This is a genomic window from Shimia sp. R11_0, assembly GCF_017744035.1.
In the GTDB taxonomy this organism is placed as follows: domain Bacteria; phylum Pseudomonadota; class Alphaproteobacteria; order Rhodobacterales; family Rhodobacteraceae; genus Shimia; species Shimia marina.
In genome coordinates this window covers 1-55,675 of record NZ_JAGHQY010000009.1, presented here as the reverse complement: position 1 = coordinate 55,675, position 55,675 = coordinate 1, and the positions used below count along the sequence as shown (strand labels likewise).

Annotated in this window: 57 protein-coding genes, 1 tRNA gene and 1 pseudogene (1 of these 59 cut by a window edge); 34 read left to right on the top strand and 25 right to left on the bottom strand. The window is 56.3% G+C overall.

The annotated features are described in order from the left end of the window. On the bottom strand, positions 1-553 hold the 5' portion of the coding sequence (locus tag J7382_RS16790; RefSeq protein WP_209070157.1) for a thymidylate synthase. 227 nt of this gene lie to the left of the window's left edge; 553 of the gene's 780 nt are visible here — the first part of the coding sequence; its start codon is at positions 551-553; the stop codon falls past the left edge of the window. A 229-nt stretch (positions 554-782) separates the two neighbouring features. On the opposite strand from J7382_RS16790, the gene J7382_RS16785 reads away from it, so the two are divergent. Then, entirely contained in the window at positions 783-1,211 is a 429-nt protein-coding gene (locus J7382_RS16785) for a VOC family protein (protein ID WP_209070156.1), read from the top strand. A gap of 262 nt (positions 1,212-1,473) precedes the next feature. Here J7382_RS16785 and J7382_RS16780 read toward each other — a convergent pair whose 3' ends face one another. The 3 genes from J7382_RS16780 to J7382_RS16770 all read right to left on the bottom strand — a co-directional run bounded on the left by J7382_RS16780 (position 1,474) and on the right by J7382_RS16770 (position 2,769). Further along, complete coding sequence (locus J7382_RS16780) at positions 1,474-1,971, bottom strand: winged helix DNA-binding protein (RefSeq protein WP_188128099.1); 498 nt, start codon at positions 1,969-1,971, stop codon at positions 1,474-1,476. A gap of 91 nt (positions 1,972-2,062) precedes the next feature. Then, positions 2,063-2,350, bottom strand: a complete 288-nt coding sequence (locus tag J7382_RS16775) for a succinate dehydrogenase assembly factor 2 (protein ID WP_209070155.1) — start codon at positions 2,348-2,350, stop codon at positions 2,063-2,065. Between the two features lie 2 nt (positions 2,351-2,352). Then, positions 2,353-2,769, bottom strand: a complete 417-nt coding sequence (locus J7382_RS16770; RefSeq protein ID WP_247745079.1) for a helix-turn-helix transcriptional regulator — start codon at positions 2,767-2,769, stop codon at positions 2,353-2,355. Between the two features lie 86 nt (positions 2,770-2,855). On the opposite strand from J7382_RS16770, the gene J7382_RS16765 reads away from it, so the two are divergent. Both J7382_RS16765 and J7382_RS16760 read left to right on the top strand, forming a co-directional pair. Then, on the top strand, positions 2,856-4,058 hold the full coding sequence (locus tag J7382_RS16765) for a pyridoxal phosphate-dependent aminotransferase (RefSeq protein WP_209070154.1): 1,203 nt from the start codon (positions 2,856-2,858) through the stop codon (positions 4,056-4,058). Between the two features lie 23 nt (positions 4,059-4,081). Further along, positions 4,082-4,486, top strand: a complete 405-nt coding sequence (locus J7382_RS16760) for a hypothetical protein (RefSeq protein ID WP_209070153.1) — start codon at positions 4,082-4,084, stop codon at positions 4,484-4,486. A gap of 21 nt (positions 4,487-4,507) precedes the next feature. Here J7382_RS16760 and J7382_RS16755 read toward each other — a convergent pair whose 3' ends face one another. Both J7382_RS16755 and ppk2 read right to left on the bottom strand, forming a co-directional pair. After that, positions 4,508-5,911, bottom strand: a complete 1,404-nt coding sequence (locus J7382_RS16755) for an MATE family efflux transporter (RefSeq protein ID WP_247745078.1) — start codon at positions 5,909-5,911, stop codon at positions 4,508-4,510. 173 nt (positions 5,912-6,084) lie between these two features. Then, positions 6,085-7,053, bottom strand: coding sequence for a polyphosphate kinase 2 (gene ppk2, locus J7382_RS16750; RefSeq protein WP_247745077.1), 969 nt, complete (start codon positions 7,051-7,053; stop codon positions 6,085-6,087). A gap of 281 nt (positions 7,054-7,334) precedes the next feature. Here ppk2 and parE point away from each other — a divergent pair, with 281 nt between their 5' ends. From parE to J7382_RS16735, 3 genes are all read left to right on the top strand, one after another. Beyond that, entirely contained in the window at positions 7,335-9,293 is a 1,959-nt protein-coding gene (gene parE / locus J7382_RS16745; protein ID WP_209070152.1) for a DNA topoisomerase IV subunit B, read from the top strand. Positions 9,294-9,302: 9 nt separating this feature from the next. Next, positions 9,303-10,274, top strand: a complete 972-nt coding sequence (locus J7382_RS16740) for a DUF3578 domain-containing protein (RefSeq protein ID WP_209070151.1) — start codon at positions 9,303-9,305, stop codon at positions 10,272-10,274. Between the two features lie 200 nt (positions 10,275-10,474). Next, positions 10,475-10,888 (top strand): hypothetical protein, encoded by a 414-nt coding sequence (locus J7382_RS16735; RefSeq protein WP_209070150.1) that lies wholly within the window; start codon positions 10,475-10,477, stop codon positions 10,886-10,888. A 12-nt stretch (positions 10,889-10,900) separates the two neighbouring features. Here J7382_RS16735 and J7382_RS16730 read toward each other — a convergent pair whose 3' ends face one another. Next, the gene (locus J7382_RS16730) at positions 10,901-11,779 is read right to left on the bottom strand and encodes a WcbI family polysaccharide biosynthesis putative acetyltransferase (RefSeq protein ID WP_209070149.1); all 879 of its coding nucleotides are present in this window, start codon (positions 11,777-11,779) and stop codon (positions 10,901-10,903) included. A 173-nt stretch (positions 11,780-11,952) separates the two neighbouring features. On the opposite strand from J7382_RS16730, the gene J7382_RS16725 reads away from it, so the two are divergent. Continuing rightward, complete coding sequence (locus J7382_RS16725; protein ID WP_209070148.1) at positions 11,953-12,699, top strand: hypothetical protein; 747 nt, start codon at positions 11,953-11,955, stop codon at positions 12,697-12,699. 43 nt (positions 12,700-12,742) lie between these two features. Beyond that, on the top strand, positions 12,743-13,417 hold the full coding sequence (locus tag J7382_RS16720; protein ID WP_209070147.1) for a hypothetical protein: 675 nt from the start codon (positions 12,743-12,745) through the stop codon (positions 13,415-13,417). 105 nt (positions 13,418-13,522) lie between these two features. On the opposite strand, the gene J7382_RS20235 is transcribed toward J7382_RS16720, so the two are convergent. The 3 genes from J7382_RS20235 to J7382_RS16705 form a co-directional block, all read right to left on the bottom strand. Then, the gene (locus J7382_RS20235) at positions 13,523-14,101 is read right to left on the bottom strand and encodes a PA14 domain-containing protein (RefSeq protein ID WP_209070146.1); all 579 of its coding nucleotides are present in this window, start codon (positions 14,099-14,101) and stop codon (positions 13,523-13,525) included. Between the two features lie 107 nt (positions 14,102-14,208). Then, positions 14,209-14,862: a phosphoglycolate phosphatase gene (gene gph, locus J7382_RS16710; RefSeq protein WP_209070145.1), complete on the bottom strand. Its 654-nt coding sequence runs from the start codon at positions 14,860-14,862 to the stop codon at positions 14,209-14,211. 67 nt (positions 14,863-14,929) lie between these two features. Then, positions 14,930-16,162 (bottom strand): urate hydroxylase PuuD, encoded by a 1,233-nt coding sequence (locus J7382_RS16705; protein ID WP_209070144.1) that lies wholly within the window; start codon positions 16,160-16,162, stop codon positions 14,930-14,932. 114 nt (positions 16,163-16,276) lie between these two features. Between J7382_RS16705 and J7382_RS16700 the strand changes: the two genes are divergently transcribed. Next, on the top strand, positions 16,277-17,194 hold the full coding sequence (locus J7382_RS16700) for a LysR family transcriptional regulator (protein ID WP_209070143.1): 918 nt from the start codon (positions 16,277-16,279) through the stop codon (positions 17,192-17,194). A 6-nt stretch (positions 17,195-17,200) separates the two neighbouring features. On the opposite strand, the gene uraH is transcribed toward J7382_RS16700, so the two are convergent. Beyond that, positions 17,201-17,557 carry a hydroxyisourate hydrolase gene (gene uraH / locus J7382_RS16695; protein WP_058240936.1) on the bottom strand — a complete coding sequence of 119 codons (357 nt, stop codon included), beginning with the start codon at positions 17,555-17,557 and terminating at the stop codon, positions 17,201-17,203. 153 nt (positions 17,558-17,710) lie between these two features. Here uraH and puuE point away from each other — a divergent pair, with 153 nt between their 5' ends. From puuE to lpdA, 6 genes are all read left to right on the top strand, one after another. Next, on the top strand, positions 17,711-19,126 hold the full coding sequence (puuE, locus tag J7382_RS16690; protein ID WP_209070142.1) for an allantoinase PuuE: 1,416 nt from the start codon (positions 17,711-17,713) through the stop codon (positions 19,124-19,126). Further along, on the top strand, positions 19,123-19,635 hold the full coding sequence (locus J7382_RS16685) for an ureidoglycolate lyase (protein WP_209070141.1): 513 nt from the start codon (positions 19,123-19,125) through the stop codon (positions 19,633-19,635). The genes puuE and J7382_RS16685 overlap by 4 nt, the downstream gene beginning before the upstream one ends. A 61-nt stretch (positions 19,636-19,696) precedes the next feature. Then, positions 19,697-21,034: a nucleobase:cation symporter-2 family protein gene (locus tag J7382_RS16680; protein WP_209070140.1), complete on the top strand. Its 1,338-nt coding sequence runs from the start codon at positions 19,697-19,699 to the stop codon at positions 21,032-21,034. A 202-nt stretch (positions 21,035-21,236) separates the two neighbouring features. After that, complete coding sequence (gene aceE, locus J7382_RS16675; RefSeq protein ID WP_209070139.1) at positions 21,237-23,891, top strand: pyruvate dehydrogenase (acetyl-transferring), homodimeric type; 2,655 nt, start codon at positions 21,237-21,239, stop codon at positions 23,889-23,891. 24 nt (positions 23,892-23,915) lie between these two features. Beyond that, positions 23,916-25,169 (top strand): dihydrolipoyllysine-residue acetyltransferase, encoded by a 1,254-nt coding sequence (gene aceF, locus J7382_RS16670; RefSeq protein WP_209070138.1) that lies wholly within the window; start codon positions 23,916-23,918, stop codon positions 25,167-25,169. Positions 25,170-25,180: 11 nt separating this feature from the next. Next, positions 25,181-26,911, top strand: a complete 1,731-nt coding sequence (lpdA, locus tag J7382_RS16665; protein WP_209070137.1) for a dihydrolipoyl dehydrogenase — start codon at positions 25,181-25,183, stop codon at positions 26,909-26,911. 349 nt (positions 26,912-27,260) lie between these two features. Here the strand turns inward: lpdA and J7382_RS16660 are convergent, their stop codons facing one another. Together J7382_RS16660 and J7382_RS16655 are read right to left on the bottom strand one after the other, a co-directional pair. Continuing rightward, positions 27,261-29,039, bottom strand: coding sequence for an SLC13 family permease (locus J7382_RS16660; RefSeq protein WP_209070136.1), 1,779 nt, complete (start codon positions 29,037-29,039; stop codon positions 27,261-27,263). 229 nt (positions 29,040-29,268) lie between these two features. Next, positions 29,269-30,087, bottom strand: coding sequence for a TIGR00282 family metallophosphoesterase (locus tag J7382_RS16655; RefSeq protein ID WP_058240493.1), 819 nt, complete (start codon positions 30,085-30,087; stop codon positions 29,269-29,271). Positions 30,088-30,232: 145 nt separating this feature from the next. On the opposite strand from J7382_RS16655, the gene J7382_RS16650 reads away from it, so the two are divergent. Next, positions 30,233-30,520 (top strand): DUF333 domain-containing protein, encoded by a 288-nt coding sequence (locus J7382_RS16650; RefSeq protein ID WP_247745076.1) that lies wholly within the window; start codon positions 30,233-30,235, stop codon positions 30,518-30,520. Here J7382_RS16650 and J7382_RS16645 read toward each other — a convergent pair. Together J7382_RS16645 and mgtE are read right to left on the bottom strand one after the other, a co-directional pair. Further along, the gene (locus J7382_RS16645) at positions 30,509-31,075 is read right to left on the bottom strand and encodes a 5-formyltetrahydrofolate cyclo-ligase (protein ID WP_209070258.1); all 567 of its coding nucleotides are present in this window, start codon (positions 31,073-31,075) and stop codon (positions 30,509-30,511) included. The genes J7382_RS16650 and J7382_RS16645 overlap by 12 nt on opposite strands. A 51-nt stretch (positions 31,076-31,126) precedes the next feature. Beyond that, positions 31,127-32,527 (bottom strand): magnesium transporter, encoded by a 1,401-nt coding sequence (gene mgtE, locus J7382_RS16640; RefSeq protein ID WP_209070135.1) that lies wholly within the window; start codon positions 32,525-32,527, stop codon positions 31,127-31,129. Positions 32,528-32,732: 205 nt separating this feature from the next. Here mgtE and guaD point away from each other — a divergent pair, with 205 nt between their 5' ends. Further along, positions 32,733-34,055 carry a guanine deaminase gene (guaD, locus tag J7382_RS16635; RefSeq protein WP_209070134.1) on the top strand — a complete coding sequence of 441 codons (1,323 nt, stop codon included), beginning with the start codon at positions 32,733-32,735 and terminating at the stop codon, positions 34,053-34,055. Between the two features lie 91 nt (positions 34,056-34,146). Here the strand turns inward: guaD and J7382_RS16630 are convergent, their stop codons facing one another. After that, on the bottom strand, positions 34,147-34,386 hold the full coding sequence (locus tag J7382_RS16630) for an Lrp/AsnC ligand binding domain-containing protein (protein WP_058240489.1): 240 nt from the start codon (positions 34,384-34,386) through the stop codon (positions 34,147-34,149). Between the two features lie 131 nt (positions 34,387-34,517). Here J7382_RS16630 and hisB point away from each other — a divergent pair, with 131 nt between their 5' ends. Then, entirely contained in the window at positions 34,518-35,105 is a 588-nt protein-coding gene (hisB, locus tag J7382_RS16625; protein WP_209070133.1) for an imidazoleglycerol-phosphate dehydratase HisB, read from the top strand. 88 nt (positions 35,106-35,193) lie between these two features. Here the strand turns inward: hisB and J7382_RS16620 are convergent, their stop codons facing one another. Then, positions 35,194-35,934, bottom strand: coding sequence for a transporter substrate-binding domain-containing protein (locus J7382_RS16620; RefSeq protein ID WP_209070132.1), 741 nt, complete (start codon positions 35,932-35,934; stop codon positions 35,194-35,196). 212 nt (positions 35,935-36,146) lie between these two features. Here J7382_RS16620 and hisH point away from each other — a divergent pair, with 212 nt between their 5' ends. Then, positions 36,147-36,785: an imidazole glycerol phosphate synthase subunit HisH gene (gene hisH, locus J7382_RS16615; protein WP_209070131.1), complete on the top strand. Its 639-nt coding sequence runs from the start codon at positions 36,147-36,149 to the stop codon at positions 36,783-36,785. Positions 36,786-36,869: 84 nt separating this feature from the next. On the opposite strand, the gene J7382_RS16610 is transcribed toward hisH, so the two are convergent. Then, positions 36,870-37,595 carry an AraC family transcriptional regulator gene (locus J7382_RS16610; protein ID WP_209070130.1) on the bottom strand — a complete coding sequence of 242 codons (726 nt, stop codon included), beginning with the start codon at positions 37,593-37,595 and terminating at the stop codon, positions 36,870-36,872. A gap of 93 nt (positions 37,596-37,688) precedes the next feature. On the opposite strand from J7382_RS16610, the gene J7382_RS16605 reads away from it, so the two are divergent. Further along, a complete protein-coding gene (locus J7382_RS16605; protein WP_058240484.1) occupies positions 37,689-38,225 on the top strand; it encodes a peroxiredoxin-like family protein in 537 nt (178 codons plus the stop codon). Positions 38,226-38,299: 74 nt separating this feature from the next. Here J7382_RS16605 and J7382_RS16600 read toward each other — a convergent pair whose 3' ends face one another. Beyond that, positions 38,300-38,692 carry a DUF2147 domain-containing protein gene (locus J7382_RS16600; RefSeq protein ID WP_058240483.1) on the bottom strand — a complete coding sequence of 131 codons (393 nt, stop codon included), beginning with the start codon at positions 38,690-38,692 and terminating at the stop codon, positions 38,300-38,302. A gap of 206 nt (positions 38,693-38,898) precedes the next feature. Here J7382_RS16600 and hisA point away from each other — a divergent pair, with 206 nt between their 5' ends. Further along, positions 38,899-39,621 carry a 1-(5-phosphoribosyl)-5-[(5-phosphoribosylamino)methylideneamino]imidazole-4-carboxamide isomerase gene (gene hisA, locus J7382_RS16595; protein ID WP_209070129.1) on the top strand — a complete coding sequence of 241 codons (723 nt, stop codon included), beginning with the start codon at positions 38,899-38,901 and terminating at the stop codon, positions 39,619-39,621. Between the two features lie 69 nt (positions 39,622-39,690). Here hisA and J7382_RS16590 read toward each other — a convergent pair whose 3' ends face one another. Next, positions 39,691-40,134: a DUF302 domain-containing protein gene (locus J7382_RS16590; RefSeq protein WP_209070128.1), complete on the bottom strand. Its 444-nt coding sequence runs from the start codon at positions 40,132-40,134 to the stop codon at positions 39,691-39,693. A gap of 145 nt (positions 40,135-40,279) precedes the next feature. On the opposite strand from J7382_RS16590, the gene hisF reads away from it, so the two are divergent. The 4 genes from hisF (at position 40,280) to J7382_RS16570 (ending at position 43,829) form a co-directional block, all read left to right on the top strand. Beyond that, positions 40,280-41,077: an imidazole glycerol phosphate synthase subunit HisF gene (hisF, locus tag J7382_RS16585; RefSeq protein ID WP_209070127.1), complete on the top strand. Its 798-nt coding sequence runs from the start codon at positions 40,280-40,282 to the stop codon at positions 41,075-41,077. Continuing rightward, positions 41,074-41,391, top strand: coding sequence for a phosphoribosyl-ATP diphosphatase (locus J7382_RS16580; protein ID WP_209070126.1), 318 nt, complete (start codon positions 41,074-41,076; stop codon positions 41,389-41,391). The genes hisF and J7382_RS16580 overlap by 4 nt, the downstream gene beginning before the upstream one ends. A gap of 69 nt (positions 41,392-41,460) precedes the next feature. Beyond that, positions 41,461-42,003, top strand: a complete 543-nt coding sequence (locus tag J7382_RS16575; protein WP_247745075.1) for a hypothetical protein — start codon at positions 41,461-41,463, stop codon at positions 42,001-42,003. A 374-nt stretch (positions 42,004-42,377) separates the two neighbouring features. Then, positions 42,378-43,829 (top strand): ATP-binding protein, encoded by a 1,452-nt coding sequence (locus J7382_RS16570; RefSeq protein WP_209070124.1) that lies wholly within the window; start codon positions 42,378-42,380, stop codon positions 43,827-43,829. Between the two features lie 22 nt (positions 43,830-43,851). Here the strand turns inward: J7382_RS16570 and J7382_RS16565 are convergent, their stop codons facing one another. The 3 genes from J7382_RS16565 to rlmB all read right to left on the bottom strand — a co-directional run bounded on the left by J7382_RS16565 (position 43,852) and on the right by rlmB (position 45,839). After that, the gene (locus J7382_RS16565; RefSeq protein WP_209070123.1) at positions 43,852-44,322 is read right to left on the bottom strand and encodes a CoA-binding protein; all 471 of its coding nucleotides are present in this window, start codon (positions 44,320-44,322) and stop codon (positions 43,852-43,854) included. Between the two features lie 272 nt (positions 44,323-44,594). After that, positions 44,595-44,921 carry a hypothetical protein gene (locus J7382_RS16560; protein WP_209070122.1) on the bottom strand — a complete coding sequence of 109 codons (327 nt, stop codon included), beginning with the start codon at positions 44,919-44,921 and terminating at the stop codon, positions 44,595-44,597. A 126-nt stretch (positions 44,922-45,047) separates the two neighbouring features. Continuing rightward, positions 45,048-45,839, bottom strand: a complete 792-nt coding sequence (gene rlmB, locus J7382_RS16555; protein ID WP_209070121.1) for a 23S rRNA (guanosine(2251)-2'-O)-methyltransferase RlmB — start codon at positions 45,837-45,839, stop codon at positions 45,048-45,050. A 138-nt stretch (positions 45,840-45,977) separates the two neighbouring features. Here rlmB and J7382_RS16550 point away from each other — a divergent pair. From J7382_RS16550 to J7382_RS16535, 4 genes are all read left to right on the top strand, one after another. Next, positions 45,978-46,061 (top strand) — tRNA-Tyr (locus J7382_RS16550). Between the two features lie 462 nt (positions 46,062-46,523). Beyond that, the gene (locus J7382_RS16545) at positions 46,524-47,792 is read left to right on the top strand and encodes an ATP-binding protein (protein WP_209070120.1); all 1,269 of its coding nucleotides are present in this window, start codon (positions 46,524-46,526) and stop codon (positions 47,790-47,792) included. A 134-nt stretch (positions 47,793-47,926) separates the two neighbouring features. Further along, positions 47,927-48,301 carry a hypothetical protein gene (locus J7382_RS16540; RefSeq protein WP_209070119.1) on the top strand — a complete coding sequence of 125 codons (375 nt, stop codon included), beginning with the start codon at positions 47,927-47,929 and terminating at the stop codon, positions 48,299-48,301. 256 nt (positions 48,302-48,557) lie between these two features. After that, positions 48,558-49,829, top strand: a complete 1,272-nt coding sequence (locus J7382_RS16535; protein ID WP_209070118.1) for a DUF1576 domain-containing protein — start codon at positions 48,558-48,560, stop codon at positions 49,827-49,829. A gap of 22 nt (positions 49,830-49,851) precedes the next feature. On the opposite strand, the gene J7382_RS16530 is transcribed toward J7382_RS16535, so the two are convergent. Both J7382_RS16530 and J7382_RS16525 read right to left on the bottom strand, forming a co-directional pair. Beyond that, the gene (locus J7382_RS16530; RefSeq protein ID WP_209070117.1) at positions 49,852-50,319 is read right to left on the bottom strand and encodes a MaoC family dehydratase; all 468 of its coding nucleotides are present in this window, start codon (positions 50,317-50,319) and stop codon (positions 49,852-49,854) included. A 23-nt stretch (positions 50,320-50,342) separates the two neighbouring features. Next, positions 50,343-51,359, bottom strand: a complete 1,017-nt coding sequence (locus tag J7382_RS16525) for an aldo/keto reductase (protein WP_209070116.1) — start codon at positions 51,357-51,359, stop codon at positions 50,343-50,345. A 230-nt stretch (positions 51,360-51,589) separates the two neighbouring features. Here J7382_RS16525 and J7382_RS16520 point away from each other — a divergent pair, with 230 nt between their 5' ends. The 5 genes and pseudogenes from J7382_RS16520 to J7382_RS16500 form a co-directional block, all read left to right on the top strand. Continuing rightward, a complete protein-coding gene (locus J7382_RS16520) occupies positions 51,590-52,735 on the top strand; it encodes an acyl-CoA dehydrogenase family protein (protein ID WP_209070115.1) in 1,146 nt (381 codons plus the stop codon). Further along, positions 52,732-53,502, top strand: coding sequence for a 3-ketoacyl-ACP reductase (locus J7382_RS16515; RefSeq protein ID WP_209070114.1), 771 nt, complete (start codon positions 52,732-52,734; stop codon positions 53,500-53,502). The genes J7382_RS16520 and J7382_RS16515 overlap by 4 nt, the downstream gene beginning before the upstream one ends. A 9-nt stretch (positions 53,503-53,511) precedes the next feature. Continuing rightward, positions 53,512-54,660, top strand: coding sequence for a dihydrodipicolinate synthase family protein (locus tag J7382_RS16510; RefSeq protein ID WP_209070113.1), 1,149 nt, complete (start codon positions 53,512-53,514; stop codon positions 54,658-54,660). A gap of 4 nt (positions 54,661-54,664) precedes the next feature. Then, a complete protein-coding gene (locus J7382_RS16505) occupies positions 54,665-55,525 on the top strand; it encodes a sugar phosphate isomerase/epimerase family protein (RefSeq protein ID WP_209070112.1) in 861 nt (286 codons plus the stop codon). 29 nt (positions 55,526-55,554) lie between these two features. After that, a pseudogene (locus J7382_RS16500) lies at positions 55,555-55,675 on the top strand (electron transfer flavoprotein subunit beta/FixA family protein); the annotation flags it as partial.

Below are 55,675 nucleotides of genomic sequence, written 5' to 3'. Positions count from 1 at the left end.
GTGCCAACATATGCTGCAAAAGCGCATAAGATGCGATGTTGAATGGCACTCCAAGAAACATGTCCGCAGAACGTTGATAAAGCTGCAGGTGCAGCTTGTTGTTCAAAACCCGGACCTGCCACATCGTATGACAAGGTGGCAGCGCCATGTTCGGCACATCCACCGGGTTCCAGGCACTCACAATCAGGCGACGGCTGTCAGGCGTGGTTTTGATCATCTCAACCAGCGTCTCGATTTGGTCAACTCCACCAAAATCGCGCCATTGCTTACCATAGACCGGCCCGAGATCCCCATTTTCATCGGCCCATTCATCCCAGATGGTGACCCGATTGTCCTGCAGATACTTGATGTTCGTATCCCCTGCGAGGAACCAAAGCAGCTCGTGAATGATCCCACGCAAGTAGAGCTTCTTGGTGGTCACCAAAGGAAAACCTTCCGAAGATGGATAGCGCGCCTGTAGACCAAAGTAGGAGATCGTCCCGGTGCCCGTACGATCTGTTGATCGTTCTCCGTGCTCCAGAATGGTGCTCAAAGCATCATGATATTGCTGCACTTAGCACCTCTTTCTCAACTGCGCGGCCTTTCTTACCTGAACAAATATCAGTCTGCACGACTTATTCCACCATTTCTTGAGGCGATGTCTTCCGCAGCAAAGCCAGAAAACAACAACAAACACATGCCCCTCTTTCGCAAGCGATCAAATGTTTGCCCCGCACCGAAGGCTCTGGCCAACGTTGGCGCTAACTGGTCTTATATGGCGAAACGAGTCAAAGGAAACCAACATGCACGTGAAATACCTTCACACAATGGTCCGGGTTGCGGATCTGGAGACCTCAATGGCGTTTTATGCGCTGTTCGGCCTCAAAGAAATCAAGCGCTATGACAGCGAAGAAGGCCGCTTCTCTCTGGTGTATTTGGCCGCAGATGGCGATCACGACGCGCCACTTGAACTCACCTACAATTGGGATGGGGATGAAGGCTTGCCATCTGACAGCCGACACTTCGGTCACCTTGCCTATGAAGTCGGCAACATTTACGAAATGTGTCAGCATCTCGCCGACAACGGGGTTGTTATCAATCGCCCACCGCGCGATGGCCGCATGGCTTTTGTGCGGTCCCCTGACAACATTTCGATCGAGTTGCTGCAACAGGGCGATGCCCTACCTCCCGCTGAACCTTGGGTCAGCATGGAGAGTACCGGTCATTGGTGATGCCTAGCACAAGCTGCCATTGATCCAGGAGAGCCCGTTGAGGGCTGCGAACTGTGATGCAGCGCAAGCTTGCAAGGGTAATTTCTGTGTTTGCCTCAAAGCAAATCTCGCCCCCAAAGATGCGTGCGGGGCTTCGGGAACGGCTGAAGCTCTAAAGCTTACAAAACATACAGAATGACAAACGGAAACGGCGCGCCTTGCCCCTTCTGTGGGCGGGCGCGCAAAAGCTACGGAATCCCCGTTCTAGGGTGTCCGGGCGACCTTAGTAAATGTATCGGATCTGGTCGGTCCAATAGCGCTCAACACGGCGCAACGCGTGGGTGATCTGCTCAATACCGTCTTCTCCGAGCACACCTTTGGCCTGCAACCCTTCCGCATGGCGGGCAAATAGGGCGGAAATCACGTCACGGATCTCACGACCGCGATCGGTGAGACGCACGCGTACAGACCGGCGATCAATCTCGCAGCGTTGATGATGCATGTAGCCTGCATCCACAAGTTTCTTGAGGTTGTAGCTCACATTAGAGCCCTGATAGTATCCGCGTGTTTTCAGTTCGCCTGCGGTCACTTCATTGTCGCCGATATTGAACAACAGCAGCGCCTGCACTGCGTTGATCTCTATCACACCAACCCGCTCGAACTCATCCTTGATCACATCCAGCAAAAGCCGGTGAAGACGCTCAACAAGCGCCAACGAGTCCAGATAGTCAGCCATGAACGACTGCTCTGTCCCGTTTTCCATTGATGAATGAAAGCTCATTCTTTTACTCCGTCAGCTTATCTAAGGAACAAGACTGACGGAAAAAGCCCAACAATAGGTTAAACCATCCAAAAGACGTCACAAATTCGCGTCAATTTGGCCCGCTGATCGTCGTAGAAATGCGCGAAATCAATCCATCATAGGCATCAGGGGCGGGCTTTTGCCCCGTAACCCATTGATATAAATCCTGATCATTTTCATGCAGAAGAGCATCATACAGATCCAGAGTCTTTGCATCCATTTCTGCTAGGTTTTCATCGGCAAAACGCGCCAGAATGATATCCATTTCTTTTATGCCACGGCGCATCGAACGCATTTTCATCCGCTTGAGACGATTCTCGTAAGTTTCCTGCGGCTGGGACTGGGACAGATCAGACATGTTCAAACCTTTTTGCGCAGCGACTTTTCCAGCCGTGCCAAACGCTCAAGATCGCGCTTCATACTCATGCGAATATTGCGAATTTCCGTCATGATGGCAACCAGACCGGCCTCTGACATGTCGCTCTCATCCGAAAGATCAACACCGTCACCATCTCCGGTCAAAAGCCATCCCACCGTCACATTCAAAAGCCCTGCCATCATGGACAACCTGTTGGCGCGCGGCTCGCTCAGGTCTTCTTCCCAAGCGATGATGGTACTTTTCTTGACGCCAAGCCGTTTGGCGAACTCACCAGGCTTGAGCCCGGCTGCTTCCCGTGCTGCCGCAAGGCGATCGCCGAAGGTCGCAACGTCGCCTCCGTACCAATAGTCTTCAGAAAGCGCCTGTTCCGGCATCTCTTCTACTTGATCTTGGGGCATTTTCGGCTCTCCGGCGCTTCTTTCTTGAACGGCATTCCCGCGCACCCTAAGACATGAGAGCACCGATTACAAACGAGGCCCTGATTATGTCTTTCCTGTCCAACACACTTTCCCGCGTGAAGCCCTCTCCAACCATCGCGATGACAGCAAAGACCGCCGAACTGAAGGCGGCCGGGCGCGACGTGATTGGCCTCAGCGCAGGCGAACCGGACTTTGATACGCCGCAGAACATTAAAGACGCTGCCGTTGCGGCAATTGCTGCTGGTAAGACAAAATACACTGCGCCGGACGGTATTCCGGAATTGAAGCGGGCAATCTGCGCAAAACTAAAACGCGATAACAGCTTGGAATACGCACCTGCACAAATCTCGGTTGGTACAGGCGGGAAGCAGACGCTTTACAATGCCCTCATGGCAACGCTGAATGAGGGAGATGAAGTTGTCATACCTGCGCCCTACTGGGTCAGCTACCCCGATATGGTGCTTCTCGCCGGGGGGACGCCCGTGATTGCAGAAACCTCGCTGCAGACCAACTTCAAGCTGACGGCAGATCAACTTGAAGCAGCCATCACGCCCAAAACCAAATGGTTCATCTTCAACTCCCCGTCTAATCCAACAGGGGCGGGCTACTCACGCGAAGAGCTCAAACAACTCACCGATGTGCTGATGCGCCACCCTCATGTCTGGATCATGACGGACGATATGTACGAGCATCTCGCTTATGACGGCTTTGAGTTCTGCACACCTGCCGAAATCGAGCCGCGCCTCTATGAGCGCACCCTGACATGCAATGGCGTGTCGAAAGCATATTCGATGACAGGCTGGCGCATTGGCTATGCGGCGGGCCCCGTGGAGCTCATCGCGGCGATGCGCAAAGTCCAGAGTCAAAGTACATCGAATCCTTGTTCCATCAGCCAATGGGCGGCGGTAGAAGCTCTGAACGGGACACAAGACTTTCTGGCTCCCAACAATGAGACGTTCAAGCGGCGTCGTGACCTCGTCGTTGACATGCTCGGCACAATAGACGGGATTTCCTGCCCCACACCAGAGGGCGCTTTCTACGTATATCCCTCTATTGCTGGTTTGATCGGGAAGAAAACACCCAAAGGCACCGTGATCGACAGCGACGAAGCTTTTGCCAATGCCCTGCTCGAGGAGGCTGATGTGGCCGTTGTATTCGGGGCAGCCTTCGGTCTTTCTCCGAACTTCCGAGTAAGCTACGCTACATCAGACGAAGCACTCAAAACTGCCTGCGAACGCATTCAGGCTTTCTGTGCATCCCTAACCTAATACCGGACCATGAGGACTTCATCATGAGTGGCGACCTGCCAGATTACTACTTCCGGGTACGGGAAAATGGCGCAATGGTGTTTCGCGTTGACACCCAAAATCGCCATCGTCGTATTGAGATGGATCAGATCGCCGTGGTGAACGTCAAAAATGGTGACGTAAAACCGCAAGGGGATCGCAAACTCTCGGCAGAAGACCAAACGGCAATTCAGGATTGGATGGAGGAGCGGCGCGCCTTGCTTGCGCGCCGTGACATTGACGACATCCTGCGCACGGTGGATCACCTCAATCTGACGGCGCAATGGGCACAGTCCAAGGCAACACCTGAGCAGCTCGAAGACGTCACCGATGCCCTTTTACTGACGATGCACGATCTCAGATCCGTATTGGTCCGAAAGAAGGCCGATCGGCTTCTGAAGGGAAAATAGCACGCCCTTTTCGTCGCAGTCTTAGCCGCTTTTTCCTTCGGCAAAGCGCTTGCGCAGACGGCTCAGATCCGTGATCCAGAACCGTGCCATCAACAAAATGGCCGCCGCAGTCAGACCGACCACTAGCCCCAGCCAGACCCCCTGCCCGTCCAGCCCGACCACAAAGCCGAGCACATAGGCGCACGGCACGCCGATGATCCAGTAGCTCACCGCAGCAATCACCATCGGACCACGTGTGTCCTGCACCCCCCGCAACAATCCCAAGGCCATGACCTGCGCGCCGTCGACCACCTGAAACAGGGCCGCAGTATAAAGCAACCCGACACCAATCGCGAGAATGGCCTCCCGCTGTGTTTCTTCAGGATCAATGAACAACCCAAGCAGTTGTTCAGGAAACAGCAAGAATAGCGTCACAGCGATAAATGCGATCGAAAGTGACATGACGATCGCAACCCACGCGCCACGCGCCATATGATCAGCATCTTTTCGTCCCAGCGCATTCCCGGCCCGCACAGTTGCCGCATTGGACAAACCGAGATGTACCATGAAGGCCAGGCTGGCCAATTGCAGGGCAATGCCATGTGCCGCCAGAGGAATGGTGCCCAGCCACCCCATCATCAAAGACGAGGCCGCAAACAAGCCCACCTCTGCCAAATTGGTCAAACCAATCGGCAGACCAAGGCGAAAAACCTGCGCAAAGACTTCCCAATCAGGACGCCAGATCCGTGCAAACAGCACATGTTGAGGCAAAGCGCGCACCGCGTAAAGGATCACACCTGCCAGCGACACAAACTGCACAATTATGGAGGCAATCGCCGCACCACGCACGCCCATTTCAGGCAGCCCCCAATTGCCAAAGATCAAACCGTAATTGACAACAACATTCACAGGCACAGCAGCAAGTGTGACCCAGAACACAACGCTGGTATGCTCAAGCGCAGCCAAATAGGACTTCAACACCATCACCAAAAGCGCCGGGATCAAACCCAGCCCAGCGATACGCAAATAAGCCTGTGCAAGCTCGGCCACTTCCGGTTCTTGTTGCACCCCAAGGAGGATCGGTTGTGACAAGAAGAAAAGGGGTTGCACAACCACGCCGAAGATCAACGACAGCCACAGCCCCATGCGCGTCACCCGACGCAAAGCCTGCTCATCACCTTCAGCATCCGCTTCCGCAACCAAAGGCATCACAGCAATTGCAAAGCCAGACCCAAGGATAAAGATCACAAAGAAAAATGTGCTGCCCAGCACAACCGCAGCCAGAGACTCAACCGAATACCAGCCCAACATAATTGTGTCCGTCAGCCCGATGGCAAACTGAGCAACATGCCCACCAATCAGGGGCAGCCCGAGACGCAACAAGGCCCGTACATGATCTGCGGTGGGCATCGGCGTCGGCTTGAAGTTCTGTTCTGGCGTGTTCATACGTCAGCCTTATGCCTGTTATTTGAACAGAGCAAGAGAGCTGTTGAACATGTTCAATGTTATCACATGTATCGACTGGCCATCACGTCATGCGCCAACGCGGTTGAAATCACCGAACATTACCAGGCAGCCAAAGCTTTATAGCTTTGCCTGCCTTTGCGTAATCAAACCACTCAGCGAACTTTTCTGCTGTCTGGATGCAATGCAGAGCCCAGAATGTGCTCTGACTGGTGAATCACATGGCTGGCCGTATTTACAATCAAAGGATCCGCAGGCTGTGCGACATCAAGATCCTTGCCCGGATAGTCCAATGTGCTCAAGAAATGGCGCATACAGTTCAAACGCGCGCGCTTCTTATCGTTGGATTTGATCACGGTCCAAGGCGCATCCGCTGTGTCTGTATAGAAGAACATCGCCTCTTTGGCTTCGGTGTAGTCATCCCATTTGGAGAGCGACGCCTTATCAATGGGGCTCAGTTTCCACTGCTTCAAAGGATCGGTCTCACGGGATTTGAACCGGCGTGCTTGCTCGTCTTGCGTGACCGAGAACCAATATTTGTAAAGACGGATCCCAGAGCGCACCAGCATCCGCTCAAGCTCAGGTGTCTGGCGCATAAACTCCAGATACTCACCAGGTTCACAGAACCCCATGACCCGCTCAACACCGGCCCGATTGTACCAGCTGCGGTCATACAGGACCATTTCGCCAGCAGTCGGCAGGTGATCAATATAGCGCTGGAAGTACCACTGACCACGCTCTTCATCGGTTGGCTTGTTCAACGCAACAACCCGAGCGTTACGAGGATTCAAATGCTCGGTAAAACGCTTGATCGTTCCACCTTTACCGGCCGCGTCGCGCCCCTCAAAAAGCATGACAAACTTCTGACCAGTCTCCTGAGCCCACAACTGTACCTTGAGCAGTTCGGCCTGTAACTTGGCCTTTTCCGCTTCATAGGCACGGCGCGACAGTTTCTTTGCATAGGGATACTCGCCCTTCTCAAAAGAGCGACGCAGCTCCTCAGCCGTCACATTGCGAGAAGAGGCCGGCGCACTGTCTTTGACAGCTGTATCTACGGTGTCCTGTACCTCCGCTGTGGTCTCAACTTTCTGCTCCATCATCGCGGCTTCGGTAGGTGTGGTCATATGCGTCTCCTGATTACAAAGGTGTTTGACCTGCACGTAACACCACCGCCCACAACGTGCCTTGATACACGTCAAGAAACTGTCACATTCCATACATCTTTTACGCGACCGCTTTCTGACATTGCACGAGCACCGCCACGCCGTGCCACACCTATACTGCACATACGCGCGGCAGCGCATCTGACCTCAGCCAAAGGCTCGCATATGCTTTCCCCTCTTCCCCCTACCGCGCCGCCCTGCCATAATGAGCCCCAAGCAACACCAACAAGAGCAGCCCGCGAATGCCCAACGACCTTCTGGCCGAAACCCAGCCGACCGATTACGACGCCTCTTCCATTGAAGTCCTTGAGGGGCTGGAACCTGTCCGAAAACGTCCGGGCATGTATATCGGCGGCACCGATGAGCGCGCGCTGCACCACATGGTCGCTGAGATCCTCGACAACTCGATGGACGAGGCCGTGGCAGGCCACGCCAATCGCATTGAGGTCGAGCTGCATGAGGACTATTCCCTGACGGTGCGCGACAACGGGCGCGGCATCCCAGTAGATCCCCACCCCAAGTTCCCAGACAAGTCTGCGCTGGAGGTCATTCTCTGCACCCTGCACGCGGGCGGCAAGTTCTCTGGCAAAGCCTATCAGACCTCGGGCGGTCTGCACGGCGTGGGTGCCTCCGTGGTGAATGCGCTTTCCGATTTGATGGTTGTGCAGGTTGCACGCAACAAAGAGCTGTATGAGCAGCGTTTCTCTCGTGGCATTCCGCAAGGCAAAGTCGAGAAAATCGGTGCGGCCCCCAACCGCCGTGGCACAACCGTGACTTTTCACGCGGATGAGCAGATCTTTGGCTCCCACCGTTTCAAACCTGCTCGTCTTTTCAAGTCGATACGCTCCAAAGCTTATCTATTTTCCGGCGTTGAGATCCGTTGGAAAACCCATATCGACGATGGCGAAACCCCGACAGAGGCCACCTTCCACTTCCCCGGCGGTCTGTCGGACTACCTCAAAGAAACCATGGACAAGGCGACCACCTACGCCGAGCAGCCTTTTGCAGGCACCGTGGATTTTCAGGAGCGGTTCAACACGCCGGGCAAGGTCGAATGGGCCATCAACTGGACCCCATCGCGCGATGGCTTCATCCAGTCTTACTGTAACACCGTCCCCACGCCAGAAGGCGGCACGCATGTGTCGGGCTTCTGGGCCGCCGTGCTCAAAGGCATCAAGGCTTATGGCGAGCTGGTGAACAACAAAAAGGCCGCCCAGATCACCCGCGACGATCTCATTACGGGAGGCTGCGCGCTGGTCTCCTGTTTCATCCGCGAGCCGGAATTTGTCGGACAGACCAAAGACCGCCTCGCCACGGTTGAGGCCCAGCGTCTTGTGGAAAACGCCGTGCGCGACCACTTTGACAACTGGCTCGCCGCCGACACCAAATCCGCCGGTGCGATCCTCGATTTCCTCGTGCTGCGCGCCGAAGAGCGGCTCCGTCGCCGTCAAGAGAAAGAGACCGCCCGCAAAACCGCCACCAAAAAGCTGCGCCTGCCCGGCAAGCTGGTGGATTGTTCGGCCACCAACCGCGAGGGCACCGAGCTCTTCATCGTTGAGGGTGACTCCGCGGGCGGCTCTGCCAAAATGGCGCGCGACCGCAAGAAACAGGCCCTGCTGCCCCTGCGCGGCAAAATCCTGAACGTGCTTGGCGCGGCCAGCTCCAAAATCGGCACCAATCAGGAAATCAACGACCTGACACAGGCGCTTGGCGTCGGGCTTGGCACCAAATTCAACGTCGACGATCTGCGTTATGACAAGATCATCATCATGACCGACGCAGATGTGGACGGCGCCCACATCGCCGCGCTGCTGATGACATTCTTCTACACCCAAATGCGCCCGATGATCGACGCGGGTCACCTCTACATGGCATGCCCCCCGCTCTTCCGCCTCACCCAAGGCGCCAAACGCGTCTACTGCGTGGATGAAGCGGAAAAAGACATGTGGCTGGAAAAAGGCCTCGGCGGCAAAGGGCGCATCGACGTCAGCCGCTTCAAAGGTCTTGGGGAAATGGACGCCAAAGACCTTAAAGAGACCACGATGGACCCGAACTCCCGCAAGCTGATCCGCGTGACGATTGACGAGGATGAACCCGGCGAAACCGACGCGCTGGTGGGCGATCTGATGGGCAAAAAGCCCGAGAAACGCTTCCAGTACATTCAGGAGAATGCGCGGTTTGTGGAGGAGCTGGATGTTTGAGCGCTAGTTATGCTTCATGAATACTTGGCGCGTTTAGCCAAAGAGTATGTATTTGAACGCGCAAAAAGGTTTGCTGGAAGCGAATTTGCGGACTTCATAAGGCATGATCTCGCTGTTGAGGCGAGGAAAAGAACGATTTTCCTTCCTTACGATCTAGAACTGAAAGCTAGTGTTGGTCAGTCGCAATGGGCATCAGTGCCCTGGCTAGCATTCTTTGACCCGATAATTACCGACACAGCTACACGCGGGTTCTATGTAGTTTACCTCATAAATCCACAGACTGAGGAAATTGTTCTGTCCCTGAACCAGGGAACGACAGAAGTATATGAAGAATTTGGTGAAAACGAACGAGGCAGAAAAATCCTCGCTCGGAGAGCCTCTGAAATGACTGACAGAGTTGCCGACTACGCCAATAAATTCGACATTGCTCCAATAGATCTAGGAACCGACGCGAAACTTCCGGCAGGTTACCAAGCTGGTCATGCCTTTGGGCGCGTTTACAACGCTAATTCAATCGATGCTGACGGTTTCTACAACGACTTGGAAAACATGTTGGAGGCATATCGAGCACTTGTTGATCGAGGTGGCCGCACTCCTGTTGAGTCAATGATGGAAGAAGCCGGCTCGACCGACATCGAAGAAACAAGAAAGTACATTTTGTCGAGACGCATCGAACGCGCGAAAAATGTACGCATCAAAGTATTGAAAGCACGTGGGGCCATTTGTGAAGGTTGCGGGCTAAACCCTCAGGTCCATTACAATTTTAGTGGCCTTTTAAAAAACACTCCACTGGATGTCCACCATGCGAAGCCCATAAGAGAACTCGCTGAAGGTGAAACACGTCGATACAAATTGCCCGAGGATTTTCTAGTATTATGTCCAACATGCCATCGGGTTATTCATAAGCAAAGCGACGCTTCCGATTTGGAAGCTCTTAAGCAGAGCATCCGGTTCGTTCACGCTAGTCAACTTGACTGGTAAGCTCTCGCCGCGCCTGACCCGAGGGTGGGTGCGGAATGCGCCCTCCCATGGGGGACGGTCGGACGCGGCGGAATGCTCTGCATTCCTGCGTAGGGTGCGCATTCACTGCGCACCGCCCCCACAAACACCCCCAAACCGGTGCGCATAAATGCGCACCCTACGGCTTGCTCCTGCACCGCCCCCCTGCCAAACTCCGCCACATGCGCCTGATCCTCATCCTCGCCCTCATGCTCCCCACCTCTGTCCTCGCACAGGCCCGCGCGGACAGTGAACGCTATCAGAACAACCACCTCTCCCACCCTGCGTCTCCCAAACGCCAGACGCCGGACCTGCACCAATGGCCGCAAGATCAACCGCGCACCGAGATCTTCTGTGATCAATACGCCCGCGCCGCCAGCGGCATGCGCGGCACAGAGCAAGGCAGCCGTACCGGCACCAACCTTGGCGAGGGGCTTGGCTACATCGGGACACGCGATCGCAAACAGGCCGAGGCCTTTGGCATGATCGGCGCCGCCATCGGCTCAGAAGCTGGCGCGGCGCAGGATCAGCAATTTTATGACTATCACTTCGGCGAGTGCATGGCGGGGGAACGGCTGGTGACCACACCACGATAAGGCGCAGCCCTGTCAGATGTTGAGAATTCCCTGTGGCAGAGACTGCTCCACAGCCTCGCGTCCCTGCGTTTCATAATACTGCCAGAGCGTCTCGATCAGCTGCGTGAATGGAATGGCCTCATTGTGAAACAGCGCCACATCATCGCGCTGCTCAAACTCCATATCGAGGGCGTCCATCACCCAACGCTTCAGTGGCAGTTCAAATTGATTGTTGCCCACAGCCCCCTCTGCACGGGCCAGATCAAAATCATTCAATCCAAGCATTTCGGCCACTTTGACCGATAGATCACGATAAACATAGGCCGTCGGATGCGCTTTCACATGATGCAGCCGCGCCTTGCGCCAGTTGTCGCTGTAAAATCCAGACATGGCGATATCATAGTCAAAGCGCTCTTCGCGCGTGCGAAACTCATTCACCGCACGGTCCATCTGCGCCAACAGCTCTGCACGGCTCATAAGAGGCTCTTCATGATAGAACCGCGCGGCCTCTTCCACTGAAGCCCCTGCCGCAAACAGCCGCACCAGAGCTTCATCTTCGGTCCGCCCAAATGGGTAGGCATTGTCCCAGACACATGTGCGCTCCAACGCGAACTGCCCGGAGAAATGCAATGCAGGGATGGTAAAAAGCTGTTTTCCCTGCGTGGCACAGAGCGCTTTAAGATTGTCGTACTTGACCGCATCTACGGGTGAGCGCACGATGGGCTGCGCCACAATGACATCTGCCTCATCAATGACCTTGGCCGCATTCTCGGCATCTTGAGCGGTCAGCAAATGCACCTGAATTGGGCGCAAAAAATGAAACCGCGCATCAAAATCAGCTGCCCCAGGCTTAAGAAAACGCCAGAACAGCGCTGGCCCCTGACAATTGGTGATCGACAATAACTTTATCATATCCAACCTCAATTCAAATACCCGCGCCCGAAAGCGACTTAAGCCTGCAATTAGGTCAATCTATACGGAAGCCAAAGCCGCAAGGAAAGACGCGAAGCGCGAAGGCTGCCCCAGGACCCAACGCTGACCCACCTGTGATCCCTGTTACACCCCTTAGATGCTAGGTTCATGCCATGGTCGACTTCATCAACCTCTATCAACTGCCTCTGATCCTGCTGTGCTTTGCTATTGGCTGCATCGGTGCGCTGCTGCTGTTCAAGTTTGCCCATCGCTCAAAGGCATGGGAGGTCGCCGATGTCATTTGGGTGGCCCTCGGGGGGCTTGGCGCGGTTGTCGCCATTGCTGTCGGGATCTATCAGGATGATAGCACCGCCCTCAATCGTCAGGTGACCGTGGCCTATACCGCCAGCCGCGCCTTTGATGCTGATGCCGCCCGCTTCCGCCTGCGCTACTGCGTGGGATCCAAAGACGCGGATTTGATCAAGCTCTGCGACAAGGTGGAGTATCTTTCCGCCAGCTCCGCAGGCAACACCGCCTTGCCGCTTTTTGTCTCTGTTACCGAGCGCACGGCGCCTCTTGAGGGGTTCACACTGCTCTTTGGTCGGGCGCGTGAACGTGCTGCGATGGAAAAGGCGGCTGCCGAGCTGGAGGCCGCAGAGTTTATCGCATTCGACACACGCGACGTGCCAACAGTGATGGCGCTGGAACATCTGGAACCCACCCGTCCGGAAATTGCGGCAGACTATCGGGTTCTGGCCTTGACCTATGACGCACTCATCGCTGAGATCGAGAGCCTGCGTAGAGCATGGGACGTCCTTCAATCGGGCCGTGCCCTTCTCATTTTACAGTGTATTGCTGTTTGCCTCGTGGCCTTTGCCGCGCCATTCCGTCTTGGACGTACAATTGACGGGCTGGTGTGATTTCTCACCTTGTTCACAAAAAAGGGGCTGCTAACGTCGTGACATGCGCATCTGGCCCTTTGTTCTCTCACTCGCTCTGATCTCCTGCGGCCGCAGTCTCACGGAAGGCGAGAAAGCCTTCATCGCCGACGTCCAAGGCGAGTCGCTGAATACGTCTCCGATCCGCATCAGTCGAAACGCGCCGCTTGGCGTCGCCACTTTCACCTATCAGAAACGTCCCCGCCTCGCCTGTCGAGAGCGGATCAACCCGGAGCCCAAAGAAGAAACCATCACGGCCTCTGCCGCAGGAGTTGTGCTTTTCAACAAACTCTTCACCTCAGAAGGCTGGTCCCTGCCCGACTATCTGCCAGAGTATCCGGAAAAGCTTCATATGAGCGCCGCATTGTTCTTTGCCCATGAGATGACACACGTCTGGCAATGGCAACACCGAGACGTCACAGGATATACTCCATGGCGGGCAGCTCAGGAACACAAGCGCGGCGTCGACCCTTATCAATTCGAGGAGTCATCCGCCGAAACGTTTCTGGACTACGGCTATGAACAGCAGGCAGCTGTTGTCGAAGAATACCTCTGCTGCGCGTTGCTTGATCCTAAAGCGCCCCGCACAGACCGCCTGCGCAACTTGCTCGACGACCATTTCCCAGTGGACGACTTGCCTCAGGTTCATGCCGTCACCCTGCCGTGGGATGGCGTGAAGATCGAGGGTATCTGCCGTTAGTTTTGTCGGTTTTTTCACCGACAAAAACAAACGTGATACCGATGCAATACTGACGCGATACAGACGATAAACAGCGCGTAAAAAAGGGGGCCATTGCCCCCCTTTTCATTTATACCCGAATGCACTGTCCGGGATCAGCTGACGCGTACCACCCGGTGGTGTCCATTCGCTTTCGAAACAGGCCGTACCTTCCTTCTGGAAATACAACACCTGAATGTCATACCAGCCCGCTTTCGGCACGTTTACCTGAGGTCGACCTGCGCTTGCACAAGCGGTAACTTTATCCAGTTTTCCAACGGTTTGTCCGCTGATCCAGATCTGAGCACCGTCATTTGTATAGAACTCAACCCCATAGGTGCCCGCAGCCGGAAATTTGATGTAGCCATTCACCATAGCAGACACTAATGAGGATCGCCCTGAAGTCAGAACTTCCGCATCTTTCCCTTTATCCGGATAATTCAACCCAGCCAAAGGCTTACCGGGCTCGCCAAAGCGCTCAATGCGGCGCTTTGCTGGCCCCAGAGTACGCACCTTCCGATCATTGACCGCATAGACCACGGACAGCCCTTGTTTAAGCCCGGTCGGCTGTGGATCGGCTGGTGTCAGATTAATGATCTCCGCAGAAGCTGTTGTGCCAACAAACAATGCAGCAGCCGCCAAGATCTTGCCCAAAAGTGACTTCACTTTGAGTTCCCCCTCAAAATTATTCCTTCAAAATCAGCCTAGAAGCATAGTTTGAGCAGGGCAAGTAACAGTTCCAAAACGCATCAATTGCCTCGCAAACAGACAAATTAACAAAGCGAACTGCCTGCCACTTTGCAAAAATCGCGCCAGTTCGAAAACGCAAAATCATGTGGAATCTCTGATACAGCGGACTTTCTGTAACCTTCCGTAAACAAAGCAAACTTCGCACCTGCACCGACTGCGGTTTGCGCGTCAACTTCACTATCCCCAACATAAAGAACATCCGCCATGGAAATTTCCCCCACTGCAGTTGTGAGAGGCAATGGATCGGGTTTTCTTACGGGAAGCGTATCGCCCCCGACCACGATATCAAAAAATCTTTCCAATCCAGTCGTTTGAAGCACGTGGCGCGCTGGAACCTCTGGTTTGTTGGTACAAACGGCGAGTGCAATCCCGCGGTTTTTCAAATCCTGCAAGGTTGCAACGACGCCATCATAGACCGTCGTGTGCGTGTAATCAGAAGTGCTGTAAATCTCAAAAACACGCAGTGTTAACCTCTGAAGATCACTCACTTCAAGGCCACAATGTGCAATCACACGCTCAACAAGCGTAGGTAAACCATTACCAACAAAAGAAATTATCGTAGTAAGATCCAGAGGTGGCAAAGCCTCTTCCTTAAGCATCTGATTGACGGAGACCTGTATGTCTGCGGCACTGTCCACCAATGTGCCATCCAGATCAAAAACAACCATCTTCAGCATTCTGCATTCCCTTGATTTTCTCAAAGGCACAAGAGCAACCTTCTGTAGAAATGGCAAGGCAGCCCAATCAGCTGCTCGCGTCCTTGAACCAAGCCACGATGGCACGCCGTTCTTCTGGCTCCATCCAACTGACATTTGCAGGGGGCATCGCCTCGCTCACGCCAGAGTGCAAATAAATCGCGCGAGCCGCAGCGGCGATCTCGGTTGGGGTTTCAAGCAGAACATTCTTCGGTGCACGATGGATCCCGTCATAGCCAGGCTCGCGCGCATGGCACATGGAGCACCTGCCCAGGACAATATCTGTCACATTTTCAAACCCTTCCGCCTCTGCAAACATCTGCTCAGAGGCGGTCATGGCGCGCGCCTCTTCGGCCTCAGGATCACTTTGGGACAGCGGCGCAGTCGACAGCCACATAATGAGGATAAACAGGATAGCCGTCACCAACCATGTCCAATACGGAGGTTTGTTATGTGCATGCATCGTGTTGAAAAAATGCCTGATGGTGACGCCCATCAGAAACACCAGCGCCGCAATGAGCCAATTGTATTCGGTGGCAAAAGCCAAAGGATAGTGGTTTGACAACATTAGGAAAACCACAGGCAGGGTCAGATAGTTGTTATGGGTGGAACGCAACTTCGCGATCTTGCCATACTTGGGATCAGGTGTGCGCCCTTCCTGCAAGTCTTTCACCACAATGCGCTGGTTCGGCATAATAATGAAAAACACATTTGCGGTCATAATGGTTGCGGTGAATGCGCCAAGGTGCAGCATCATGGCGCGACCGGTGAAAATTTGATTGTAGCCCCAGCCCATTGCTACCAGCAGCCCAAACAGCAAAACCATCAAGATGGTCGGGTACTCGCCTAGTGGAGATTTGCAAAGGAAATCATAGACAAGCCAGCCAATGCTGAGGGAAAGCGCCGAAATGAGGATCCCTTGCCAAAGCGCCAACTCCGCCTTGTTCTGATCAATCAGATAAAGCTCTCCGCCTGCCCAATAGACGACCATCAACAGCGCAGCTCCGCTGAGCCACGTCGAGTAGCTTTCCCATTTGAACCACGTCAGATGCTCAGGCATCGCTTCAGGTGCCACAAGAAATTTGCGGATGTGGTAGAACCCACCTCCATGCACCTGCCACTCCTCGCCATGCGCCCCAACTGGCAGGTTCGGGGCTTTGCGCAGACCGAGATCCAAGGCAATGAAATAGAATGAAGACCCAATCCATGCGATTGCCGTAATCACATGCAGCCAACGCACCGCAAAGGCCATCCAATCCCACATGATTGCAAATTCATTCATAGCTATCTCTCATTTTAGTTGCTGTCGCACGCTAGCGTCCCTCGGTTTTCTTCTCTATCGTGAAAAACTCCGAACAGCTTCAAGAATATCCTGAAGATAGCTAAAGACAAAACCATGTCCTACATCGACAATATCCGCACATTTGTGCGCGTTTACGAACTGGGCAGCATGTCTGCGGCCGCCCGCGATCAACGCATTTCTGCCGCGGTTGCCTCCTCACGTATTTCACAGCTTGAGGATTATCTGAGTGTTCGACTGTTTCATCGCACAACGCGGCAGCTCAACCCCACAGAACAGGGCAATACCTTTTACGAGGGAGCCTGCAAGATCTTGGAAGCGATTGATGAAGCGGAAGCCGCCGTCAACTCCATCACACAAAGCCCACGAGGCCTTTTGCATATCGCAGCTCCGCTGGGTGTGGGGCGACGACTGATTGCGCCGCTTATACCTGAATTTAAAAAAGAATTCCCTCTGATAGACCTTCGACTGCGTCTCTCAGATCGCAAACTGGATCTGACGGCCGAAGGTCTGGATGTCGCGTTTTTCCTTGGCGTGCCAGAAGACAGCACTTTGCGCATCAAGAAGATTGCTGACTGTCCGCGCCTGCTGTGCGCCTCCCCGGGCTACATAAAGCAACGCGGCCTGCCCGTTTCTGCCGATGAGCTCACCAATGGTACGCATGACTGTCTCAATCTGCGCTACCCCGGCGCACCAGAGTTCCAATGGCCGCTTCAGACCAAAGACGGTCTTCAAAGATTTGCCGTCAAAGGTCCATTTGAGTCAGATGATGGCGATGTGCTGACAAATTGGGCGCTGGATGGATATGGGATCACGCTCAAACCGGCCTTTGAAATTGCCGAACACCTCTCTTCCGGCGCCTTGGTGCCAGTGCTTCAAGAAACGCCACCCATCCCCATCCAGATGGCGCTGCTCTATACCCATCGACGCCATCAGGACCCGAAAACAAGGCTCCTGATCGACTTCATGGCCCCACGTGTTCAAGCAGCCCTGCTTGCCAGCCAACCTGCCTAACGAAGCCTAGCTCCCGCGATAGGTTGAGTACCCGTAAGGCGACAGCAAGAGCGGTACATGGTAATGCGCCTCGGCATCCGCCATTCCGAACCGGATGGGGACCTCATCCAGAAACAGAGGCGCAGCTCCTGCTTGCCCTGTCGAGCGCAGATAGTCACCGCAATAGAAGACCAACTCATAAGATCCTGTTTTAAAATCGTCTTTGGGCAAAATCGGCGCATCAGTTCGGCCATCGTCGTTGGTGACCGTCTCGGCAATTTTGTCGCGGGCGTTTTCCGTGAGTCGATAAAGCTCAATACGAATGCCCTCTGCGGGCAATCCTCGCGCGGTGTCCAAGACATGGGTTGTCAAATATCCGGCCATGTTGCGTCCTTCCATATTTTGTCTTTTTCTAACGCGCCTGCATACCGTTTGAGCAGCGCCACAGTCCCAACAACTCTTTCATGAATAAAAAGAAAGTCCTACGTATTTTCTTTAGATAGAACATAATGACAGAATTCCGAGGGAGCCACTCACGTGACACGTTACGTCCGCAACATGCGGGGCTACGGCCCCAATGCACCGCATGCCGCCTGGCCAAATGGTGCGAAAATCGCCGTTCAATTTGTGCTCAACTATGAGGAAGGTGCAGAAAACTGTGTGCTGCACGGTGACGCCGCCTCAGAAGCGTTTCTGTCCGACATTCCCGGCGCGGCACAATGGCCCGGACAACGCCACTGGAATATGGAATCCATCTATGAATATGGCGCGCGTGCGGGCTTCTGGCGCTTGCATCGACTGTTCACTGGCGCCAATATTCCCGTCACGATCTATGGCGTGGCACAGGCCTTGGCCCGCAATCCCGAACAAGTCGCGGCCATGAAAGCCGCGGATTGGGAAATCGCCAGCCACGGCCTCAAATGGGTCGAACACAAAGATATGCCCGAAGCCGAAGAACGCGCCGCCATCGCAGAAGCTGTGCGATTACATACCGAAGTGGTCGGTGAACGCCCAAGAGGTTGGTATACGGGCAGATGCTCTGAAAACACCGTGCGTCTGGTCGCAGAAGAAGGTGGCTTTGACTATATTTCCGACACCTATGATGACGATCTGCCTTATTGGCTGGAAGTTGAGGATCGGGATCAACTGATTATCCCCTACACGCTTGAAGCCAATGATATGCGCTTTGCCACCGCCCCCGGCTGGGTCACCGGGCAGGATTTCTACACCTACCTCAAGGATGCCTTTGACGTGCTCTATGCCGAAGGCGAAGACGGCGCGCCCAAGATGATGTCCATTGGGTTGCATTGCCGTCTTGTGGGGCGCCCGGGAAAACTCGCGGCTTTGAAACAGTTCATTTCCTACATTCAAGGCTTTGACGGCGTCTGGACGCCACGACGGCTGGAGATTGCCAAACATTGGCAAACAACGCACCCCGCTGCCCGTATGGAGCGCCCAAGCCAAATGGACAAAGCCCGGTTTATCGAGCGTTTTGGCTGTATCTTCGAACACTCTCCATGGATTGCAGAGCGGGCGTTTGAGTTGGAACTCGGCCCCGCCCATGATTGTGCCGCAGGTGTTCACAATGCGCTTTGCCGCATGTTCCGCTCAGCCAGTGAAGAAGAACGCTTAGGCGTTTTGCTGGCCCACCCCGATTTGGCTGGAAAACTGGCCGCTGCGGGGCGCTTAACCACCGAAAGCACGTCAGAACAGGCGAGCGCAGGCTTGGACATGCTGACGGACGCAGAACGCGAAAAATTCACCGCTCTCAACTCCAATTATGTCGCAAAACATGGTTTCCCATTCATCATCGCTGTACGGGATCACACCAAGGCTTCCATCATGGCGGCTTTTGAAACACGTATCGCAAATGACAGCGATGTGGAGTTTGCAGAGGCGTGCCGTCAGGTAGAGCGCATCGCGGAGTTCCGTCTGCTGGACGTTCTGCCATGACGCAAATTCAGGTTCGCAATCTGACCAAAGAGCTGTTCGCACCTTTTGGCGACGTTATCTCGCTGAAAGGCACAGCGGATAAAATCATTAACCAGGGCATGTGCGGGCGGCACCATGATCTGGCCACGTTGGACTTTGGTCCCAAAGGGCGCGCTGGCATTTCTCTCTTTAGCGCCACCCCGCGCAACCTCCCTTACACACTCGACATGGTTGAACGGCACCCGGAGGGATCGCAAGCTTTTATACCGATGAGTGAACATGCATTTCTGGTCATTGTTGCTGAAGATTTGGGCGGACAACCCGGAGTACCACAAGCATTCCTTACCGTACCAGGACAGGGCATCAACTTTCACAAAAACACATGGCATGGCGTTTTGACGCCGCTCTCTGCGCCCGGCCTCTTTGCCGTTGTAGATCGCATTGGAGATGGCGCGAACCTCGAAGAATTTTGGTTCGACACACCCTATGAAATCGTGTCGGATCAAACGCAAAGATCAGGGGGCCCCTGATCAAAAGCCTTAAAGCTGTTCAAAGAAACAGCAGGGCGCAACGACCGACAGGAGAAGGAAAATGGCTGATACAGCTACAACGACACCAATCAAAGGGACCTATTCAGACCCGAACATCACTCCCCCATTGGGGCAAGCGATCCCTCTCGGGTTTCAGCATGTCTTGGCAATGTTTGCCTCCAATGTGACGCCATCAATCATCGTCGCAGGTGCCGCAGGACTGGCCTTTGGCGGACCTGAGCAAATCTACTTGATCCAGATGGCAATGCTTTTCGCAGGCATTGCGACTCTTTTCCAAACCGTAGGCATCGGCCCCATCGGTGCGCGCCTGCCGATTATGCAGGGGACAAGCTTTGCCTTTGTGGGCGTGTTGGCTGGCGTCGCAGCGACACAGGGGCTGAGCGTTGCACTGACCGCATGCATCATCGGCGGCATTGTCCATTTTGCTTTGGGATCTGTCATCGGAAAATTGCGGTGGCTTTTTCCACCACTGGTGACCGGCCTCGTAATTTTGGCCATTGGTCTCTATCTGATCCCAGTCGCAATAAAATATGCTGCAGGCGGCGCAGCGTCTTTCCAGATGGAAGCTGAGAGCTTTGGCTCCCTGAAACACTGGTCTGTGGCTCTGACTGTGGTTGTGGTGGCTTTAGTGCTGAAATTCTACACAAAGGGGGCCCTCTCCAGCGCCGCCATTCTTGTGGGTCTGTTAGCCGGCTACGCGCTTGCCTTTGGACTCGGGATGGTGAGCTTTGCAGCCGTCAGCAAAGCCTCATGGATTACCGGCATCACCCCCCTACCATACGGGTTTGAATTCAGCTTTGGCGCCGTCATTGCTGTGACGCTGGTGTCTGTTGTCTCAGCAATTGAAACCGTCGGCGATGCTTCCGCCACAGCCAAAGCGGGTGCAGGGCGTGATGCAACCGACGCGGAAATTCAGGGGGCAACCTATGCCGATGGCCTTGGCACTGCTGTCGCTGGTGTTTTTGGCGGTTTGCCCAACACCTCCTTCTCTCAAAACGTTGGGATTGTTGGTATGACCGGCGTTATGAGCCGCCATGTGGTGACGATTGGAGGGCTTGTGCTGATCCTATGTGGCTTGATGCCAAAAATCGGTGCTGTCATCGCCTCCATGCCACTTCCTGTTCTGGGTGGTGGGGTCATCGTGATGTTTGGCATGGTGGCCTCAGCAGGCTTGAATGTCCTGACCGAAGTCGAGATGAACCGCCGCAACATGGTAATTATTGCCGTTTCTCTGGCAGTTGGCCTCGGGCTCAATCTTGTTCCAACAGCCGTGCAATACCTGCCAGGTGTGGTGAAAACGCTTATGACATCTGCGGTGGCACCAACTGCGCTCTGCGCCATTGTACTAAATTTGTTACTGCCACAAGAAGACAGCTAATCTTCGACAGGCATAGAACACTCTCAAAGGGGGCCCTCGGCCCCCTATTTTTTTGACCAGTTGCACACTCACTTGAGCTAAATTGCCCTCCTCGCCAGCCCTGCACCCGACGCATGGGACCCATGCAATTCACGCCCTAGCCTTTTTGTTTAATATTAAACTATAAAGGGGTAAACGCGGATTTCAGTGGAGGAGACGCCGCATGGCGAATGAATTTCCAGACATCGACCCGGTAGAATCCCAAGAGTGGCAAGACGCCATTGAGGACGTGATCGCACGGGACGGACCGGACAGAGCGCACTACTTGCTTGATAAAGCAGTCCAACAGGCCAGAGCGGCCGGTGCGACGCTCCCCTTCTCGGCGACGACCCCCTACCAAAACACCATTCCAACCGATGATCAGGAAGACTTTCCTGGCGATTTGGATATGGAATGGCGTATTCGCACCATCAACCGTTGGAATGCGATGGCAACAGTGGTGCGCCGCAATAAAGAGAGCAGCGAATATGGCGGCCACATCGCCTCCTTCGCCTCTTCCGCCGTGATGTATGATATAGGGCTAAACCATTTCTGGCGCAGCAAGTCTGCCATCCATGGTGGTGACCTCGTGTTCTTCCAAGGGCATGTGATCCCGGGCATTTACGCGCGCTCCTTTATGGAAGGTCGCCTGACCGAAGAACAACTGGAAAACTTCCGCTCCGAAGTGAACGGCAAAGGCCTTTCCTCTTACCCGCACCCTTGGTTGATGCCTGATTATTGGCAGTTCCCAACCGTTTCCATGGGCCTAGGCCCTCTTATGGCGATCTATCAGGCCCGGTTCATGAAATACATGCACAACCGCGGCCTCATCGACATGGCAGATCGCAAGGTCTGGTGCTTCCTCGGCGATGGCGAAATGGACGAGCCAGAGAGCCGTGGCGCGATTGACCTTGCCGTGCGCGAAGGTCTCGACAACCTGATCTTTGTGGTGAACTGCAACCTGCAGCGTCTGGATGGCCCGGTACGCGGCAACCACAAAATCGTGCAGGAACTCGAAGGCGACTTTCGCGGTGCCGGCTGGAACGTCATCAAGCTGCTTTGGGGCAAAGGCTGGGATGAGTTGCTGGAGAAAGACACCTCCGGCAAGCTGCGTCAGCTGATGGATGAAACCGTTGACGGTGACTATCAGACCTTCAAATCCAAAGATGGCGCCTACATTCGCGAGCATTTCTTTGGCAAATACCCTGAAACCGCCGAACTGGTCAAAGACTGGACAGATGAACAGATCTTCGCCCTGCGCCGTGGCGGCCATGACCCACAGAAGGTCTACACCGCATTCAAACGCGCCACAGACACCAAGGGCATGCCAACCTGCCTACTGATCAAAACGGTCAAAGGCTATGGTATGGGCAGTGCTGGCGAGGGCCAGAACACCACCCACCAACAGAAAAAAATGGCGGAAGATCAACTGCGGGCTTTCCGGGATCGGTTTGAGATCCCTGTGAGCGACGAAGATCTGCCCAAAGCGCCGTTTGTGAAACTCAACAACGCGCAAAAGGCCTATCTTGCAGATCGTCGTAAAGCACTTGGCGGCGAGTTCCCGAAACGGGAAACCAAATCCGCCAAGATGGAGATCCCGGCCCTTGATAATTTTGCCGCGCAGCTCAAAGGTACCGGTGAACGTGAAATTTCCACCACCATGGCCTTTGTGCGTATCCTGACCACACTCTTGCGGGACAAGCAGATCGGTAAAAACGTGGTACCAATCGTACCGGACGAAAGCCGCACCTTCGGTATGGAAGGCCTGTTCCGTTCTGTTGGGATTTATAACCCTGAAGGGCAGAACTACACGCCCGAAGACGCCGACCAGATGATGTATTACAAAGAAGCGATCTCTGGTCAGGTTCTGCAAGAAGGCATCAATGAGGCCGGTGCCATGGCCGATTGGATTGCGGCGGCAACGTCTTATTCCAACCATGGCGTGCCGATGATCCCTTTCTTCATCTACTACTCCATGTTTGGCTTCCAGCGGATCGGCGATCTGGCCTGGGCGGCCGGCGACAGCCGGGCGCGCGGCTTTATGCTGGGTGGCACCGCAGGGCGGACCACGCTCAATGGTGAAGGTCTGCAACATGAGGACGGCCACAGCCATATCCTCGCAGGCACCATCCCGAACTGCGTCAGCTATGATCCAACCTTCCAATACGAGGTTGCGGTGATCGTGCAGCATGGCCTGAAACGCATGTATGAAGATCAGGAAGACGTGTTCTTCTATCTCACACTGATGAACGAAAACTACGTCCACCCGGATATGCCAATGGGTGTGGAAGACGAGATCATCAAAGGTCTCTATCGTTTCCAAGAGGTCAAGAAACCGACCAAGAAGCATGTAACGCTGATGGGCTCTGGCACCATTCTTGTGCAGGTCATGAAGGCCGCAGACATGCTCAAGGAAGACTTTGGTGTGACCGCTGAAATCTGGTCTGCGACGAGCTTCAACGAGCTAGCGCGGGATTGTCAGGATGTGGCCCGCCACAACCGTCTGAACCCACTGGCAGAGCCAAAAGTGTCCTTTGTTGCGGAGCAGCTTGCCAAGGCAAAAGGCCCGGTGATCGCCGCGACCGACTATATGAAGAACTATGCAGAGCAGATCCGCACCTGTGTGCCGGGCCGTTACACGGTTCTGGGGACAGACGGCTTTGGACGCTCTGACAGCCGTGTGAACCTGCGTCGCTTCTTTGAGGTGGACGCCAACCACATCGCCGCAGCCGCGATGGTGGATCTCTACCGTGAGGGCGCTGTGACCAAGAAAGATCTTGAGGCAGCCTTGAGCAAATACGACATCGACGGCGCCAAGCCGAACCCGCGCCTGGTGTGATCGGGATTTCAGGAGGAAAATCAAATGACTGTTGAAGTAAAAGTTCCCGACATCGGCGATTTCTCAGATGTGCCGGTTGTCTCTGTTCTGGTCAGCCCCGGCGATGTGGTTGCCCTCGAAGACCCTTTGATCGAAGTTGAAAGCGACAAAGCCACAATGGAGGTGCCCTCTCCTGCTGCGGGCAAGGTGCTAGAAATCAAAGTGGCTGAGGGCGACACTGTCTCTGAGGGTTCTCTGGTTCTTCTGTTGCAAGCAGAAGAGGCGGCACAAGCACCAAAAGCTGAGGCAGCTCCGGCGGTGGCACCAACTGCAGCGCCCGCACCCGCGACTCCTGCTCCTGCCCCGGCAGCTGTTACAGACGCTGGATTTGGCAAGGCACATGCCTCCCCGTCTGTGCGCGCTTTTGCGCGTCAGCTGGATGTGGATCTGGCCAAGGTCAACGGCACAGGCCGCAAAGGACGTATCCTGCGCGAAGACGTCACGGCCTTCCTGAAATCCACCACAGCATCCGCAGCGCCTGCTGGCGCAGCGCAGGGCGGCATGGGCATTCCCCCCATCCCGGCAGTGGACTTCTCCAAATTTGGCCCGGTCGAAGATGTGGAGATGTCGCGGATCAAAAAGATATCCGGCCCTGCCCTGCACCGCAGCTGGCTCAACATTCCCCACGTCACCCACAATGACGAAGCGGACATCACCGAGCTGGATAAGTATCGCAAGGAAATGGACACGATGGCCAAAGAAGACGGCTATCGCGTGACCTTGCTGTCCTTTGTAATCAAAGCATCCGTGTCGGCATTGAAGCAGCACTGGGAAGTGAACTCGTCGATCCACCCCGATGGCGACAAGCTGATCAAAAAAGACTACTACAACATCGGCTTTGCAGCCGACACGCCAAACGGCCTTGTGGTGCCAGTGATCAAAGATGCAGATCGCAAAGGCATTGTGGAAATATCCAAAGATCTCATGGATTTGTCCGGAAAAGCACGCGCTGGCGAACTGAAAGGCCCGGATATGCAGGGCGCAACCTTCACCATCTCCAGCCTCGGCGGCATTGGCGGCACGTCGTTCACCCCAATTGTGAACGCACCAGAAGTGGCGATCCTTGGCCTGACCCGCTCCAAGATGGCACCGGTCTGGAATGGCGAAGAGTTTGTGCCACGCCTGATGCAGCCGCTGTCGCTGTCCTATGACCACCGCGCCATTGATGGGGCTCTAGCCGCACGTTTCACCGTGACGCTGAAGACCCTGCTGGGCGATATGCGTAAATTGATGTGGTAAGGAGAGCAGAGATGGACGTCAAAGTACCTGATATTGGTGACTTTTCTGAAGTTCCCGTGGTTTCCGTTCTGGTCTCTGTTGGCGACACTGTCGCCGCAGAGGATCCACTGATCGAGCTGGAAAGCGACAAGGCCACCATGGAAGTGCCTTCCCCTGCCTCAGGCGTGGTGAAAGAAATCAAAGTGGCCGAAGGCGACAATGTCTCTGAGGGCAGCCTTATCATTGTTCTGGGCGCCGAGGGTGCAGAAGAGGCGCCCAAGGCGGCGGCTCCGGCGGCGCCTGCCGCACCACAAACCGTGGCCGCGACTGGCACTGCGACAGGTGCCGGTGATGTGCATGCCGAAGTGGTTGTTTTGGGCTCTGGCCCGGGCGGTTACACAGCAGCCTTCCGCGCGGCGGATCTGGGCAAGAAAGTTGTGCTGATTGAGAAAGACAGCTCCCTTGGTGGTGTCTGCCTCAACGTGGGCTGTATCCCGTCCAAGGCGCTCCTGCACTCGGCGAAAGTGATCACCGAAGCAGAGGAAATGGGCGATCACGGCATCAGCTTTGCCAAGCCTGAGGTCGATCTCAACAAGCTGCGCGGCTGGAAAGAAAGCGTTGTCAATCAATTGACTGGCGGCCTTTCCGGATTGGCCAAGGCGCGCAAGGTGCAGGTTGTAAACGGCTTTGGCACCTTCACCGGCCCCAATATGATCGAAGTGGACAACGACGGCGCAAAATCCACCGTCAGCTTTGACCAATGTGTGATCGCCGCAGGCTCTGAGCCTGTCACCCTGCCCTTCATACCGCATGACGATCCCCGCGTGATCGACAGCACCGGCGCGCTGGAGCTGGAAGACGTGCCAGAGCGCCTTCTGGTGCTGGGTGGCGGCATCATCGGCCTGGAAATGGCCACGGTGTATGATGCGCTTGGTTCCAAAGTGACAATTGTCGAGTTCATGGATCAGATCATTCCCGGGGCTGACAAAGACGTGGTCAAACCGCTGCACAAGCGGATTGAGGGGCGTTATGAGGCGATCCTAACCAAAACCAAAGTCACTGCGGTTAATGCAACGGACGCTGGTCTTAAGGTCACCATGGAAGGCCCCAAGGGTGAAGTGGTTGATACCTTTGACAAAGTTCTTGTTGCGGTGGGCCGTCGCCCGAATGGTGCAAAAATCAACGCAGCGGCGGCCGGTGTGGCTGTGGATGAGCGCGGTTTCATTGCGGTGGACAGCCAGCAACGCACTGGTGTACCTCATATTTTTGCCATTGGCGATGTGGTTGGGCAACCCATGCTGGCCCATAAAGCGGTGCATGAGGGCAAGGTGGCCGCAGAGGTGGCCGCGGGCCATAAGCGCCATTTTGATGCGCGGGTGATTCCCTCGGTGGCCTACACCGATCCAGAGGTCGCTTGGGTGGGTGTCACAGAGACACAAGCCAAGGCCGAAGGCATGAAGGTTGGCAAAGGCGTATTCCCTTGGGCGGCTTCCGGTCGCTCGCTCAGCCTGGGCCGTTCTGAAGGGCTTACCAAGTTGATTTTCGACGAAGAATCTGAGCGCGTGATTGGTGCTGGCATCGTCGGCCCCAACGCGGGTGACCTGATTGCCGAAGTCGCGCTGGCCATTGAAATGGGCGCGGATGCGGTGGATCTGGGTCATACCATCCACCCGCACCCAACGCTGAGTGAGACAGTGAATTTTGCCGCAGAAATGTTTGAAGGCACGATCACGGACCTCATGCCACCGCGCAAGAAAAAGTAAGCGACATCCTGTGTTCGCCAGCAGTAAAACGCGCCTTAAGGGGCGCGTTTTTTGTGCGGTTTTTCTCGGTGGGGGCGACTCAAAGGTTAACAGCGCCGCGATCTTAAAAAACGACTGCGGTTTTGCGTCGGTATTGCAGCGGTATTACGTCGGTAAAGAGATACGCTTTACACGCCCCCCGATAGGTGAAGCGAACGCACGGCACGCAACACTTTCATGCACGTTGCAGCGACAGGTCAAACTCAGTCACAGCACCGCCGTCAGCTTTCTCTCCGCGCAGCGGAGCCGGGCCCAAGGCGGTGATGGGGCCGCTAGGCCACAAACCGACGCGGGAGCCCCACCCTCGCCGTTACAGTGGCCACATCAGCGGAATGAGCACCGAGGCCAGCAAACCAATCGACAGGTTGAGCGGAATGCCCACACGCATAAAATCGGTGAACTTATAGCCGCCGGGGCCAAACACCAGCATGTTGGTCTGATACCCAATCGGGGTGGCGAAACTGGCGGAGGCCGCCACCATCACCGCAATCACCAATGGGCGGGGATCCACGCCAATAGCCTGAGCCAGACCTACGGCAATTGGGGTCACAACTACGGCCACGGCATTGTTTGACACAAGTTCCGTTAACACGGAGGTCAGCAGGTAGATTGCCCACACCAGCAGGAAGGGCGGCAGATTCTGCAAAGCTGGGGCAAGGCCGTTCACAATCAGTGACACCGCCCCGGAATGCGACAGCGCGGCACCAATGGCCAGCATGGCAAAGATCAGCGACAGCAGGCGCCCATCCACAAACGAAAAGGCCTCATCGGCATCGATACAGCGCGTCAGCAACACAACGGCCACCGCCAGAAGGGACAAGAGCAGAATGGGCGCAAGCCCCAGTCCGGCCAGCACCACAACCCCTGCCATCGCACCAAGCGCAATTGGAGCATGGCCGCGGCGGTATTCCCTCTCTGACGGGTGCGAGACATCCACCATATCCATATCCGAAGACAAGCGTTGAATGTCTTCCGGTGCCCCTTCCAACAGCAGCGTGTCCCCTACGCGCACCACCAGCTGATCAAGTTGCTGGCCGATGTTCTGATTGCGACGGTGCACAGCCAACGGATAGACACCATAGCGACGGCGCAGGCGCAGCGAGCCAAGGCGGCGTCCGACCATACGACACCCCGGCGTGATCAGCGCCTCCACCGTGGTGGTTTCCACCGCCCCCACCTGATCCAGACGTTTGAGTGATTTGTTGCGCTGCAAACTCAGAAGCTCGGTCATTTTGGTGCGCAGCACCACGCGGTCGCCCACCTGAAGCGTTACGTCTTTGAGGTTGCGGCGCAGCGAGGTGTCGCCACGGATCACGTCAATCAAGCGCACACCGTCTCTTTTAAAAAGCTGCACCCCGGTGACTTCGCGCCCCACGAGGTTGCTTTCCGGCGGAATCACCGCTTCAGTGAAGAATTTCATTTGGCTGCGGTTGGAGAGCATGTCCGCCATACTGGCGCGTTCCGGCAAAAGGCGGCGGCCAAACACATAGAGATAGAACATGCCCCAAGCGACAAGGATGATGCCAAGCGGGGTGACCTCAAAGATGCTGAACGGTGTCAGCCCCTGTTCCCGTGCAACCCCATCTACCAAGAGGTTTGTCGAGGTGCCGATCAGCGTCAGAGTACCGCCCAAGATGGCGGCATAACTGAGTGGAATCAGAAGCTTGGACGCCGAAGTTCCCAAGGTACGTGCCAATTGGGTGAACACGGGGATCATCACCACAACCACCGGCGTGTTGGACACAAAGGCCGAAGCGACGATCACAAACACCAGCAACATGACAATGGCCACGGCCGGGCGCTTCTGCGCCTGCCCATCGGCCAGTTGCGTGAAAGCCGAAAGCGCGCCAGTCCGCACCAGCGCCCCCATGACGATGAACATGGCCGCAATGGTCCAAGGAGCCGGGTTGGACAGGACACCCAGCGCCGCCTCATAGGGCAAGACCCCCAGAAACAGGAGCAGCGCCACGCCGCCGATGGCCACCACCTCTGTCGGGTAGACTTCCTTCAGAAAGAGCACAAACATGCCCGCCACGGTCAGCAGGGCCAGAACAGCCTGTGTGGTTTGAGAAAACGCAAAAAGATCCATAGTTGTCCTGCTCTTGTCAGCGGAGAAGTTCTACCATGGCCCTCATGTCGAACAAGCCATTTTCGCAGTGACGCAGGAGCAAAGCACGCGCAACGGTCGTGCGCGGGCGGTGCTCCGGGGCATTCGAGCATAAGTCTGGCATCGCGCGCCGACATCCGTGGCGCGCGTGGTCGTGATTGGCCTGACAGGTAGAGAATCGATGAAAGATCCGCGACAGAAACTCAGGGGCTCAGGCAGGCCCGGCCTGGCTCAGTCGCCCGCCTTGACGCACCATTTCGATACGGGTTGCCGCGCCGGTGCGGTCATCGGTTTCTACATAGACACCTGAAAGCGTCGCCTCCCCCAATGCCGGGGTGAACCGCGCTTTGGGCATGCCGGTGACAAAGCGGCGCATGGGTTCGGCCTTTTCCATGCCAATGACCGAATTGTAATCACCACACATGCCAGCATCAGCCTGAAAGGCGGTGCCGCCGGGCAGGATTTGCGTATCTGCGGTTGGCACATGCGTGTGGGTTCCCACCACAAGGCTCACGCGGCCATCGCAATAATGACCCATGCCCATTTTTTCAGACGTGGCTTCACAGTGCATATCTACAATCGCCGCCTGCACCAGCCCGCCGCGCGGATGGGCCCGCAGCACCTGATCAACCGCTGAGAAGGGATCACTGTAGGGCTGCTTCATGAACACCTGTCCCAGCGCCTGTGTCACCAGCACCTTACGGCCACCGCGCGCCTCAAACACCCGAAAACCCTTGCCGGGCACATCGCCGCGCGCATAGTTCAATGGGCGCAGGATACGTGGCTCAGATTGGATGAACTGCATCATGTCTTTCTGGTCAAAGGCATGATCGCCAAGTGTAATGCAATCTGCCCCGGCCTCCAGTAGCGCTTTGGCATGCGCCCCTGAGAGCCCCATGCCGTTGGACGCGTTCTCGCCGTTCACCACGACAAAATCCAACCGCCAAGCTTCCCGCAGCTTGGGAAGGCGTTCCATCACAGCCGCACGTCCCGCGCGGCCCATCACATCACCGAGGAAAAGTATCTTCATGGGACACGGTCCTAGGCTCCGGCGCAGCGCTTGGCAAGGGCATGGCCTCAAATCTTAGGGATGATCATGCGTCAGGATCACAGCACTTGTCCCTTTCCCCCAAGACGTTATCGTGGGGGAAATATCTCAACCGAGGACAAATAAAATGAAAGCGATGATGACAATTGGCGCTCTGGGTGGGCTTTGGGTGCTGGGCGCCTGTCAGGATCAGGTCTATGCCAATGACCCCACGAGTGCTGCCAATCCTGCTGCGAGTTTTTGCGTCAATCAGGGCCACAGCTATGAGATCCGTCAGGGTGCGGACGGCAATCAATATGGCGTCTGCAAATTCAAACAGGGCAGCGAGCAGGATGCCTGGCAGTATTTCCGGGAAAATGCCACGGGCGCAAACCCGGACCTGAGCGCCACCCCAGAGGCCCCATCAGGGGCATGAGAACTCGATCACACGGCTTTCCGTGATGATCATGTCCAAAGGCTGGTCGGTGGCCTCCAGAGGCAGCCCGGCCGCCTCCTGCGCATCAAAGGCAAAGCCAATCGCCAAAGTGGCACGGCGTGCGCGCAGGCGCTCCAGCGTGCGGTCATAAAAGCCGCCGCCATAGCCAAGCCGCCCGCCGCTCAGGTCAAAGCCCACCAGCGGCACGATCACGATTTCCGGATCAAAATAGTCATCCACAACCGGCACCTGCGCCCCAAAGGGCCCTGCCTTAAGCGCGCCATCCGGCTCCCAGCGGGAAAACTCCAGCGGCGTGGCTTCGGCCTGAATGACTGGCACACCCACCGGGCCATGCGCCGCAGCCTCGGCCATAGCGGCCAGCGGAGAGATCTCCGTGCGGATCGGCATATAGCCCGCCAGCGGCACACCGCGATAGCCGGCAAGCACTTCGGAGAGATGGGCGGACTGCCCGGGGCCAGCATTGGCAAAAGCCTCTTTGCGGCGGGCAAAGGCCGCCTTACGGGCGGCGGCTTTCTGTTCGATGAGATCCATCAGGCAGTCTCCAGATCATAGGAAAAAATGTATGTGTGACAACGGGCGCGCAGATCAGAGCAAGACACGCGCCGCAAGCCCCAAGAACAGGAAGAACCCCACAACATCGGTCACCGTGGTGACAAAAGGGCCAGAGGCCAAGGCCGGGTCGATATTGGCTCGATCAAGTGCCATGGGAATGAGAATGCCGCCCAGCGCGGCGGCGATCTGTGTCAGAAGCATCGCCACGCCAATCACCACAGCCAGCATGGGCACGCCAAACCAGAGCCCAGCCACCAGCGCCATGATAAAGCCAAAGAGCGCCCCATTAAGCGCGCCAACGGAAAGCTCCCGTCGGATCACCCGCCAGGCATTTTGCGCGGTCAGGTCTTTGGTGGCCAATGCGCGCACCGTGACCGTCATGGTCTGTGTTCCCGCGTTGCCCCCCATGGAGGCCACAATCGGCATCAGCACCGCCAACGCCACCATTTGATCAACGGTATCGGCAAAGAGGTTGATCACGCCAGAGGCCAGAATGGCGGTGAGCAGATTCACAAAAAGCCAAGTGGCCCGGCCTTTGGCGGCATCCAGAATGGTGTCTGACAGGCTGGCCTCATCGCTCACCCCGGCCAGACGCAGGATGTCTTCTTCATGCTCCTCATCCAGCACCGCCATGGCGTCATCAATGGTGATTACCCCCACCAGACGCTCATCGGCATCCACCACCGGAGCAGAGATCAGGTGATACTGGTTGAAGGCATAGGCCACATCCTCTTCGTCCTGTGTGACGGGGATGACCTGAAACACCTCTTCGACGATGGATTGCAGCGGCAATGTCCGGCGTGAGGACATCAGTTTGCCCAATGTGATATTGCCCACAGGTTTCATCCGTGGATCCACCAGGATCACGTGATAGAATTGCTCTGGCAGCTCTTCAGCATTGCGCAGGAAATCAATCGCCTCCCCCACGGACCAATGCTCTGGCGCACAGACAGTCTCGCGTTGCATCAAACGGCCAGCGGTGTTTTCCGGATAGCTCAGCGCCTGTTCAACGGCGACACGATCCGCGTCTTCCAGCTGATCCAGAATGGCTTCCTGCGCTGGTTCATCCAGATCTTCCACAAGATCTACGATGTCGTCGCTCTCAAGCTCGCGCACCGCTTCGGCCAGCACATCCGGGCGCAGGATGTTCATGACCTCTTCGCGCAGACCCTCATCCAGTTCCGAGAGGATCTCCCCGTCAAACTCCGCGCCATAGAGCTGCACCAGACGACGCCGGTCAAACGGGTTGATCTGCTCCATCAGGTCGGCGATGTCTGCCGGGTGCAGCGGCTCCATCAGCTCCAGCAGCGTGGCACGGTCTGCGGCTTCCAACGCATAGAGAATGCCCGCCACCACGCGTTTGTTCAGCGCGTAGTCTTCCACGTCTTGATCTTCCATAAAATCTGACGCGGTTTGATCGATGGCTTGGGTCATAACACCTGCTCTCTCGTCTGGCCGCAAATGGGCATCTGCTCTGGAAGGACATCGCCCCGGCAAGGGCTTGGACTTGCGCCGGACCATAGTTTAAAGCTGACAAGGAACTCAATGGGATGCGACGGTTTTGCTCTCAAAAAAGGCCGCTTTTTGATATTGTCTGCTTGTTCTGCGCTCCCGACCCGATCTGCACAGGAGAGATGTGATGCCCGCCCCCACCATTTTGCTGGGTCAGACCCTGTCTTTTGTGAAAAGCCCCTTTGCGGCCCCGCTGGAAGAGGCCGTGCGTCATCACCGCCATGGCGGTGTTTTGATCACAGCTGGCAAAATCACCGAGGTGAGTGATGGCGCAACGCTGAAGGCCGCTCATCCGCAGGCGGAAGTGGTGGACTATGGTGACAAACTGATCTGTGCGGGCTTTGTGGACGCGCATGTGCATTATCCTCAAACAGGCATTATCGCGAGTTGGGGCAAGCGGCTGATTGACTGGCTCAACAGCTACACCTTCCCCGAAGAAATGCGCTTTGTTGATCCGGCCTATGCCGCAGAGATTGCTAGCCGCTACCTTGATCTGAGTGCGCGTCATGGCGTCACCACCATGGCCAGCTACTGCACCATTCATCCGGAGTCCGTGACAGCGTTTTTCTCCGCAGCGCAAGCGCGTGGTCAGCGTGTGGTTGCGGGCAAGACCTGCATGGATCGCAATGCCCCGGAGGGCCTGCGCGACAGCGCCCAAAGCGCCTATGATGACAGTAAAACCCTGATAGACCGCTGGCATGGGGTGGATCGTCTCAGCTATGCCATCACGCCCCGGTTTTCGCCCACGTCAACCCCGGCGCAGCTTGAGGCGCTTGGCGCGCTCTGGGCGGAGCGGCCGGATTGCCTGATGCAGACCCATCTGAGCGAGCAGCTTGATGAAATTGTCTGGGTGAAGGCGCTGTTTCCGCAGGCGCGGGATTATCTGGACACCTATGAGCAGTTTGGTCTGCTGGGCAAGCGCGGTGTCTATGGCCATGCGATCCATCTGGAGCCACGTGAAGCAGACCGGCTGCGCGAGATGGGCGCTGGGCTTGTGCATTGCCCAACCTCCAATACCTTTATCGGCTCTGGCCTGTTTGACATGAAAGGGTTGATCAATGCGGGCCAACGCGTCGGGCTGGCCACGGACACCGGTGGCGGATCGAGTTTTTCCATGCTGCGCACCATGGCAACGGCCTATGAGGTGGCACAGCTGCGCCATCACCCGCTGCATGCCGCAGAGCTGATGTGGCTGGCCACACAGGGCGCGGCACAGGTGCTGCATCTGCAGGATCAGATTGGGAACCTCGCGCCAGGACTGGAGGCAGATCTGGTGGTGCTGGATCTGGCCAGCACGCCCGATATAGCCCAGCGCAGCAAGCGGGCCGAAGATCTCTGGGAGGCGCTGTTTCCCACACTCATGATGGGGGATGACCGCGCCATTGCGGCCACGTGGATTGGTGGACGCCACCACAACGCGCTAAAGGCTGTCACCCTCGCCGCAACCTGACGCCGCCTGTTCAGGACGCAGGTCTGCGCGAAGCCCGCCGCAGGAGGCGCAGGGCTGAGACATCTGGCTGCGCCGCCATGGCGCAGACCGTTTAAAACGCTTTAAAAGTCAATGTGGTCAACGTGCGCTCGATATTGGGAATATCCAGCATGTGCTGATTGATAAATTTGCCCACATCCTCACCATCCGGGATGTAGAGCTTCATCAGCAGATCATAGTCCCCGCTGGTGGAATGCAGTTCAGAGTGAATTTCCTTCAGCGCAATCTCTTCGGCCACGCGGTAGGTGGTGCCGGGTTTGCAGCGGATCTGGATAAAGACGCAGGTGGTCATGACAGCCCTCAAGTGATTTGGCGCCAAGCTGGCACAAATGCCACCCTGACCACAATCGCAAACTGCGCCCCCTTGGCCCGCCCCGCCCTGCTGCCTATAAGGCAGGGGCACTTACTGTGAAGGATCTCCCCATGCGCAAGGCAAGCGTGACCCGCGCCACCGCGGAAACCAATATCTCCGTTGAGATCAATCTTGACGGCAGCGGCACTTATGACAATCAGACCGGCGTGGGTTTTTTTGACCACATGCTCGATCAGCTGTCGCGCCACAGCCTGATTGACATGACGATCCGCGCCGAAGGGGACTATCACATTGATGACCATCACACGGTGGAAGATGTGGGCATTGCGCTGGGTCAGGCGCTTACGCAAGCTCTGGGCGACAAGAAAGGCATTCGTCGCTATGCCACCTGCCACCTGCCCATGGATGACGCGCAGGTGCGCGCAAGTCTGGATCTGTCGGCGCGTCCCTTCCTGATCTGGAACAACGATATGCCAACCCAGAAGATTGGCGGCTTTGACACAGAGCTGGTGCGTGAGTTCTTTCAGGGCTTTGCCACCCATGGCGGCATCACGCTGCATGTGGATCAGATCCATGGCTTCAACAGCCACCACATTGCCGAAGCCACCTTCAAGGCCGTGGCACGGGCGCTGCGCGAGGCTGTGGAGGTCGATCCACGCAAGGCGGATGCCATCCCCTCCACCAAAGGCGCGCTTTAAACACACAGGCCCACTCTCACCGGGGCCTCCAAGCGATCTTCACTCAAAAAAGACGGGCACATCCAAGAGCGGTGCCCGTCTTTTTTATTCAGTTCTCAAAAGCTTGCCTGACCATCTCATCCACAGGCATTTGTTGCAACGCACTGTCCAGCGCCACAGCCAGCGCCTGATTTTCCGGCGTGTCGCGCATGGCGAGAACCAGCGGGTACTCCACCAGATTGCGTTCATTATAGGCGACTTTGTCTTTCACTTTGGCCATCTCTGGTGTGGTCAGCATCTCGGCCATCACAAAGCGATCAATCACACCGATATCGCCACGGCCACCCGCCACCATTTTTAACAGTTGGGCGTCGTCGCTGGCCTCCTGAACTGCGATGGCGCCACTGGCCATCAGGGCTTCAAATTCCTCCGGATATTCGTAGGAGCGCACCACCACAACGGTCAGACCGTGCAAGTCTTCAAGCGTGGTCCAGTTGATCGGGTTGTCCTGCCGTTGAACAAATCCAACCGGAGAGCTGTAAATCACCGGGGAGGCAAAAAATCCTTCCTGCACCTCACTGGGCCAAGCGGGATAATAGCCCAAAACGGAAGGGTCATCCGCCGCCTTTTTCTGAGACCGCGCCCAAGGAAGATATTCCACCGACAGGCTATGACCACTTTTGGCCAGAGCCTTCTCAAGGACAGACACTAGGATACCACCTTCGGGCAAGTCGGATCCCACATATGGCGCCCATTCCAGCGACATCACCTGATGTTCGGAGGCCTGGGCGCCAAAGGCAAGGCCGACAGATAAAGCTGCCACAGTCATCGCGCGTTTCATGAAAGTCATCTTCACACTCCTGAGTTGATTGTCGGGAAAACCTGACCCTCAAAGGTTTACATTCTGCAAACTTGCGCCTGTTTCCATATCCGCCGAAATTTGTTCCTCCTCGGGAAGACTTTAAGACACAAGGGCTCCCTTCGGTGGATCTGGCAGTGCCCGCGCTCTTGACCTGCCGCACATTAGGCGGCACTTGGGCAGGGCAACCACAGGAGGCCCCTATGCTCACAGCCATCATTGATTATGAAAGCGGCAATCTGCACTCCGCCGAGAAGGCCTTTCAACGTATGGCGGTGGAAGTGGATGGCGGCGAAGTGGTTGTCACCTCTGATGCGGATGTGGTGGCTCAAGCGGACCGTCTGGTGCTGCCGGGCGATGGGGCCTTTCCGGCCTGTGCCGAGGAGCTGCGCGGCCACAAGGGCATCTATGACGCCATGGTGGACGCCGTGGAAACAAAAGGCCGCCCGTTTCTGGGGATCTGTGTGGGCATGCAGCTGATGGCAAGCCGAGGACATGAGTACCAACTGACCGAGGGGTTAGGCTGGATTGCAGGGGATGTGGAAAAGATCACGCCTACGGATGCCTCGCTGAAAGTCCCGCATATGGGCTGGAACAATCTGGTGATTGATCATCCGCACGCGCTTCTTGAGGGGATCAAAAGCGGTGATCACACCTATTTTGTGCATTCCTACCAGTTTCATGTAACCAAGCCGGAAGAACGTCTGGCACATGTGGACTATGGGGGCGATGTGACCGCCATTATCGGGCGCGACACCATGGTGGGCATGCAGTTCCACCCGGAAAAAAGCCAAGACATTGGCCTGCGGATGATTGGCAACTTTCTGAAGTGGGCGCCGTAAGCGGAGCGGAAGAGAAAAGAGAGGGGCCAGCCCCTCTTGCGCGGACGCGCAATTCACCCTGGGATATTTCTAGTCAAATAAAGGCTAGGCTGCGCGCAGGGTTGTGGGCGCAACGCCATGGGCCTTGCGAAAGGCGCGGGTGAAGCTTTCCGGACTGTTGTAAGCATAGCGGCGGGCGACAGCATCCACGCGATCCCCACGCATGATGTCCTGATGGGCCAGAATGAGCCGCCAACGCCGCAGGTAACCAATCGGCGTTTCACCCACGGTTTGGGCAAAAAGTTCCGCAAAGCGCGACAAAGACAGCCCCGCCTCCTGCGCGAGATCCGCGTTGCTCCAGACCCGCCCGGGATAATCATGCATTGCAACAATCGCGCGGCTCAACCGGGGATCTGCCAATCCTGCCAGCAGACCGACATCTGTGGTGCCTTGAGAAATCTGCTCTCGCAGCAAGCGCACCATCAGCGCTTCACCCAGACGGTTGATCACAGATTGCGCGCCACAGCGGTTGGCGGTGGTTTCCTCCGCCATCAGCCGCACGAGCGCGCGACTGTCCTCGGCACCGCTCAGATCAGAACAGACCTCATCGGGCAAAGAGGCCATCAATGGGTTGGTCATCCCCATCCAATCCACATGGGCCGCAAAAAGGACTCCCTCCGCTCGCGCAGTCTGAGACGTGCCCCGTGTCAAGAAAACCACGCGCGCAGGCGCGCCATTCTCCCCCGCCATGGCAATCAGGTTGGCCGTGCTCAGCGGGGCGGGCTGCACGGTCAGGTGAAATTTCTCAACCAGCGTGGTAAGGCGATCCATTAGTCAAATCCGGTGTTTTAGCACGATCAATCGGATTTATTTGACATTAAATCCGGCGATAAGTCCAGAAAGCACAAACAAAAGGATACTTCCATGCTGTTGCCACGTCAGAAGACCCCGAACCTCACCCTGCCGCTTGTGGGCGGTGGCACGTTTGATCTTGCCAGCGAAGGCTCTGAGCGCGGCACGGTGGTGTGTTTTTACCGCGGTCTGCACTGCCCGATCTGCGCCACATACCTCAAAGAGCTTGAGAAACTGGTGGAAGCCTTTGCCGAACGTGGCGTGACCTGCGTTGCGGTCAGCAGCGATGGCGAGGCGCGCGCCAAAGACATGGCCGAGAAGATCGAAGCCACAGGGCTGCGCATTGCGTATGATCTGCCGCTGACCGTGGCCAAGGAATGGGGGCTTTATATCTCCACCTCGCGCGGCAAAACCTCCATTGGCATCGAAGAGCCTGCACTCTTCTCTGAGCCCGGTCTGTTCATGGTGAGCCCGGATCAGTCGCTCTATTATGGCTCTGTGCAGACCATGCCTTTTGTGCGTCCGCATTTCTCCGAGCTGCTCGGGGCGCTGGATTTTGCCATTAAGAACAACTACCCGGCACGCGGCGAATACACGGGCGCCGTGTAAACGCAGACCATCGTTAAAACACAAAAGGCGCAGGGGATCTCCTGCGCCTTTTGCATGTCGCGGTGCCTGAGAAATCAGTTCACGCGTGTCCAATTCTGGCTGCGGCAGACCACGGAGACGCAGCCTTTCACCTTTAGCGTGTTGCCACTCAGGCTCATTTTGGACTTGTAGGTCTTGTCCGCATCCGGAGCCCAGATCTTGCCGCCGGAATAGGCACCACCGCCATCAACCCCCATGTCCCAGATCATCTTTTTGCCCAGGTTTTCATAAGATGGATTGGCGGAACCGCTGGCATCAAAGGCCTTGTGAATGGTGCCGCAGATATCACTACCGCAGGCGGCCACTTTCACATGAAGATAGCTGCCTTCGTCGTTTGCGGCGGTTTTCCAGATGCCTTCTACCGGATCTGCCAGAGCGGTTGTGGCAGCTGCGAGCGTCATGGCTGCGGCCAAAAGTGTCTTTTTCATAAGGTCCTCCCTTGAACAATTGCCCAAAACTTTGGGCCAGAGCGCGATTCCCATCAACCGTGACTTAGGGTCATCTCGTTTCTCAAGCCTTGCGAGGCCGGTTGCGTTGCAATTTCTGCGACACCATGCAAAACCACTGCGGAGATTTCCTGTCTGTGCCTGCACATAGGGAACAGGCACCAAACTTATGATAAGGCCCCTGCCCCATGATCCTCTATCCCGCAATTGACCTGAAAGACGGCAATGCCGTGCGCCTGCTGCATGGTGAAATGGACAAAGAGACCGTGTTCAACGAAAACCCGGCTGCGCAAGCGATGGAGTTTGTAAACGCGGGCTGTGAATGGCTGCATCTTGTGGACCTCAATGGCGCCTTTGCCGGGGAGCCGGTGAATGCCGCACCCGTGGAAGAAATCCTGAAGCAGACCAATGTGCCCGCGCAGCTGGGGGGGGGTATTCGCGATATGGCCACCATAGCGCGCTGGATCGACAAAGGCCTGAGCCGCGTGATCCTTGGCACTGTGGCGGTTGAGAACCCCAATCTGGTGCGGGAAGCGGCGAAAGAATTCCCCGGCAAAGTGGCTGTGGGCATTGATGCCCGCAATGGCAAAGTGGCGACCAAAGGCTGGGCGGAGGAGACCGATGTGATGGTCACCGATCTGGCGAAGTCCTTTGAGGACGCCGGGGTCGCTGCGATCATCTACACCGACATTATGCGTGATGGGGCGATGAAAGGCCCCAATGTGGAAGCCACTGCGGCGCTTGCACAGGCGGTGTCGATCCCGGTGATTGCCTCTGGCGGGGTGAGCTCCCTGGAAGATCTTCAGGCGCTCAAAGACTGCGGAGCGACGTTAAATGGCGCCATTTCAGGCCGCGCACTTTATGACGGGGCGATTGATCTTGCCGAGGCGCTGGCGCTGCTAAAAGCGTAAGCCAACCGATATGTGAACATGCAAAAGGCTCTGGAGTATCGCTTCAGAGCCTTTTGTTTATAGGCGTTTTTATTGCGCCGCTGCCGCTGTCAGCTTGGACAAAGCGCCGCGCATGGTGGCGACAAAATCGGCATCTTCGGCAATGTTCAGCCCCGCAAACATCTGTGCCGGGTCTTCATAGGTTAGGAAGACCGCCCCGCTCGCATCCTCGTAGGCCAGCACTTTGAGGGGCAGAAACAGACCCGCCTTGATATCCGCCTGCATGGCGGGGGTGCCAATCTTAGGATTGCCAAAGATCAGCAGCTCCGCATCGGCCAGCTCTGCGCCCACATTGGCTGCGCCACCGGCATGATCGACACGCGCAAAGACCTTGGCACCGGCGGTTTCCACGGCGGCCTGAAGCGCATCCATGGTCTGGGCCACGGGTTTCTTGGACGGCACGGACAGAAGCTCTGCCTGAGCGGGGAGTGTTGTCGACATGGCAATGGCTCCTGCGATGAGATAATTTTTCATAGTCATGACCTTCCAGATAACGTTTACGACATATGTGTCACGCCAGAGTGTGGTCACATTCCAATCACGTTTTCTCGATAGGCGGGAAAACCCCGCTCTTGGCGTCCTCATGACAAGCGGTTAAGAAGGCGCAAAGAGGTGACCTATGCTTAAAACCCGCATCATTCCCTGTCTGGATGTTGCCGATGGCCGTGTGGTCAAAGGTGTAAACTTTGTTGGCCTGCGTGATGCCGGCGACCCGGTGGAAGCCGCCCGCGCTTATGACGCGGCGGGGGCGGATGAAATCTGCTTTCTGGACATTCATGCCACCCATGACAACCGGGGTGTGATGATCGACATGGTGCAGCGCTGTGCGGAGCAGTGCTTTGTACCGCTGACCGTGGGCGGGGGTGTGCGCAGCGTGGCGGATGTGCGCCGGCTGTTGCTGGCCGGAGCGGATAAGGTGAGTTTCAACTCCGCAGCTGTGGCCAATCCGGATGTGATTGCCGAAGCGGCAGCGCAATTTGGCAGCCAATGCATTGTCTGTGCAATTGACGCCAAAACCATCGGTCATGATGAAAAAGGTGTGCCCAACCAATGGGGGATCTTCACCCACGGCGGACGTAAGGCGGCACTGGATCAGGACGGCAACCCGATTGACGCGGTGGAATTTGCCAAGCTCGTGGTGGCCAAAGGCGCAGGGGAAATCCTGCTGACCTCGATGGACCGCGACGGCACCAAGGCGGGCTTCAACCTGCCTCTGACCAAAGCGATCAGCGATGCGGTCAACGTGCCGGTGATTGCGTCGGGCGGCGTGGGCAATCTGGACCATCTGGTGGAAGGCGTGACCAAAGGCGGCGCAAGCGCGGTTCTGGCGGCGTCGATCTTCCACTTTGGCGAATACACCGTGCAGGAAGCCAAACAATATATGCATGACGCCGGTATCCCGATGAGGCTGACATGAGTGTTCTGAACGATCTGGCCGCCACTATTTCCGAGCGTGCCAAAGCGGACCCGGAAAGCAGCTGGACAGCGAAGCTTTTGGCCAAAGGCCCGGAGAAATGCGCCGAGAAGTTTGGCGAAGAGGCCATTGAGGCGGTGATCGAAGCCGTGAAGGGCGACCGCGAGAAGCTGACCTATGAGGCGGCGGATGTGCTGTTTCACCTGCTGGTGATGCTGGAGGCGCGGGATGTGACGCTGGAGGATGTGCTGGCGGAGCTGGCACGGCGTCAAGGCATGAGCGGGATCGCGGAAAAAGCCGCAAGGTCAAAGGCCTGAAACCTGACTTTGCCGTAAGCCATGACACCCCTATAGTGGCATTACGTGCGATTTGATTGGGCTGAAATGATGCGTATTTTGAATGGGTTGCTCTGCGTTCTTGCGGCATTTTTTCTGGCCGGATGCGTCACGGTACCTAGTGAAGTGCTTGTGCCAAACCAAGTCGGGCTTGCGCAGGCAATTGTGGCGCTGGATCCTGCGGTTGCCCCCGAAGAGGCCGCACGCGTCGCGCAGATTTCCTACAGCTATTCTCTGCAGTTGCGTGAGGAATACAACGTGACCGATGGGCCATTGCTGCACAACGCGAAGGTCAATCAAGGCCTGCGCCCGCGCGGGCTATGCTGGCAATGGGCGGATGATCTGGAGGCCCGGCTGTGGCAGGAAGATTTGAAAACGCTGACACTGCATCGTGCGATCGCCAACCATGACAATATTCGCATCGAACACAGCACCGTCGTGATCAGTGCAAAAGGTGACAGCATGGCAGAAGGCATCGTGCTTGACTCTTGGCGCTATGGCGGACGACTCTACTGGAGTGAAGTGGTGGAGGACAACCGCTACAACTGGGAGGAGCGCGCGAAGGTGTTTGCCCTTAAAAAGGCAAGGCAGTAAGGCGGTTTTGAGCCTAAGGCGGCGACCCTTTTCAGGCTTTGTTAACCATATTCCAGCACTGAGAGGTACTGGGATTAAACGCATGTGGACTGATGCAAAACGGGTTTTGGCGGCGGGGCAAATCCGCTTTTTTGGGGTACTTTTGGCCACGTCCTCCTGAGGATGAATATTTTGAGGGCTCCCGCAAACAGCTGCTTTGCGGGTTTTCGGCGCTGATCACGGTCTTTGCCGCGACACATTTTCTCTATCTCGTTCTCATGCACTCCAAACCCGGCGTAGCTTTTGCGCTCAGCGCCGGTATAAGCGCGATGCTTTGCCTGTTTATTCCTGCGCTTTGCAGGGTGGGATTGAAGCCCCGATGGGCTGCGGTTTTGATGAGCCTGCTCCTGCTATTTTACGCGAATGTGATTTTCATACATGAGGCGGACAACAACTGGCGGCAGGAGGTGTTCCTGCTTGGACCACCCATGGTCGCGGCGCTGTTGACCGGATTGCGTATAGCCTGGCTGGTCACGGCTTTGGTGGTGATCAACCTGATCCTTCTGGCCCTGAGCTTACCATCAATCAATATGAGCGCAGCCTTTGTCCTGAGCGCCACGGTGCTGGCTGTCATGAGTGGCCTGACCATGTTCAAGCTTGAGCTGGAACGCAAAGAGAAGCGGCTGATTGAATTGCGAGACAATGCGCAGCGAGCGGATCAGGAAAAATCTGAGTTTCTTGCTAAAATGAGCCATGAGATTCGCACGCCTCTCAATGGGTTGAGCGGCGTTCTTCAGCTTTTGGAAGAAACGGATCTTACGCCGGATCAGAAAGAGCTTGTCGCCACCGGCCGCGAGTCCGGGCGCGGCTTGATGCGGTTGATCAATGGCGTGCTCGACTATTCTAAAATTGCGGCACAGGGCGTGACCGTGGAGATCCTTCCTGTGACCACCGCCTCAATTTTGGAAAACGCTCTATATTCGCAAAGACCGTCAGCCCAAGCCAAAGATGTAGATCTCATCACCCACATCGATCCCGCTTTACCCCTCTGGCTGAAGGCCGATCCAGTGCGGCTCAATCAGATCATCACCAACTTTCTAAGCAATGCGATCAAGTTCTCCCGAAACACCCCCGTGCAGTGCCGCATGGAACTCTCCGGAGAGTTTGTGAAAATCTCTGTAAGCGACAGAGGCATCGGCCTCACCGAAGAGGCGCAGAGCCGGATTTTCAAGAAATTCGAACAGGCCAGCAGCAGCACCAGCCGTCACTATGGCGGCACTGGGCTTGGACTGGCGATCAGTAAGGAGCTGGCGGAGTTGATGGGCGGGGAAATAGGAGTGGACAGCCGCCCGCTGGCGGGCAGCACGTTTTGGTTTACCTTTCCGCTGGAGGCATGTGCGGCTTCTGAATGCAGGCCTGCGCCTCCAACCGAGACGCCAGCGGTGCAAAGCAAGTTTCCGGGCAAAAAGGTTCTGGTGGTCGAAGACAATCGCACAAACCAGATGATTGTGCGCCGCTTTCTCGAAAGTATGGAGGTGCACGTCGATCTGGTGGAAGATGGACGCCCTGCCCTGCAACGCTGTACCACCCATCAATACGACCTGATCCTGATGGATATCCATCTGCCTGATCTGGACGGTGTCCGGGCGACAGAAATGCTGCGCCAGTCCCCGGGCCGCAATCAGAACACGCCGATTGTGGCCCTGTCGGCCAATATCCTGCCCCAGCAGACACAATCCTATCTTGAGGCTGGAATGAATGCCTGTCTTGGCAAACCATTCCGCAAAGATGAGCTGGCGAAGGTCCTGGCTTCTCTGATCGGGGAACGCAGATCGCGCGGGCTGTAATCTGCGCCTCAGCAGAGCGGTGTCAGCTGCGCTTGGAAGAAATGACGCCCGTGGCAAAGCCGCCCATGCGCAACTCCCCAAAGAGGCGTTGATATTCAATCTTCGGACATCGGTTCTGAATGACATCCACCCCCCGTGCCTCTGCAAGCGCTGCGGCCTCAGAGTGCTCAACGCCGATCTGCATCCAGATGGTTTGCAGATCGGCAAAGCGCTCCAGCGCCTCCTCCACAATGGGCGGCACAGCCTCTGAACGGCGAAAAATATCCACCATATCAACCGGCTCCGTGATATCTGACAAATGGGCCACAACAGTTTCACCAAAGAGCGATTTGCCCGCATGGCCCGGATTGACGGGTATGACCCGATAGCCCTTCAGAGTCAGATAGCGCGCCACATAGTAGCTTGGGCGCACAGTATTCATCGAGACACCCACAACAGCCACGGTTTTGGTGCGCTGCAGGATCTCGCGCAGATGTTCATCAGAGTAATCCATGAGGTCAGGCTAGCGGCTGTGATCGCTGTTGCAAGCGCTGTTTACGGCGGCGCTATGGCCATTAGGGATCCGCGCCTACAGGCAAAGTATACTTGCAAAAAAAAGCGCCCAAGAAAACTTGGGCGCAGGTTCGGAACGAGGGACAGTGAAGGGAAACACGGAAGTTCCGTTTGCCGTGTCTCTTGCATCACTACTTAGGTTCGCAGAATTGGATATCCAGAGCCTGTAAGATTCCTGTGAACAGAAGGTTAACAAGCTGGGCAGATTTCCGCTCAATCGAAGATATCTTCGATCACATCAAACACATCCTCAACCCAATCGGAGAAGCGCGCCTTGCGTTTTTTCCGCTTGTCTTTGGGACGCTTGCGGGACGCATTCTCCCAATCAGTCTTGGCAGACTGGATCGTTTTGCCCTTTGGCTTGCGCCCCTGTGTCTTGGGCAACATCTCCGCCTGATCAGGCGCGCGCGGTAAATGCTTCAAATTGTGCAAAGGCGCGCCGCAACTGGCGCAGGACAGCTCATGACGAATATCGCCGCGCAACACGAGCGCAGCCCGGGTGCCGCAATAGCAGCAAGTGGCAATCTTGGATGCCTGCATTTTGGATCGTTTTGCGATGGCCCTGTCCTCCGCCTTGCAACACCGCCTTTACTTAGGCGTTGCGCCGCAGGTTTGGGAGCCTCCGGCGGGGATATTTTTATCAAGAGGAAGCCTGCAGCTGCGCCTTTACGCCCCGGTGCTTTGTGGCAAGGAGGCGTAAAGCGCCACTGCCGCAGCGTTGGAGACATTGAGAGAGCCAAAAGCGCCAGCAAAGTTGATTTTGACCAGAGCATCCACTGTCTCTTTGGTTTTTTGGCGCAGCCCCGGCCCTTCGGCACCCAGAACAAGCGCAATGGGCATGTCCCGCTTGTCACAGAGCGCCTGCTCTATGCTCTGCTCGGCTTCGCCATCCATGCCCAGCACAAGATAGCCCATGTTCTGCAGCGCGGTGATCGTGTCTGCGAGGTTGCGTTCGCGCAGGTAAGGCTGACGCTCAAGCGCGCCGCTGGCGGTTTTGGCCAGCGCGCCGGTTTCAGGCGCAGAATGGTGGCGCGTGCCGATCACCGCCAGCGCGCCAAACACCTCAGCAGAGCGCAGAATCGCGCCAACGTTGTGGGGATCCGTGACCCGATCCAGCAGGATGAGGCGTTGTGGACGGTCATCAGAGGCAATCGCCACATCCGCCAGACGCCCCCAGTTGAGCGGCTTGACCTCGAGCGCGGCCCCCTGATGCACCGACTGCGGATCAATCGGCGCTTTGAATTTTCGCGGATCGACGATTTCCGGTGTGATGCCGGAGGCGGCAATGGCCTCTGCCAGTTTATCGGAGGCGTTTTTCGTCACGATCAGGCGCAATTTTTCCCGCGCGGGATTCGACAGGGCGTCTCGCACCGCATGCAAACCGAACAACCAGACGGTTTCAGCCGCGTCTTTGCGCTTGGCCTGTTCTTTTTCCACGACCCACTTGGGTTTTTTCATCGCTCTGCACCTTCAAAATAAAGAGGTTTCACCAATGGGCAAAAGAAGCGCCTCGCGCAACCACTTTTCTGGTTGACGCCCCTCGCGTGGCACAGTAATCACCCCCTCACACCGAGAGCAGATGCTGCTCTGGAAAGTGGGCGACAGGCCGCAAGGTGTGGCAGGGGACTGTAACTCCCTCGCGGAGACGCACGCTAGGTTCGATTCCTAGGTCGCCCACCACTTTCCAAATCGAAAGATTATTTAGCAGACTTATCATTGACTTAAGAAACGACCCTCACGTTATACTTAAAGCGTGGAGTCTGTGCTCAATGCGCCTACCCCTCTTTTGGGTCTCTCGCTAAATGCCCTCGCTGCCAAATGGCACTCAGGAATAAGAACATTTCGCCGGGATACCACGCTCCGAACGATCATGAGTTGTGACCTGTCTCTGCCTTGACACACGAAGAGGGGCAAGCATGTTGCAAGCTGCTACGTTGGTTGTGAGTGCAACGGTGGCGGTGGATAATGTGTGAGGGGCCGGGGTATGGGGGGCACTGTTCGAAGAAATCTCTAAAGATGTGCCTCCGCAATTGTGTACCAAAAATTCTTGAAAACACTTTGCCGAAGGCGCCAACTGCTACACGTTGAGACCAAAGGAAAATTGACCTATAACCAACCCTAAGTACTACCGAGAGGCGAGCTGTGCTGACTAAACTAAACATTGAGAACTGGAAAAGTTATAAGCAGGCGGAACTCAACGTGGACCCGCTTACAGTTCTGATTGGCACTAATGCAGGCGGCAAGTCCAATGCGCTCGACGCGCTGGCCTTTCTCAACCGTGCGTCGACGGGTCTTAGCTTAACTGCATGCTTGGCCGGGGATGCGTCAAACTCTCCTCTCCGAGGAGGCCTTGAATGGGCTTCCAGACATAATACCGGAAGGTTCAAGTTGGGGGTCGTGGTTGAAGCTGATGAGACCACCGAATTCCGCTACGACCTTGAAGCTTCAGTTAAGAATAATCGGTGCGAGATCGTCTCGGAAGAGTTGGTGAGGATCAAATTCCGACTTGCCAAAGGCAAGCCCAAAAAACCACTAAACCCAATCTATCTCCTCAGAACCGACCCGGCAGGCGAGGATGAGCCCATGCTTAAAGCTCGATTGTATAATAGGGGCGCAGGGTCTCTTCGGCAGCTTTCCAGAGCGAGTAGCCTACTATCTCAACTGAGCACCCAGTCGACCCGCCAGGAGGTGACAGAAGGTGTACAGCAGGTGATAAGAAGTCTTCGCGACGTATTCATTCTAGACCCCATTCCCTCTCATATGCGCCAGTTTGTACCACTTAGTGAAACCTTGGAACACGACGCGGGAAACGTTGCTGGAGTGATCGCCGCCCTGCCTCACGAACGTCAGAAAGAGATTGAGGCTGTCTTTTCTTCATACCTTTCAAAGCTTCCAGAAAGAGACATTCAGAGAGTGTACGCCGAAACGGTCGGGAAGTTCGGCAGCGATGCAATGCTCTACTGCGAGGAAAGCTGGGGAAGAAAAGGGGCCAGTCCGCTTGTCGACGCTAGAGGGATGTCGGATGGTACTCTGAGGTTCTTAGCAATACTCACGGCGTTGCTAACCCGCCCTGAAGGCAGCCTGCTTGTAATTGAAGAGGTAGACAACGGTTTGCACCCCTCCCGAGCATACCTATTAATAGATATGTTAAAGCGTATTGGTGAAGAGCGGCAAGTTGACTTGGTCGTTACTACCCACAACCCTGCGCTATTGGACGCACTAGGGCCTTCCGCGATACCCTTTATTACCGTCGCCCATAGAGACCGTGTCACTGGCGATAGCTGCTTGTCGCTCTTGGAAAACATCGACAACCTAGCTCGAGTGCTGGGTCACGGCCCACTAGGGACACTTTCTACTAAGGGTGTTATCGAAAGAGCCTTAAAGGGCGAACAGCTGTCACTGCCGTTTTAGCCATGACAAGAAAAGTTGCTATCGTAGACACTAGTGTACTCTGCTGCTGGCTGAGCATTCCGGGTCGGGAGACCGCCGGTAGCCCTCCTGACTTATGGGACAACCAAAGGGCGACAACCGAAATTGACAATGCCTTGAACGCAGGCTTCCAGCTTGTGATGCCTGTGACGAGTGTTGTTGAAACCGGCAACCACATCTCGCATGCACCAACACAGCGGTACGAAAAAGCTCAAGAATTTGTGACTTTCCTAAATCGCGCCTCTACCGGTGAGGAGCCGTGGGCACCCTTTTCAGAGCAGTTTGCCACTATCGATACCGCTATCGGCGAGCTCGCGCCTTTATGGCCGGATGCTGCGGCAAGAGGTGTATCACTTGGCGACTTCCTAATAACCTCAGTTGCCGACTACTATTCGGTGGCGGGCTTCGAGGTTCGAATAATTACCTCTGACAACCTGCTACGTTCTCACGTCCCTAAACGCCCCGAACGGACGCCTCGCCGAAATCGCTGAACACTCAGATACTCCATTGCGCGAGAGCAAGAAGTGAGACACAAAGATGAGACACAACCGCTAACCCGCGCTGGAATGTTCAGCCTTTGCGGTCACTTAGAAAAATGGTGGGCTTTCCAAGGATGTCCTCCATTCTCCTATCGTCCCCCCCTTTTATCGCAGGTTGCCGCTACGGCGTGGTTGATTGACCGGGCGCCGGCAGGGAAACTTGCATTTAGACAGGCTTGCGCAGGGATCTGGGAGGATGTGAGCAGCGATGATGCGGTCTTCGCCAAAGGTGCTGCCCAGCGGCATGCGGCTGTGCATGGTCTCGGCGCTGGCTGGATGTTTTATTCTTTATGGGTTGGTGACTTCGGGACCGGCACAGGCGCTGCAAGGGGTTTGGCAGATCCTCACGGTGCGCGATATGCTGATGACCGACTATATGGCCGTCGGCGGGATTGGCGGCGCAATGCTCAACGCCGGGTTGCTGCTGTGCATTGCCGTGACGTTCTATTGGCGCACAGGAGCTGAGGTGGGCGGCGCGGCGGTGGCCTGTCTGTTTCTGGTGCTTGGCTTTGGTCTGTTTGGCAAAAACCTCCTCAACATCTGGCCCATTTTGGCGGGGGTTTTTCTCTATGCCCGCTTCAAAGGCCAGCCGTTTGCCGATCATCTGAACACCGCATTTTTTGGCTGCGCGCTGGCACCGGTGGTGTCTGAAATTCTGTTCAGCAGCCGGCTGGATCTGTTCATTCGCCTGCCTTTGGCCCTGACTGTGGGCACGCTTATGGGGTTTGTGATGCCGCCCATTGCAGCGCAGCTTTTTAAGGCGCATGAAGGGCACAATCTTTACAATATGGGGTTTACCGCAGGCATGCTCGGGGTGCTGGTGGTGTCTTTGTTTCTGTCTTTCGGGTTTGTGCCTGAGCCGGTGTTTCTCTGGGAGACAGAACAGACCGCCGTTTTGGCCCCCTTTGTCATCGGGATTTTTGCGAGCTTTCTGCTGATTGGTCTGGTGGTGGAGCCAGAGTGCATTCAAAGGCTCCCGGAACTGCATGCGCGGTCAGGACTGGCGCCAAGTGATTTTGCCGCAGAGCTGGGCGATGGTCTAGTGCTGGTGAATATGGGGCTTCTGGGGCTCTGTGCCACGGGGGTCATTCTGGGCATGGACAGCGTGTTGAACGGGCCAACCCTGGCGGCGATTTTCTCGGTGGTGGGGTTCGGCGCCTTTGGCAAACACCTATGGAACTGCGCGCCTGTCGTGGCCGGAGTGGTGGCCCTGAGCCTATTGAAAGGAGCGGACCTAACGACACCCGGCCTTATACTGGCGGCGCTCTTCTCCACCTCTCTGGCCCCAATGGCGGGACGATTTGGATGGCACTGGGGAGTGGTGACGGGGATGATTCATGCCTCTGTGGCGCAGTCGGTTGGGGTGCTGCATGCTGGGCTGAACCTGTACAATAATGGGTTTGCCGCCGGGATCGTGGCCACGGTTCTATCCGCAGTGATCCTCTCGCTTAAGGCCGAGAAGGATGAGAAAGCCGGGTGAAAATCGGCCCTCTACGTGATTTTCAAAGCGCAAACAGCAATTCGTTCAATCCGCTTTGCACCAGGATACCTCTTTGGTTGGTGACGTCGAACTGTGTGCGCAGAATGCCTTTGGTGCCGGATTTTGTCGTCCGCTTGCCAACAATAGTGAGATCCGCATGGATGACATCTCCTGCCAGAACAGGTGCGTCAAACCGCCAGTTCCAGCCCATCGATACCAGACCATCCAAACGCGCAGAAGCGTTGTTTTTCAGACCATCCACCATGGAGAGCACCAAAAGACCATGCGCCACACGCCCACCAAATCCTTTGGATGCCGCAAAAGCCTCATCCATATGCAGGGCATAGTGGTCCCCTGAGACGGCGGCAAACTGATCAATATGCGCAGCTGTCACAGGGGTGGATCCCGCATCAATCCAATCCCCTACAGACAGATCATCATAGCCATAAACACCGGGGGACAAAGCCGCCCCCCGCAATGCGATTGTCATGATACGAACCTCAGATCAGGCCCTCAGACCGGAGTTGGTGCGTCTTCACGCAGCAGACCTTTGGCCTTCAGATCCGTCCAGAACTCGGCTGGAATGTCATGACTGAACCACGCCAGATTCTGCTCCAGTTGCTGGACTGTGCGGGTGCCCGCCATGAACGACGGCACCGCCGGGTGCGCGACGACAAATTGTAGAGCCGCAGCTGCGAGCGGCACGTTATATTGCGCGCAGACCTCTTCAATCCTAGCAACTTTCTGCATGATATCCGCTGGCGCTGGTGCGTAGTTGTATTTTGCACCTTCCTTGGCACCTGTCGCCAGAATGCCTGAATTAAAGCCCCCACCGACCACGACAGCGGCACCGCGCGCTTCACAGAGCGGAAGGAATTTGTCCAGCGCGTCCTGCTCCAGCAAGGTGTAGCGCCCCGCCAACAGGAAACAGTCAAAGTCACGCTGTTCGAGCGCGGCGTGGCAGACTTCCCACTCGTTCACGCCCACACCAATGGCTTTCACCACTCCCTGATTCCGAAGACTTTCCAGCGCCTTATAGGCTCCATCCATGGCCTGCTTGAAGACCTCGGGTTGCTCACTCCCACGAGTGAAAACGTCAATGTCATGAATAAAACAGATGTCCATGCGCTCCAGTGCGAGGCGCTGCAGGCTGTCTTCGAAGGAGCGCATCACACCATCGTAAGAATAGTCAAATTCCATGGTGAAAGGCGCAGCGTTGGTCCAGGGCTCAAAATTGATGTCGCTGCGTTTGGCAGGCTTCAGCAGACGCCCCACCTTGGAGGACAGCACCAAGTCGTCGCGGTTCTTCCAGCGCAGGTTTTGACCGGTGCGCAGTTCTGATAGTCCGTGGCCATACATGGGCGCGGTATCATAGTAGCGTACTCCTGCGTCCCACGCGTGCTCATACATCGCAGATGAAGTCTCTTCATCGATCTCACGGAAAATATTGCCCACGGGTGCTGTGCCAAAGCCAAAAGCTGTGACTTCAAGGTCCACACGACCAAATTTGTTTTTGCTGTTTGGGTTCATGTCCCACCTCCCTTGTGTTCACGCAAGCGCGGATGGCGATGCCGCTAGACGTGACAACTTCGTGCAAGTAACTGATTGGTTATTTAACCCAAGACCTGGACCGGATCAAGCCTCAAGCAACGCTACGGCGCCCTCCCCTAACCCCTCACTGACAAGTCGCTTGACGTGGCGAATTCCCACGACTTATAAGTAACTAGATAGTTACTGAAAGAATGCAGAAGAGGCGCGCCATGTTTCTGACGGAAACACATGAACAAGTACGTGATATGACCCGGCAATTTGCCCAAGAGGTCATCCGTCCCCTTGCTGAAGAGCTGGACCGCGATTCGCGCTTCCCGACTGAAATCTACGACCAGATGGGTGAATTGGGCCTTTTTGGCATCGGCGTCCCAGAAGCCATGGGAGGGCCTGGCTTTGATACGGTCACTTACGCATTGGTGATGGAAGAGCTGTCGCGCGGCTATGCCTCTGTGGCCGATCAATGCGGTCTGCTGGAATTGGTTTCGAGCCTGCTGGTACGCCACGGCACAGATGCACAGCGTGACAAATGGCTGGGCGATCTGCTCTCGGCAAAAACGCGGCCAGCCTATTGTATCACGGAACCCGAAGCGGGCACCGATGTGTCCGGTATCCGCACCACGGCTGTGCGTGACGGCGATGGCTGGGTACTGAACGGGGGTAAAATCTGGATCCACAATGCCCCGGTGGCCGATGTGGGATTTGTGCTGGCGCGCACGGATCCGGAGGCCGGACATCGCGGCATGTCCATTTTCATCGTCGATCTGCACGCAGACGGCGTGACCCGAGGTCCAAAGGAAATCAAGATGGGTCAGCGTGCCAGCCAGGTTGGCCCATTGACCTTTGATGATGTGCGCCTGCCGGCAGACGCGCTTCTGGGCACCGAAGGGCGTGGTTTCCACATGATGATGAGCGTTCTGGACAAGGGCCGGGTCGGCATTGCGGCGCTTGCCGTGGGCATTGGTCAGGCCGGGCTGGAAGCCGCCACGGAATACGCCCAGCAACGCAAGCAATTCAACAAGGCCATCTCTGAATTTCAGGGGGTCCAATGGCTGTTGGCGGATATTGCCAAAGATGTGGAAGCCGCCCGTCTGCTGGTGCACTCCGCGGCCTATAAACTGGACACCGGACAAGATGCCACCAAGGCTTGTTCGATGGCGAAGTGTTTTGCCGGCGACATGGCGGTGGCACGCTCCGCAGATGCGGTGCAGGTCTTTGGCGGCTCAGGCTACATCCGGGGCTTTGAGGTGGAGCGTCTCTATCGCGATGCAAAGATCACCCAGATTTACGAAGGCACCAATCAGATCCAGCGCATGATCATCGCGCGTGAGCTGGTCGCAAAGGGGGCATTGGCATGACCCGTCAGGTGGCTCTTGTAACAGGCTCCTCCCGGGGGATCGGCCTAGCGGCGGCAGTGGCCTTGGCGCGCGAAGGGTTTGCCATCGCGCTCAACGGTCCCCTTGAGGATGACGAACTGGCCCGCGCGGTTGCCACGGTGCAGGCCGAAGGTGTGCCTGCCATGGCCTGCGCCTTTGACGTTACCGATTTGACGTCTCATGAAGCAAAACTGAAACACATTGAAGAAACGCTCGGCCCGCTCACCACATTGGTCAACAACGCTGGCGTGGGTGTGTTGCAGCGCGGTGATGTGCTGGAGGTCTCCGAGGAAAGCTATGACCGCTGCATGGCGGTGAATACAAAGGCGTTGTTCTTTCTATCGCAGGCCTTTGCAAAGCATCTGGTGGCGCGCGACCGCGACGCGGCACTGTTTCATGCCATTGTCAATGTGACCTCCTCCAATGCGGTGGCCGTGGCCGTGCCGCGCGCAGAATACTGCGCCTCCAAAGCCGCTGCGGCGATGATATCCAAGACCTTCGCTGTGCGCCTTGGAGAGGAAAACATCGCTGTCTATGACGTGCAGCCCGGCCTGATTGCCACCGAGATGACGGCTCCGGTGATCGATATGTACGACCAGCGCGCCAAAGATGGGCTGACGCTGTTTCCGCGCGTGGGCCAGCCAGAAGATATGGGCGGCATCATCGCAGCCCTGGCGAGCGGCAAACTCCCCTATACCACCGGACAGGCAATCTCGGCAGATGCCGGCATGCTTGTGCCCCGTTTCTGAGGTTTCCTGATGAAAATCCAATTGCCTGACACACAGGGTGTGCTGCACCCATACGCTCTCACCGGCACGCCTATTGCGCCCTCAAAGCTCACCAAAAACTCCGCGCGTGTGCTTTATTCAGCGGCGCATGTTGTCTCTGATCCTTTTGGCGACCATGATCCCACTGGCCCCGCCAAGGTGGACTGGGCCAAAACCATGGAATTCCGTCACTACTTGGCAGGCATGGGCATGGGCATTGCAGAGGCCATGGACACCGCGCAGCGCGGTATGGGGTTGGACTGGAACGGTGCACTAGAGTTGATCCGCCGCACCAAAGAAGAACTGCCAGACGCGCTGGTGGCCAATGGCTGTGGCACGGATCACCTTGATCCGGCCGATGCAGGCGATTTGGACGATGTGCGCCGCGCCTATCTCGAACAGGTTGACGCGATTCAGGCCGTCGGTGGTCGTCTGATCCTGATGGCCTCGCGCGCACTGGCCCGCGTCGCGCAAAGCCCGCAAGACTATATCACCATCTATTCCGACGTGCTCAACGCCTGTGACCAACCGGTGATCTTGCACTGGCTCGGCGAGATGTTTGACCCACAGCTCGCAGGCTACTGGGGCAGCGACAACTTCGCCGACACATTAGACACCGTGGTTCAGATCATTGAGGCCAATGTCGCCAAGGTGGATGGCATCAAGATTTCACTTCTGGATGCCGACAAAGAAGTGCAGCTGCGCCGCCGCCTGCCTGAAGGCGTCAAGATGTATACCGGGGATGATTTCAACTACCCCGAGCTCATCGAAGGCGACGATCAGGGGCATTCCCACGCGCTGCTTGGTATCTTTGATCCGCTGGCCCCGGCAGCGGCGTATGCGGTTAGCAAACTCAGCGAAGGTGATGCCAAAACCTTCCGTGCCACGCTGGACCCAACCGTGCCGCTGGCGCGCCATATCTTCCGCGCCCCAACGCAATATTACAAAACTGGCGTTGTGTTTCTGGCCTGGCTGAATGGGTTTCAGGACCATTTCATTATGCTCAATGGCGCACAGGCGACCCGCTCCCTGCCCTATTTCATCGACTGCTTTAAAATGGCGGATGGCTGTGGCCTGCTGCGCGACCCTGACCTTGCGGTGGATCGCATGAGCACATTGCTTAAGCTTTACGGTGCGTGATCCGATGCGTGATTTCACCCATGACCACTCGGCACTGGCACTCAATACGGCAACGCTGGGTCACAACCTAGATGGGTTTGGCGCGGGCTGGTCTCCGGAGCAGGTGATCGATGCCTGTGCGGAACGTGGCTATGGCGGGATCACCTTCTGGCGGCGCGAACTGGCGGGTCGTGCCGCGGACATCGGCGCGCGCACCCGTGCTGCGGGCCTACAAGTGGTGGGTCTGTGTCGCACCCCCTTTCTGACGGGGTCGCTGGCCCTGCCCGATGATCGGGCCATCATGACAGATTTTTACCGTTCCATTGATGAGGCCGCCGCTCTGGAAACTGGGGTTTTGACCATTGTCACAGGTGGACCTGAGCCGGGAACCAAAGGGGTGATCGAAAGTCAGAAGATCCTCGCGGATCGGGTGGCCCGCGCCGCAGATTACGCCGCAGAGCGCAATGTCAAACTGGCGCTGGAGCCGCTGAACCCGGCAACTGCTGGCAATCGCACCTGCATCATGACGGCAGCAGACGCGCTCAATGTCTGCGATGCAGTGGGCGCAGCAAATGTTGGCATCGCCATTGATGTTTATCACGTCTGGTGGGACACCACGCTGGCAGAGACACTTTCACAACGCGCCAAGGGCCGCATTCTGGGCTATCACCTGTGTGACTGGCTGGCAGACACCGCTGATGTGCTGCTGGATCGTGGCATGATGGGGGACGGCGTGGCCGACCTCAAGGCCCTGCGCGCGGCTGTTGAATCCGCAGGCTATACCGGCCTGTGCGAGGTTGAGATTTTCTCAGCCAACAATTGGTGGCAACACGCCCCGGAAGAGGTCCTCGACACCATCGTAGAGCGCTTCCGCAGCTATTGCTAAAAGAACCCTTCCAAATGGAGACTACGCCCATGAAGGTACTAGTACCTGTCAAGCGCGTGATTGACTACAACGTGAAAGTTCGTGTGAAAGCGGACGGGACCGGTGTCGATCTCGCGAACGTCAAAATGTCGATGAACCCATTCGATGAGA

Coding starts and splice junctions, on each gene's coding strand:
- J7382_RS16785 (WP_209070156.1), top strand. CDS start 783: ATGCACGTGAAATACCTTCACACAATGGTCCGGGTTGCGGATCTGGAG.
- J7382_RS16780 (WP_188128099.1), bottom strand. CDS start 1,971: ATGAGCTTTCATTCATCAATGGAAAACGGGACAGAGCAGTCGTTCATG.
- J7382_RS16775 (WP_209070155.1), bottom strand. CDS start 2,350: ATGTCTGATCTGTCCCAGTCCCAGCCGCAGGAAACTTACGAGAATCGT.
- J7382_RS16770 (WP_247745079.1), bottom strand. CDS start 2,769: ATGCCCCAAGATCAAGTAGAAGAGATGCCGGAACAGGCGCTTTCTGAA.
- J7382_RS16765 (WP_209070154.1), top strand. CDS start 2,856: ATGTCTTTCCTGTCCAACACACTTTCCCGCGTGAAGCCCTCTCCAACC.
- J7382_RS16760 (WP_209070153.1), top strand. CDS start 4,082: ATGAGTGGCGACCTGCCAGATTACTACTTCCGGGTACGGGAAAATGGC.
- J7382_RS16755 (WP_247745078.1), bottom strand. CDS start 5,911: ATGAACACGCCAGAACAGAACTTCAAGCCGACGCCGATGCCCACCGCA.
- ppk2 (WP_247745077.1), bottom strand. CDS start 7,053: ATGACCACACCTACCGAAGCCGCGATGATGGAGCAGAAAGTTGAGACC.
- parE (WP_209070152.1), top strand. CDS start 7,335: ATGCCCAACGACCTTCTGGCCGAAACCCAGCCGACCGATTACGACGCC.
- J7382_RS16740 (WP_209070151.1), top strand. CDS start 9,303: ATGCTTCATGAATACTTGGCGCGTTTAGCCAAAGAGTATGTATTTGAA.
- J7382_RS16735 (WP_209070150.1), top strand. CDS start 10,475: ATGCGCCTGATCCTCATCCTCGCCCTCATGCTCCCCACCTCTGTCCTC.
- J7382_RS16730 (WP_209070149.1), bottom strand. CDS start 11,779: ATGATAAAGTTATTGTCGATCACCAATTGTCAGGGGCCAGCGCTGTTC.
- J7382_RS16725 (WP_209070148.1), top strand. CDS start 11,953: ATGGTCGACTTCATCAACCTCTATCAACTGCCTCTGATCCTGCTGTGC.
- J7382_RS16720 (WP_209070147.1), top strand. CDS start 12,743: ATGCGCATCTGGCCCTTTGTTCTCTCACTCGCTCTGATCTCCTGCGGC.
- gph (WP_209070145.1), bottom strand. CDS start 14,862: ATGCTGAAGATGGTTGTTTTTGATCTGGATGGCACATTGGTGGACAGT.
- J7382_RS16705 (WP_209070144.1), bottom strand. CDS start 16,162: ATGAATGAATTTGCAATCATGTGGGATTGGATGGCCTTTGCGGTGCGT.
- J7382_RS16700 (WP_209070143.1), top strand. CDS start 16,277: ATGTCCTACATCGACAATATCCGCACATTTGTGCGCGTTTACGAACTG.
- uraH (WP_058240936.1), bottom strand. CDS start 17,557: ATGGCCGGATATTTGACAACCCATGTCTTGGACACCGCGCGAGGATTG.
- J7382_RS16685 (WP_209070141.1), top strand. CDS start 19,123: ATGACGCAAATTCAGGTTCGCAATCTGACCAAAGAGCTGTTCGCACCT.
- J7382_RS16680 (WP_209070140.1), top strand. CDS start 19,697: ATGGCTGATACAGCTACAACGACACCAATCAAAGGGACCTATTCAGAC.
- aceE (WP_209070139.1), top strand. CDS start 21,237: ATGGCGAATGAATTTCCAGACATCGACCCGGTAGAATCCCAAGAGTGG.
- aceF (WP_209070138.1), top strand. CDS start 23,916: ATGACTGTTGAAGTAAAAGTTCCCGACATCGGCGATTTCTCAGATGTG.
- lpdA (WP_209070137.1), top strand. CDS start 25,181: ATGGACGTCAAAGTACCTGATATTGGTGACTTTTCTGAAGTTCCCGTG.
- J7382_RS16660 (WP_209070136.1), bottom strand. CDS start 29,039: ATGGATCTTTTTGCGTTTTCTCAAACCACACAGGCTGTTCTGGCCCTG.
- J7382_RS16655 (WP_058240493.1), bottom strand. CDS start 30,087: ATGAAGATACTTTTCCTCGGTGATGTGATGGGCCGCGCGGGACGTGCG.
- J7382_RS16650 (WP_247745076.1), top strand. CDS start 30,233: ATGAAAGCGATGATGACAATTGGCGCTCTGGGTGGGCTTTGGGTGCTG.
- mgtE (WP_209070135.1), bottom strand. CDS start 32,527: ATGACCCAAGCCATCGATCAAACCGCGTCAGATTTTATGGAAGATCAA.
- guaD (WP_209070134.1), top strand. CDS start 32,733: ATGCCCGCCCCCACCATTTTGCTGGGTCAGACCCTGTCTTTTGTGAAA.
- J7382_RS16630 (WP_058240489.1), bottom strand. CDS start 34,386: ATGACCACCTGCGTCTTTATCCAGATCCGCTGCAAACCCGGCACCACC.
- hisB (WP_209070133.1), top strand. CDS start 34,518: ATGCGCAAGGCAAGCGTGACCCGCGCCACCGCGGAAACCAATATCTCC.
- J7382_RS16620 (WP_209070132.1), bottom strand. CDS start 35,934: ATGACTTTCATGAAACGCGCGATGACTGTGGCAGCTTTATCTGTCGGC.
- hisH (WP_209070131.1), top strand. CDS start 36,147: ATGCTCACAGCCATCATTGATTATGAAAGCGGCAATCTGCACTCCGCC.
- J7382_RS16610 (WP_209070130.1), bottom strand. CDS start 37,595: ATGGATCGCCTTACCACGCTGGTTGAGAAATTTCACCTGACCGTGCAG.
- J7382_RS16605 (WP_058240484.1), top strand. CDS start 37,689: ATGCTGTTGCCACGTCAGAAGACCCCGAACCTCACCCTGCCGCTTGTG.
- J7382_RS16600 (WP_058240483.1), bottom strand. CDS start 38,692: ATGAAAAAGACACTTTTGGCCGCAGCCATGACGCTCGCAGCTGCCACA.
- hisA (WP_209070129.1), top strand. CDS start 38,899: ATGATCCTCTATCCCGCAATTGACCTGAAAGACGGCAATGCCGTGCGC.
- J7382_RS16590 (WP_209070128.1), bottom strand. CDS start 40,134: ATGAAAAATTATCTCATCGCAGGAGCCATTGCCATGTCGACAACACTC.
- hisF (WP_209070127.1), top strand. CDS start 40,280: ATGCTTAAAACCCGCATCATTCCCTGTCTGGATGTTGCCGATGGCCGT.
- J7382_RS16580 (WP_209070126.1), top strand. CDS start 41,074: ATGAGTGTTCTGAACGATCTGGCCGCCACTATTTCCGAGCGTGCCAAA.
- J7382_RS16575 (WP_247745075.1), top strand. CDS start 41,461: ATGCGTATTTTGAATGGGTTGCTCTGCGTTCTTGCGGCATTTTTTCTG.
- J7382_RS16570 (WP_209070124.1), top strand. CDS start 42,378: ATGAGCCTGCTCCTGCTATTTTACGCGAATGTGATTTTCATACATGAG.
- J7382_RS16565 (WP_209070123.1), bottom strand. CDS start 44,322: ATGGATTACTCTGATGAACATCTGCGCGAGATCCTGCAGCGCACCAAA.
- J7382_RS16560 (WP_209070122.1), bottom strand. CDS start 44,921: ATGCAGGCATCCAAGATTGCCACTTGCTGCTATTGCGGCACCCGGGCT.
- rlmB (WP_209070121.1), bottom strand. CDS start 45,839: ATGAAAAAACCCAAGTGGGTCGTGGAAAAAGAACAGGCCAAGCGCAAA.
- J7382_RS16535 (WP_209070118.1), top strand. CDS start 48,558: ATGATGCGGTCTTCGCCAAAGGTGCTGCCCAGCGGCATGCGGCTGTGC.
- J7382_RS16530 (WP_209070117.1), bottom strand. CDS start 50,319: ATGACAATCGCATTGCGGGGGGCGGCTTTGTCCCCCGGTGTTTATGGC.
- J7382_RS16525 (WP_209070116.1), bottom strand. CDS start 51,359: ATGAACCCAAACAGCAAAAACAAATTTGGTCGTGTGGACCTTGAAGTC.
- J7382_RS16520 (WP_209070115.1), top strand. CDS start 51,590: ATGTTTCTGACGGAAACACATGAACAAGTACGTGATATGACCCGGCAA.
- J7382_RS16515 (WP_209070114.1), top strand. CDS start 52,732: ATGACCCGTCAGGTGGCTCTTGTAACAGGCTCCTCCCGGGGGATCGGC.
- J7382_RS16510 (WP_209070113.1), top strand. CDS start 53,512: ATGAAAATCCAATTGCCTGACACACAGGGTGTGCTGCACCCATACGCT.
- J7382_RS16505 (WP_209070112.1), top strand. CDS start 54,665: ATGCGTGATTTCACCCATGACCACTCGGCACTGGCACTCAATACGGCA.